The sequence below is a fragment of the Photorhabdus caribbeanensis genome (genome assembly GCF_018448885.1).
GTDB classification, from domain to species: Bacteria; Pseudomonadota; Gammaproteobacteria; order Enterobacterales; family Enterobacteriaceae; genus Photorhabdus; species Photorhabdus caribbeanensis.
Genome location: NZ_RCWB01000025.1, coordinates 1 through 57,671, shown reverse-complemented (window position 1 = coordinate 57,671; position 57,671 = coordinate 1). Strand labels below are relative to the sequence as shown.

General features: G+C 43.4%; 25 protein-coding genes and 1 pseudogene (1 of these 26 running past the window's edge). 7 read left to right on the top strand and 19 right to left on the bottom strand.

All coding sequences use genetic code 11. The features are described from left to right. Positions 1 to 425: the beginning of a hypothetical protein gene (locus EAE90_RS16120; RefSeq protein ID WP_214054341.1), read on the bottom strand. The gene continues 562 nt to the left of window position 1, outside the view; the window shows 425 of its 987 coding nt (coding positions 1-425); its start codon is at positions 423 to 425; its stop codon lies off the left edge, out of view. 176 nt (positions 426 to 601) lie between these two features. Further along, positions 602 to 1,795, bottom strand: coding sequence for a benzoate/H(+) symporter BenE family transporter (locus EAE90_RS16115; RefSeq protein ID WP_214054322.1), 1,194 nt, complete (start codon positions 1,793 to 1,795; stop codon positions 602 to 604). 298 nt (positions 1,796 to 2,093) lie between these two features. Here EAE90_RS16115 and EAE90_RS16110 point away from each other — a divergent pair, with 298 nt between their 5' ends. Next, the gene (locus EAE90_RS16110) at positions 2,094 to 2,762 is read left to right on the top strand and encodes an epoxyqueuosine reductase QueH (RefSeq protein ID WP_036809691.1); all 669 of its coding nucleotides are present in this window, start codon (positions 2,094 to 2,096) and stop codon (positions 2,760 to 2,762) included. Positions 2,763 to 2,889: 127 nt separating this feature from the next. Here EAE90_RS16110 and EAE90_RS16105 read toward each other — a convergent pair whose 3' ends face one another. Then, positions 2,890 to 3,105, bottom strand: coding sequence for a hypothetical protein (locus EAE90_RS16105; protein ID WP_214054321.1), 216 nt, complete (start codon positions 3,103 to 3,105; stop codon positions 2,890 to 2,892). A 916-nt stretch (positions 3,106 to 4,021) separates the two neighbouring features. On the opposite strand from EAE90_RS16105, the gene EAE90_RS16100 reads away from it, so the two are divergent. Continuing rightward, positions 4,022 to 5,620, top strand: a complete 1,599-nt coding sequence (locus EAE90_RS16100; protein WP_214054320.1) for a toxin — start codon at positions 4,022 to 4,024, stop codon at positions 5,618 to 5,620. Positions 5,621 to 5,787: 167 nt separating this feature from the next. Here the strand turns inward: EAE90_RS16100 and tcaC are convergent, their stop codons facing one another. From tcaC to EAE90_RS24295, 15 genes are all read right to left on the bottom strand, one after another. Then, the gene (gene tcaC / locus EAE90_RS16095) at positions 5,788 to 10,245 is read right to left on the bottom strand and encodes an insecticidal toxin complex protein TcaC (RefSeq protein WP_214054319.1); all 4,458 of its coding nucleotides are present in this window, start codon (positions 10,243 to 10,245) and stop codon (positions 5,788 to 5,790) included. A gap of 59 nt (positions 10,246 to 10,304) precedes the next feature. Continuing rightward, positions 10,305 to 13,874, bottom strand: a complete 3,570-nt coding sequence (gene tcaB, locus EAE90_RS16090) for an insecticidal toxin complex protein TcaB (RefSeq protein ID WP_214054318.1) — start codon at positions 13,872 to 13,874, stop codon at positions 10,305 to 10,307. Positions 13,875 to 13,895: 21 nt separating this feature from the next. Beyond that, positions 13,896 to 17,183, bottom strand: a complete 3,288-nt coding sequence (gene tcaA / locus EAE90_RS16085; RefSeq protein WP_281422357.1) for an insecticidal toxin complex protein TcaA — start codon at positions 17,181 to 17,183, stop codon at positions 13,896 to 13,898. 780 nt (positions 17,184 to 17,963) lie between these two features. Next, positions 17,964 to 19,709, bottom strand: a complete 1,746-nt coding sequence (locus EAE90_RS16080) for an ABC transporter ATP-binding protein (protein ID WP_246550844.1) — start codon at positions 19,707 to 19,709, stop codon at positions 17,964 to 17,966. Then, positions 19,702 to 21,474, bottom strand: coding sequence for an ABC transporter ATP-binding protein (locus EAE90_RS16075; protein WP_214054316.1), 1,773 nt, complete (start codon positions 21,472 to 21,474; stop codon positions 19,702 to 19,704). Before EAE90_RS16075 ends, EAE90_RS16080 begins: the two co-directional genes overlap by 8 nt. Further along, positions 21,471 to 22,742, bottom strand: coding sequence for an MFS transporter (locus tag EAE90_RS16070; RefSeq protein WP_214054315.1), 1,272 nt, complete (start codon positions 22,740 to 22,742; stop codon positions 21,471 to 21,473). Before EAE90_RS16070 ends, EAE90_RS16075 begins: the two co-directional genes overlap by 4 nt. A 14-nt stretch (positions 22,743 to 22,756) precedes the next feature. Next, positions 22,757 to 23,521 (bottom strand): thioesterase II family protein, encoded by a 765-nt coding sequence (locus tag EAE90_RS16065; protein ID WP_214054314.1) that lies wholly within the window; start codon positions 23,519 to 23,521, stop codon positions 22,757 to 22,759. Next, complete coding sequence (locus EAE90_RS16060; RefSeq protein ID WP_214054313.1) at positions 23,514 to 24,641, bottom strand: Gfo/Idh/MocA family oxidoreductase; 1,128 nt, start codon at positions 24,639 to 24,641, stop codon at positions 23,514 to 23,516. The genes EAE90_RS16065 and EAE90_RS16060 overlap by 8 nt, the downstream gene beginning before the upstream one ends. Further along, positions 24,638 to 25,711 carry an NAD-dependent epimerase/dehydratase family protein gene (locus EAE90_RS16055; RefSeq protein ID WP_214054312.1) on the bottom strand — a complete coding sequence of 358 codons (1,074 nt, stop codon included), beginning with the start codon at positions 25,709 to 25,711 and terminating at the stop codon, positions 24,638 to 24,640. The genes EAE90_RS16060 and EAE90_RS16055 overlap by 4 nt, the downstream gene beginning before the upstream one ends. After that, positions 25,712 to 31,171: a non-ribosomal peptide synthetase gene (locus tag EAE90_RS16050; RefSeq protein WP_214054311.1), complete on the bottom strand. Its 5,460-nt coding sequence runs from the start codon at positions 31,169 to 31,171 to the stop codon at positions 25,712 to 25,714. Next, positions 31,168 to 42,456 (bottom strand): non-ribosomal peptide synthetase, encoded by an 11,289-nt coding sequence (locus EAE90_RS16045; RefSeq protein WP_214054310.1) that lies wholly within the window; start codon positions 42,454 to 42,456, stop codon positions 31,168 to 31,170. The genes EAE90_RS16050 and EAE90_RS16045 overlap by 4 nt, the downstream gene beginning before the upstream one ends. Before the next feature lie 174 nt (positions 42,457 to 42,630). Beyond that, entirely contained in the window at positions 42,631 to 44,703 is a 2,073-nt protein-coding gene (locus tag EAE90_RS16040; protein WP_214054309.1) for a TonB-dependent receptor, read from the bottom strand. Between the two features lie 731 nt (positions 44,704 to 45,434). Beyond that, the gene (locus tag EAE90_RS16035) at positions 45,435 to 46,055 is read right to left on the bottom strand and encodes a hypothetical protein (protein WP_246550842.1); all 621 of its coding nucleotides are present in this window, start codon (positions 46,053 to 46,055) and stop codon (positions 45,435 to 45,437) included. A gap of 454 nt (positions 46,056 to 46,509) precedes the next feature. Then, on the bottom strand, positions 46,510 to 47,532 hold the full coding sequence (gene ppxB / locus EAE90_RS16030) for a photopexin PpxB (protein ID WP_214054308.1): 1,023 nt from the start codon (positions 47,530 to 47,532) through the stop codon (positions 46,510 to 46,512). Between the two features lie 93 nt (positions 47,533 to 47,625). Beyond that, on the bottom strand, positions 47,626 to 49,320 hold the full coding sequence (locus EAE90_RS24295) for a fucose-binding lectin II (RefSeq protein ID WP_281422356.1): 1,695 nt from the start codon (positions 49,318 to 49,320) through the stop codon (positions 47,626 to 47,628). A 325-nt stretch (positions 49,321 to 49,645) separates the two neighbouring features. Here EAE90_RS24295 and EAE90_RS16020 point away from each other — a divergent pair, with 325 nt between their 5' ends. The 5 genes and pseudogenes from EAE90_RS16020 (at position 49,646) to EAE90_RS16000 (ending at position 55,933) form a co-directional block, all read left to right on the top strand. Next, positions 49,646 to 50,539 carry a hypothetical protein gene (locus EAE90_RS16020; RefSeq protein ID WP_214054307.1) on the top strand — a complete coding sequence of 298 codons (894 nt, stop codon included), beginning with the start codon at positions 49,646 to 49,648 and terminating at the stop codon, positions 50,537 to 50,539. Positions 50,540 to 51,250: 711 nt separating this feature from the next. Next, complete coding sequence (locus tag EAE90_RS16015) at positions 51,251 to 52,249, top strand: Rpn family recombination-promoting nuclease/putative transposase (protein ID WP_214054306.1); 999 nt, start codon at positions 51,251 to 51,253, stop codon at positions 52,247 to 52,249. Between the two features lie 54 nt (positions 52,250 to 52,303). After that, a pseudogene (locus EAE90_RS16010) lies at positions 52,304 to 52,547 on the top strand (transposase); the annotation flags it as partial. A gap of 219 nt (positions 52,548 to 52,766) precedes the next feature. Next, complete coding sequence (locus tag EAE90_RS16005; RefSeq protein WP_214054305.1) at positions 52,767 to 53,327, top strand: rhomboid family intramembrane serine protease; 561 nt, start codon at positions 52,767 to 52,769, stop codon at positions 53,325 to 53,327. Positions 53,328 to 53,806: 479 nt separating this feature from the next. After that, positions 53,807 to 55,933 (top strand): M48 family metallopeptidase, encoded by a 2,127-nt coding sequence (locus EAE90_RS16000; protein WP_214054304.1) that lies wholly within the window; start codon positions 53,807 to 53,809, stop codon positions 55,931 to 55,933. Between the two features lie 78 nt (positions 55,934 to 56,011). Here EAE90_RS16000 and EAE90_RS15995 read toward each other — a convergent pair whose 3' ends face one another. After that, positions 56,012 to 57,460, bottom strand: coding sequence for a flavin-containing monooxygenase (locus EAE90_RS15995; RefSeq protein WP_214054303.1), 1,449 nt, complete (start codon positions 57,458 to 57,460; stop codon positions 56,012 to 56,014). Between the last annotated feature and the right edge of the window lie 211 nt (positions 57,461 to 57,671).

Here is a 57,671-nt window from a genome sequence, read left to right as displayed (position 1 = left end):
CCATAAACGCCATAAATATTCAGAAAAGGCAGAACCCAGGCATCTAGTTTGAGCATATGCGACTCATTCTTTTCTCTGGTTTTGCCTGTCTGGATACCCAGCATATCTTCAAAGCCTGGGGTGTTCGGTATAATGATTTTAATATCATCTACAATGATATTCTGCCGCATATTCATATAACCGTAACTGGCGCCAAACGGTTCCGGTAGGTCATAACCTTTAGCTTTGGCTTCGTCACCCCAAATCGGGAGTACCCGTGATTCTTGCTTATTCGGTTTTCTGGATAAGCTGCCATCAGCAGTCGTTTGGTTTCCACCGGACTGGCTAACAGAGAGAGAAAGAATTGGGCGGTCATCAGCGTAGCTATAAGGGGTTGCCAGGCAGGATGAAAGAACAGCTAACTTGCTAATATCAGAAAATTTTATGTCAAAAAATTTCATAATAGGAAGCTCGGTTTTGCTAGTAGGGAAATTAAAGTTTTCATTTAAGGCTATTGATTCCTCACCGTAATATTTAAAGCGCAACAAACCCGGCAAATTAGCATAAGTTGTATGGATAAGAAATATCATAAGATGCTGAAAAGTATAATTTTGCTGTATGTTTAATGAACGGTCTTGTCATTCTCAGGCAAAGATAAAAGGAGCATGGTTATTACGCCACCGATTAACCCCCAGAATGCAGCGCCTACGCCAAGTAACGTCACACCGGAAGCGGTGATCAAAAATGTGATTATTGCTGCGTCCCGTTGCTTTTCATTCTGTAGCGCTTGTAGCAGACTGCCAGAAATTGTTCCAAGCAATGCTAATCCGGCAATAATATGAATGAGGGCCGCCGGTAATGCGCTGAATAACATACTGATTGAACCACCGAACAGCCCTGCTATCAGGTAGAACACCCCCGCTACAGCAGCGGCCATATAGCGGCGATTTGGGTCAGCGTGGATTTCCGGACTCATACAAATTGCTGCCGTAATGGCGGCAATACAGACAGAAAAACCACCAAAAGGCGACAAGATCAGTGAAATGAGCGCAGTCCAGCTTATCAGTGATGAAACAGAAACCGGATACCCTGCGGCTTTTAGTGTGGCGATGCCGGGCGCGTTTTGAGATGCCATTGTAACGATAAAAAATGGAATACCGATACTCAATAACGAAGAGAGTGTGAAATTGGGTGCAATAAATTCAGGGACAACAAATGCGGCTGTGGATTGTTGTTCAAAGTGAATATTTCCCTGTAAAGCGGCGATAATCAGCCCTGACAAGAGTGTTAGGATGATGGCATAGCGGGATAAATATTTGCGTGCCAGAAGATAAGTCAAACACATTCCGGCAGTCAGTATGAAGTTGACTGAAAATGAGGAAAAGGCATCCAAACCAAAGCGTAATAGAATACCAGCCAGCATGGCTGCGGAAAGTGCCTGTGGAATATAGTTCATCAACCGGGCAAACAGGCCAGTAATACCGCATAGCAAGATCAGTGCTGAAGCAAAGATAAAGATACCAATGGCTTCATTAATTGATGTTCCTGGTAGCGTTGTCGCCAGTAGCGCCGCGCCCGGTGTTGACCATGCGGTAAGGACGGGGGTACGGTAATAAAGCGATAGCCCTAGGGAGCTGATCCCCATCCCAAACCCTAGCATACTCAGCCAGCCTCCGATCTGTAGAGGGGTGGCGCCCGCCGCTTCCGCAGCCTGAAAGATAATTGCCGCTGAACTGGTATATCCAACTAAAACAGCGACAAATCCGGCGGTGATTGCCGGAAAAGAGAGGTCACGCAGAGAAATTGCATGGCGCATGGTGGTCTCCATTTAAATTATTTTGGTTAAAAGCATCTGAATTTGGCTATAATTTGGTTAACTATCAGCGTAAAACAGATTTATCCGTAGTGAACTTCCTCGTACAAACTTTGATGACGACAATATGACGGTAGAACCTGCCAGAATTTCAAGTAATTTACTGTGATCGAAAAGGTAAGGATCGTAAAGACAAGGATCGCAACGGCAAATAAGTCATGATGAATTTCATTCAGAAAATTTGAAGTTAAAAATCACTATATTCTATAATTAATTCTTATAATTATATGGAGCCTGCTAAATGGAAAACTATGTTCGCCCTGTTTTAACATTACCGGATAATGCGGAACGATTACTATTGCACTCTTGTTGTGCTCCTTGTTCTGGTGAAGTGATGGAAGCGCTACATGCCTCTGGAATTGATTACACCGTCTTTTTCTATAATCCGAATATTCATCCAAAACGGGAATATTTAATTCGCAAAGAAGAGAACATTCGCTTTGCGGAGCAACACAATGTGCCATTTGTGGATGCGGATTATGACAGCGATAACTGGTTTGAGCGTGCTAAAGGCATGGAATTGGAGCCAGAAAGAGGTGTTCGTTGCACCATGTGCTTTGATATGCGTTTTGAGCGTACTGCTTTGTATGCTTATGAAAATAATTTCAGCGTTATTTCAAGCTCGTTGGGTATTTCCCGTTGGAAAAACATGCAGCAGATAAATGATTGTGGAAAACGAGCGGCAAGTCAGTATCCGGGGATTCAATACTGGGATTACAACTGGCGTAAGCAAGGCGGTTCAGCCCGGATGATTGAAATCAGTAAACGGGAAAGATTTTATCAGCAGGAATATTGTGGTTGTATCTATTCATTGCGTGACACGAATAAACACCGTAAATCTCAGGGACGGGATATCATCAGGATTGGTGTTAAATATTATGGTGATGAAGATACTGAAGGGGCTTGTTAAACTTTTCACGATAGTCTGTTGAGGGGGGGATTTTCCCCCCTGAATTTACAGTTATGACGTTACCAAACTTGTGTCATAACGATTGCGGACATAATTGCGGAATAATATAAGTTTTAGGCCGGAAAACTCAGTGAGCTTTCTTGGCTTCTTTGCTTGCTGCCTTCTGGTGTGAGTGTTGTTTAGGTGCGGTTTTACCAGATTTCTTCTCTACTTTGGTATTTTCCATATGGGAAGAAGTCGCCTTGGTATTCGAAGATTGGGGTACGGGGGTGCTAGGTGCAGCTAATACTGCGCCAGAGAATAACAGTGATAATACAGTTATAGATAAGCCTAAACGTTTCATGATAATTTTCCTGTGTTTTAACTTTGTTTCACTTGCTGGAATACATTTTGAGCGACTAAGTAAGCTACTTGCTATTCCAGATTTGTCTTAACGCTCAGTGAGTATACGGGCTTGATCATTAATTCGGCAATTTAAGATAATGCCTTTTTATAGGTTTTTATAATTCGTTTAAGAATCGTTGAAGTTTTTGGGCATAATTTGCCTGATAACAGAGAGCGTTTATTTAAAGCAATGGGTTTCCTGTTGACATGTATACTCGGGATTTTGTTTGTTGTTCGTGTTCACTGTTCATCCATAAGCAGGTTTGCACAAACGGTAATTGATTATTATTGCCAGCCTGCTTGCGCACTATTTATAGGTCATAGCCTATAGAAAGATAATCATGTTTTAATAAAATGCAATAAATATAGTCTATTTGTATTTTTGCTGAAATACATTATTTATTTAATGCCAAATATATTCATTGAAATAATGTTTTCTAAGACTTGGAATATATATTAGATGGAAATTAAAAACTAATGCAATGGTAATCGGCATTCAATTTTGGAAAGAAATAATTATCTCTAAAACGTTACACTTGTTGTAATTAATTAACATAAGTATAATCTAGTGGAATTATAATATAATAATATTGTTTTTTATTTGGATAGATTAGAGATAAATATTATTACAACTAATTTCTGTCTCTTTTGTGGACAATGGTGAAAACTACACTATTATGAAATTGGTGCATTGAAATAATTAATGCCAATATAACAGTTTAGTAACTACATCACAGTCTATAATAACAGACTGAACATATTAACGCTCTATTAGGGAAAAACTTATACCGTTCATGATGAAAAGGCAATGAGGCGTCATGATAACTCATTGGCTGTAATCGGAAAAGTAATGTTAACCAAGTGGAGACAGATATATGTCTAAATATAAATTAAATCGATATTTATTAGCGAGTTCTGTATTGTGTTTTTTCATATCAGGAAATGTTATTGCCGCCAATCCTAAAATATCTGCATATTATCTGAGTGGACCTGCTGCGCAGGCTGATACTCAAGAATATTATGCCAGTCTTGATAATTTTAAAAAATTAAGTAGAGATATTTCTAAGAACAAGAGTAACTTTAATACATTGGTATTGTCTTTTGTCCAGCCTAGTTTTGTTAACTATGAAAAAAACAGTCTGAAATGTTCAGGATTGTTTGGTTATACCTGTACTTCTGATCAAAGTATTAGCACCAAAGAAGCTGAAAATGCCAGGGCTGATTTTGTGGCATTAAAAGGTGTTATCGCTGATTTAAAATCTCATGGAGTAAGTACTTATATTGCTGTAGGTGGATGGAACTTTAGTTGTTATCCGAAAATTTATGATATAACCGCAGGCAAAAAAGATGCTTGTGGTAATGAACCCGGTGCAGTTTATGATGTCTTCCCTAATCCTCTGACCAAAATTCCTCGATTTGACAGTGCTATTACGGGTAAAGAAGCAGATAAGGCATATAGCAATATCGTCAATTTGGCTGCTGACTTGGGGGTAGTCGGAATTGATGTTGATTATGAAGAATTCTGGCACGCTGATATTAATGCAAAAAGTTGGAAATTAACGCCTGACTCAATCAAGGTTCCCCCTAATAACAGCGAAACTCTTATTACATCAACTTTAATAGCAAAGGGATTAGGCGGTTATGTTTATGATGCGTCAATGAATATTGTTCCTGGCGCAGAAAAAATTCCCCGCGTAATGCCTGCAACCGTGGATAAATTCGCCGCTATTTTAAAGTCTTTTTACACTTCAATTAATGCAGTTAAACCATCACTTAAACTAAGTACCGCAGGTCCTGCAACGGGAGGTATCCCAAATATGTCCGCTAACTGGGGAACCAACGCGAGGAATAGTGATATTTATGGTGGTGCCTGGTGGGGAGGAAATCTCTATGGTTTGATTTATAATACTGCGCTGAGTTATCCCGATTTAATCAACCGTCTCAGTTATATTGGTGTGATGACCTATGATTTAAGTGAAAAAGATTGTGGATTTATTGGCGGAGGTGAAACATATATTCCTTGTGATCTTCCTGGGCAGGTTAAGTATTATTATGGTCAATATATTAATTGGCTTAAATCCGGCAATGAAGTAGTCACCTTCCATATCAAACTGAAAGGAGCGCGTAACTACGCTCAGGCATCAATTCAACCACAAAAATTATTGGTTTTACCGCCTATTACAGTTGGGTTTGAAGTGGGTAAACCGGCAACCGGTAATTTACCGCTCACGAAAACAGCTCTCGACAGCATATTAGATGGTACGATCAAATATGGTAAAACGGGCCTGATAATGTGGGATCTATTTAAGAATAAACGTTATGACGGTAGTAACTGGAAAGATGAGTGGGCAACACCTAATGATCTTTTGTCTACGGCTTGCAAAAAAATAGGGCTGGCAGGAGAGCATTATAATTGCGATAGCTCTGTCCCGACATCTGATCCTGTTTCGGCTTTTACTAATAAAGAACATTGATGTTGATATTTCATCTTTAATTCTATGAGTATGCAGGTTTCCTTGAAAAGAGACCTGCATTATTAAAGAGAACGGTGGAACTGACCGGAAATGCTGAATCTTCATCGTTGATTGGATACTGCCCCGCGATGTACCGCGCGCGGGGCAACAGATAAAAATAGGTAAAACTATGGGGTTCTTGATGCGGTATCGTTTTCATCCTCACTGACGATAAACCACGGCGTGTATAGTTTTTCTCGCAAATATTTCTTAGCGGTGATGACTTTGTATTCCCGTCCCAGTGGATCATAAAGGTGGGTATCGGCAAACAGATCACCTCGTGCGCTGTCATCACTAACGTAGCGCCAGTCATTCAGAAAATAGGGTTGATAAGTACGTACAGGTTGGCCTTTATCGTCATATTCTGTGCGACCGGAAACCGCCCATCGGTTGTCTGTAGGAGCACTGACCAGAACGCCATTTGCATCCACAACCAGCCCACCGTCTTCTTTACGTTGCCAGGCGTCACCGGGCTCATGACGGGCTGAACTCTGGAGTAACCGGCCAAAGCCGTCACTAAAACTCACCGTCTGTTGGTGCTGTTGTTGCGGATCGTTATCGTAGCGATCAGTGGTGATGCCCAATATGTGTGGAGGTAAACGGGGAATACTTGCCAATAGCGAGATAAGTTGAATCGTTAGGTTCTGATGGCCTATTCCCCGTTTCCCGCTTAGCGCACATACTTTCCCATCTTCTGTAACCATATGAGCGGCACGCAGTTGCGCCCATAGCGCTTCTGCCCCTTCTGGTGATTGAGAGAGCTGAGACAGAGATAACGACGGCATCCAACTATCAACTGCATAGACTAAACATTGGGCAACGGGGAGTGCGCCGGTTAATGCCAGCGCTTTATCTACGGAGTCTGGTGGCGTAAAGGGCTGGTTGGAATAGCCTGTAGCCTGTCCTGCTTCCGTGCCCCAGAACCGGCTGGTGGTCACGCGACCTAGCGCATCCAAGGTTACAATATGTTGATTATCATTAATATCTGTCAGTTGTACCGGGGTCAGGAAACGATAATCGTAACGGGCTTGCGTCGTTAATCCAGCGGCATCCTGAGTCTGTATTATTACGCAATGATGGGTATCCCAGGTCAGAGTGGTTTTCCCTGTCAGCAACGAGTTACGCTGAGTCTGAGGCCGCCAGAACTGTGTGGCATTACCGTAATCGGTATAGCTTTGCCGTGCTACCCATACTGGGCTTTCTGATCCGGTATTAAACAACCGCGCGACTTGCTGATAACCGGCCTGTATCAGTGTGGTATTCAACTCCTGTTCTTCAATCACGCCCTTATACGCTTCTAATGAGGTATCGTCCATCATGGCGGTTTCTTGAAACGCGACCAGAGCCTGTAATGTGGGCTTTTCTAGAGTGACTTCTGATTGACCGGCGGTGTAAAACGTCTGTTGTTGCCCCAGATAAACGGCCGCTTTTTCATCTGCTAGCAGGCCGTCTGCTTTTAGCAAGATTTCGAGAGAGATCCCTTCGGCCGGAATTTTACTCCGGTCATAAGTATAAACATCACGGCGTTGTGCATTCGGTAAACCTAATCGCCAGTTTTCTCCGTCAGTCAGGTGATGCCAGCTATTTTTTTGTCTCACCAGACGTAATAGTTGTTGCTGGTCATCATAGCTACTGTCAAACAGTGTTTCCGGCAGGGTAGGCGGGTAGGGATTCACTGCCGGTTTTTCACGGCGCGGCCAGGCAATATCGACACTTTGCAGTGATTGACCAAAAACATCGTGCTGCAACCAGATACTTTGGCTGAACTGTGGATCACTGATGATACGTTCATAGTGATAGCTGCGATTTTCAATAGCAGTCACCCAGGCAGATAATTCGGTTTCTTTATCTACGGGAATAGAGCGTACCTGATAGCGCGATTCACTGACGGTATAAGGCACCGTTTGCTTATCCGTTCCGTCCAGACCGTAAAGCTCAGTGCGTAGCAATTGGCCTTTAAGTGCCCGCGTCAGCCAGTTACGTTGTGTCTCATTGGGGGTAAATGCTTGGTCTGTCTGGCTGGTGTTATCCCAGACGGTATAACGGGTTTCAAATCCGCTATAAGCTTGCGTGTCTGCCTGCCAATATTCCGTGGCTAATTGGCTGTCTACCTGATCCATCCCGGTGGCAAACCAGCTAATGCTCAGTGACGGTGCCGCTTGTTCGGGGGCGGTGCCGTGAGAAAACGTTGTGGTATCTGTCTGTTTGATACAACCAAATCCTCTGAATTCCCGCTCTTTACCATCCCAGACGCCGTGGCTGTAGCTGACTTCGCTGGTGAGCCGATTACCGCTGATTTCATCCTGAATTTCGGTATGCCATAGCAGATGCATTGGAAATGGCAGGTAACAAACCGGAGATTTTCCTGCTTTGGCGAGCTGTAATTTCTCATCCAACCAGAATTGCGCGGAACTGCGATAATGCAGGGTGTGATGTGCGCCCCGGTTATTGTTCATCACATTCAACAACCAGGGTTTGGTCAGTGACAGATCACAACGCCAGTGATGCGGCGCGATATGTGGCACGGTCAGAATCAGGCTGGCTATCCCTAATCCCTGAATATCGGCGACTTGAAGTTGGCAAGTGTTGTCAAATTGTACGCCTTCTGGCAACGCTAATGTCAGTGGGGCATCAAACTGATTACCACTTTGGTTGAGATAAATGAGCAAAGAACCGGATTGCGCATAGATAAGATCGGTGGTACCGGAGCCGTCGATATCCGCCAGAAACAGCCGTTCGGGATTGAAGCTATTTTCGGGCTGGCTAAATCCTGGCAGGGTGAGTGGTTGACCAAAACGGCCATGTCCCAGATTAGGCCAACAGGTGACGCGATTAGCCTTAATTTCCACCAGATGTTGTTGACCGGAGCCGAGCATATCACTGAAAGCTACCAGTTTGCGGGCATCGGTCCCGGTGACGGGCAGGGTGATGCCTGTGGATTGGGGGACATCTTGTCCTTTACGCCAGCCGTTTCGCTGGTTGGCATATAGACGCACGCTTTTCGGCCCGACTAACACTAAATCGGATAAGCCAGCCCCGGTAAGGTCAGCGAACTGAATATTTGGATGAAAATATTCCACTGGCAAGGCATTGATTGGCGTGAAGTGCGTCCATTTTCCATCGGGTTGTTGGCTATGGTATCCGCGAATACCGGAGGCGGTGATTACCCAATCCAGTTGGCCGTCTCCGTTGATATCCATTAATGAGGCGTTATCCTGCAAACTGGGTAGGGTAGGCAGTGGGGAGATTTTGCCGTAAGTGACGGCATTACTGTCCCCGCCTTCCTGACGTTGCGGCGCTTTATACCACCAAGCGCCGCGATCTTGGTACAGCATACCCGGCAACCCTTCTCCTCGCAGATCAACCAATTGATAACGTTGTTGCGAGTTAAAATTATCTAGTGCATCAAAACGTTGCCATGTCGGCATCTTCTCCAGATCAAACCGCTGCCAGGCGAGTTCCAGTGGCGGCAGGGCGACTGGGCTGCCATCCGGTTCATGGCTTAATTGACGGATGGTAATCAACGTGGTGACGCTGGCGTTTTTGTCATATTCCAGAATTAAGCGTCCAACCAGTTCCGGCGTGTCATTGGTACCGGCTTCTCCGGCCATGAGGGCGGTACGGTGAAACATCAGCACTTGTTGACATAAGCGGCGAGTGCGCACTTCAAAACCGTATTCATAGCGGGAGAAGAGATCCGGTCGTACAGACCATTGCGCTGTACCTGCATCCCATTTCGGTACGGTATGAAGTGAAGTATCGCGCTCGCCGTGGTCAAAGACCAGATGAAACAGCCACTCTTCCGGTGCGGGAGGGGTGTTATCCAGTACGAACAGGCTGGCTTGTGGTTTGATGTTACCGTAGTTCACCTGTACCAGATAGCGCTGCGCGGTAACATTAGGATGAGCTGTTTTTTCATTGTCGTCACAATGGGCTTCATCTTCGGCTCGGTATTGATAGCTGACATGTTCACCGGTTGGCGTCACGGTTTCTTCCAGCAACCACTGGGCGATTTGTTGGTCATTTTGCGGATTTGCCAGACAAGCCTGTGCGGTTTTCCCTAAGATATGCAGTTGGCCATCCGGTGACGATATTAGCCAGAAAGCGTGTCCTTCTTGACCGGAGGCAGGTTGCCAGTATTCGATTTTACTGAAATCCAGAATCTGACGGGCTTGATAGCGGGTCACGATATAGGCGATTGGCAAGGTAACGCCTTGCAGCGTCTTAACGTTTTGACGAATATCAGGTTGCCCTTGGTCATTCAGGGCGATATTCATGACCTCGCCTTGTGGGGATAAGAACGTGTCGTCATTACCGTATTGTGGAATGCCATGTTGGGTGCGTCGGCTAATGGCCATGACGCCACATTGCCAGCCGATGCCGAAAGGCCCGTTACCTGCACTGTTGCTGTAAATCAGCGATAATCCAGGAGCTGTTCCTCTACCAGTTGAAAGGGGTAATGGTAGAGATAGGGTGGCCATGCCATCAGGGCCGGCAGCATTCAGAGCTTCTCCCATGCCATTGATAGCACCGCCACCTTTGGGAAGTGACAGCGTTGTAATCGATACTTCTGGTGAATCCTGCATAAAATACTCCTTAATAACAGGCCCCTGATAGAGACCTGTAATCGAAAAAGAAAAGAAATTTACGCGTCTCGAATGATGTAATTCAGATGCACAATGATGTCACTCAAATTAGCAACCAAATCGTGTTGCGATCCCCCTTTACCCGCGTGGAAAATATTGAGCGCCAGTGTACCGGTTGTCGCATCTCGACCTTCAAAAGGCAGAAAACGACTGTCGTTAAAGTCGGTAACAAACCGGCCTCCGTCATTCACACCGTGTGATAAGGCGGCGATTTCCGCGCCCATTACCAATGTGGCTTCAAGATCTTGATAGGGTCCCAGAAGTGTTGGCAGGGTGACGGCGATACGTTTAATGCGGCGCTTCTTCTCGTTACCCAGGTTGTAAGAGTTATCCAAACCTAGCTGACTCAAATCCAGTGTTGCTTGGAAGATATCCCCTGTCAGCGTCAGAGTGACGCCACTGGTTGGAGGTACCTTTTCCCCGTTAAGCACCTTATTGATGTTTTGACTTAACGTCCCGGTACCAAACAGGGCATCCAGCGACACGGTACGGATGGCTTCCAGCCCGATGCCACCCCGTGCAAGCCAGATGGCATCCAATTTCTGTAGCTCGGAACTTAAACCTTCCCCTGCTAACAATCCTTGCCACAGATCATTCCACACCGGAACTTGAAATAGACTGTCGCTCTCTTTCTCGCCTAATTCTTGTACTAAGGCGGCTTTTGCCTGGAGACAGATTGGCAAAGTCGAATCATACATCTGGTAATAGAGCGCGGAGAGACGGCCGGCCATCCAGTTATACAGTGCCTGTCCGGTAAAACGAGTGGTTTGCAGGTCATAAATCGCCTGAGCATTCGCTTGTTCGGTTTCAGAGAGCATGATCTGTTTTTGTGCCATCGTGATCTGCTCTTGCAGGCTTTGTATCTGGGCATCCAGTTGGGTTATTTCGTTATTAGCAATATCCCGTTGTAATGCCCACTCTTCCTGACGACGCTGATAACCTGCTGTCACTTCTGAAATGCCGGCGCTCTGATCCTGGATACCGGCGCCAACTTGGGTTGCTTGCCCGGAGCCGATTAATGGCGCTCCCCATTCAGAACCACCGTTAGCCAGTCCGAAGACGTTAGGTACAGCGTTGGCGATTCCGCCGGCAATCAGTAATCCCGTCGCAACTCCATTGGTAATCATGGCGGTGCTGCGCAGTGTCAGACCGGCGATTTCTGCCGCAGATAGACCGCCGTTAATTAGGTCGCTGTAGTGTTTTTGCCGCAATGTCGCACCATCACGGCTGGCCTGTAATGCGGTCAGGCTGTGTTGTAATCCTTTGAGATTATTTTGCTGTATATCGTGCTGTTGTTTCAGGATGGCTTGCTGTTGAGTCTGCAACAACAGCGTCATTTTTTCATTATCCTGACGTTCTAATGTCGTTTGTAAGCTGTTGCCGAACTGAGTCAACAAACTGACGGCAGAACGGGCCCGTTCTACCAATAGTGGATAGCGCCAGCCTTGAACACTGCCTTGACCGCCAGCCGGACTGCTGCCTGTACCGTCTCCCCCAGCTTGTTGACGTTGCAGGGTTTTCGGATCTACCGGCGTGGCATATAGAGGAAGATTCAGTGGTTGACCATCCAGACTCAGGTTGTGGCGTAGATTGTATAGACGTAATTCAAGTTTATCCCAGTAACCGAGCAGTACATCGTTGTACGGTGGCAAGAAATCACCGTCACCAATATTTACGGTATCGCCTGCATTTAGCCAGGCAGCAAATGTCATCACTTCTGGTGAACTGAGGAGTGTCGGTGTGGCGATTTTGCCTGATTCTACACTCAGCGTCGGATTTGGCCAGGTATTGGTGGTATGGATATCAGGGCGTGGTCCCAGTAGCTGTTGTGCCTGAATGTAGTACATTTTGGCTTCGACTAAAGTATCGCGCTCAAGTTGACGGTAAGCGCTGTCGCCGCGGGCAATTAACAGATCTAGGGCATGCAAGAATATCGCCAGCTTGTAATGCATCGGATCAGCCATAGCGATCACGTCTGGATCAGTGGTGGCGGGCTGTGTGGTATTCCATGCGGTATCCAGTTCCAATGGCATCACATTCCAATAACGTGGTTTGCTGCCATCCATAATGAGCTCGCCATTAGCATCACGGTAACCGGCGCTGCGGAAAATGTATTTAAACCAAGTGTCCGCGTCCTCGTAACGTTGCTCGGTTTGCATACGTACCGCAACCAGGAACGGAATATGGAAGAAGATTTCCCACAGATAAATACCATAGGGGCCACTGAAATTATCAACCGGATTAGATCCGCCAAACTGGCCCTGCACATCATAATTAAGTAGTGAGTCGAGGCTAATATCTAATAGCGCATTGAGATCTACATAATTAGGGAGGTGTAAATCAATGGCAGAACCAGAAGGTGGTGTAAATTGTTTTCCATCTGATGAAAATGTGCCGTAGGAAGTGAATTCTATTGTATTAATAGAGAGTGTAAAATTACAGTAGTTATTATCATTGTAACTTTGTCCATGACACATGCGTAATTTAGTTGTGGCATAATCCTTTGAAGATAAATTTGCACTTCCTGTATTAGACAAGTTCTTAATTACTTCGCCAGAATCATAACATAGCGTCACTCCGGTGCGGGGAGTAGCTCCGCCGACATTCTGAAAAATAAGTATTGTTCCATCATCAGAAATATTCATCTGAGCATCAGAACCATATTGTGAAGCTACTTCAGTCGGGCTTGATGAACCTGTTGCTCCAACTCTATTGTAGCCAGTAAAAGAAAGCTCCAAGATTTTTTTCTTTGATGTCCAGCTATAATCGCTACTCATCACCCAGATGTTTTTATAAACAAAATCTATTTTATCTTCTTTCGATATAGTAAACCAACGGATATGTAGCTTGTTATTTTCCCAGAAAGGCTCGACATGCCCTGAATATGCCTCACTAATCCCGGCATTAATAGCTCGCCACTCTGACCATTGATCCGGTTTCAGCTTACCGCCATCAGTGATTAAAGTTAATTTCCGCCAATAAAATGCATAGGGGGCATTTTGTGTACGGCCGATAAAGAAGATGGTTTTATTATTCTTACCTTGGCAGGCAGTGATATAATCAAGGGTGACTAAAGTGTCATAGCTAATTAGATAATCACGTAATTTAGATTCGACTAATTCACTTTTTAATTTCCCTTGAGAAATACCCTGTTCAAATGCGGTAAATATCTCAGTCTTATTCAATCGCAATGTTGGGTCAATATAATCCCCGGCATAGAATTTCAACCGCTCCTTGCCAGCCCAGGTGCTATAACGGTGGTTAAAACTATCCCAGTTATATAAAAACTGCTCATCGGCAAAATAGGGTTTTGCTGAGTCAGCCAGTGTGCCGTCATAGCCTTCTACCGCACGATGAATAAATAGTTGCAGACTGCCAATCGCCTCGGACAATGGTGAAGTAGTAACCAGATCGCTAATTTTGGTATCTAGCAACAGATATTCATACAGATCATCAGCGGTCTGGATACTCTCTTTTAAATCTGCGGGCACCTGAGTAGCAATATAATGAGCAACCAATGCATCACGGCGCGCTTCTTTCAACGTTTGTGTAAATAAAGATTCAGACATAATCAATTCCTTCTTATCCGGTTACTGACGATTGCTGATTGCGGCACTTAAGTTTTGGGCTACCGATGCCAGTAAGGCGCTACTCTCGGCCGTAGGATCTGCTTGCATCATGGTCAACAGATTACCCAGAGTGCTACTACCGACATTCAAGCTTTGTCCGACACGTAACCAGGTCAGAAGTTGCCAGAGTGATGTAAAACTTTTCGGCCAGTTATTTTCCCCTAATAGCAAGGTATTAACTTGCGCTACCGTACCTTTATCCATCTCATGCAATGTGGCGATAAGTGAAGCTGCATTCTCAGTCGTCATATCTTTGACATTTAATTGATCGAAACAGCGCATCGCTTCATCACGGGAAACGGTGACCTGAGTTTGCCACTGTTTAAAACGTGATAGCGTGAGTAATAGCTCTGGATTGGGAACAGGGACATTAGTGATGCCGTTGAGTAAACGTTCAGGATAGGTTGTCAGTAATTGCAGATCCTGCTCGGTCAGGCTCAGCCATTTCACAATTAACACTAGCTGGCTAAGTTGCTGAGTCGCAATTACCAGAGAAGTATCGGTTTGCAAGGAATCCAATGTGGCATTGTCATGGCTAAACAAGGTTTGAATACCATGCCAGTAGTTTGCCAATGTAAAAGGATTATCACTACCGATTGTGATTTTCTCTAACCAGAAGGTTACGATACCCATCACATTGCTCTTAATGCCGAAACCGGCACTTAGCGCACGCAGCACTTTTTGCTGTAACGCCGAATCCATTGTTTCTTTGCTGGCAGCTTGACTATTCACGCTGTCACAAACGTTTTCCAAGAAATTGAACATCTCAGCGGTGGCGGTACCGCTCCATTGCGTACTTACCATCCCTTGCAGATAAGTCAGACTCAAGTTGACAGATGACATCCAATCCAGCACCTGCTCGGTACGGCGTAAAATAGCCAGTGGTTGCAGGGATTTTGCCTGACCTAACTGTTGCAATAAGATATCTTTTCCGCCTTCCATCAGACGCCATAAAATTTCGGCTTGGGCGAATGTCAGCCCAAACAAACGGGGAATGGCTCCGAAGCGATACAACTGACTGGCGGTATATTCATCCAAGGTAAAACTGCCTGCATCACCGAAACAATAGCGACCAATACGGAACAATTCATCACTGGTGACACCTAATGCTTTGCAGCATATAGTGGACAACTCATCCTGTTCATTTTCTGCATATTTCACCTCTGTACCTAGCGCAATGACATGATTACCGTCGGCAGAGCGGAAAGCGGTTTCATAGAAACTGGGTGTCTGATCTGGCGTATAAGGATTTACTGCACTAATGAACGTCACAAAGGTATTGGCATCAAGTCCATAGCGCTGTTTCAGGCTGACATACTCTGCCAGTGCTTCAAGGACCGGTTTATCCAGCACAATTTTATCGTGGTGGTCCGGTACACTACGGCTGGCATTGACAATCAGCCAGTCCAATTCTTCAAATGATAGCCCGGTCTGGGATGATAGACGCACCAGCTTTTCAGCGCGACCGGCTAAGGCGACTACCGTATCATCAGTGAAATTCAGGCTCTTGCCATCGGTTTGAATCCACAGATATTGACCATCAGCCGCTGCTGCCAGTGTGCTGTTCAGATAGGCTGCGCCGTAGACATTGACGCGAGTAGGATCAGTTTCCCCAAAACGCACATAGCGGCTGGCTGCTTTCGCATCAACGCTGCTTTGGCGATAAGATTGCTGAGCGGTCAGAACCATTAATTGATTGAAGTTTAATCGAGTCTTCTCACAGAAAGTATCGATAGAATTCAGTTTGCTGGTCAATTCGCTGGTTGACAATGAAGAAGCCCGTAAACTACCGCCGTTAAAACCATAATGGTTGGTAATATCATCTTCTGTTGGTGCTGGATTGGTCATCAATTGATAACTCACCGGCGTCAGTGACAGGGTTTCGCGGGCTGGTGGCGACGGAATATCATTAATCGCGGGAGGAATCACATCATCAGGGTTTGTCGGGGTACCTGAGCTATCGCTGCAAAATGTTAATAACAGCCCTTTGTCTTTTGTCCCATTGATGACCAGCGCATTTTTCCAGTTTGACTGACCGGAACTATCTACCGCGATATAACCCTGTTCTGTTTTCAGATAGTACTTATCCTTATTCTCGCTGCGTTCCAGTGTGACTGGCAGATGGAAGCTCGGTAAAGGCTGAGTACTGCCTGATTTATTGGCTATTTGGGCAAAAATGCCGTCTTTATCCGGGTTGGTCGGGCTGTTGCCTCTTAAGAAACAGCCGGTCAGAACATTACCATCTCCCATCGTTGTACCATCGGGAGTGCCGAGGTAGTAGCACTGTTTTGCCATTGACCAAGTGAGTTTCAGCGGTGCGACAATAGCGGCCTTAGCTGAGTCGGGATTACCTGCAATCAATTGTGCGCCGATAATGCCATTTCCGCTGGTGTATTGCGACAGGTAAACCATAGGTTGCCCGTCGAAGCCTACTGCTTTGAAATAAAAAGTGTTTCCGGCAAAAAACGTATCTTTATTAGCATCTTGGGCGGTGAACAGTTTGCGTGTATTCGTATTATCGGCCTGTTCTGAAACCGCTTGTGCCGTGGCATCTGTCAAAGTGTTCCATACACCGTTTAGCGTTCTGGCTTGTGCCGATAAAGCGGAATCGATTTGCGACAGGTGATCGTCGTAAGGTAATGTCATTGGGAAGAACGCGCTGGACAATTCAGCAATATCTTTACTGCCTTTTTGTAGCACATCCAACAAGATATCAAGGGAAGTGACCTCTTTATTCATGGTCGTTTCGCTTAATATCAGATCTTTCAGATCAGCGCGGCGATTATCGATATGCAAACTGGAATCTGATTTATGCAGATCTTTAGCAACCCTGTAGAGTGCGGAAGCATAACGGCCCGGTGAAAATAGGGATTGAATAGAGGCAGCATCAGCATATTGACTGGCACGGTTCATTAAATCGCTGAAATCCCCATCACCGCCAATATTCTCGACCAAAGCATCTTTAAGCACAGAAACGTCGGATTGCGCATTAAGTTTAGTCAGCCCTTTAATAACCGGCTCCTGACGTAATTGCCAGGCTCGGTAGAGGGATTTCAGATTTTCTGCCCGTTGCCGCGCCTGACGATAGAGTGTATGAGCCTCTTTAACGGGCAGGGTGGGAACGGACTGAACGAAAGCAGCCCGGCTGATTGATGCGATGTCAAATACGTTTTGATAACCAGCGTCAAGCAGAGGCTGTTCGGATGTGCCTGATAAAAATGATATTTTATTTTGCATAACAGTCACCATTACATGGCTTAGAATTAGAACATCTTGGAAGGTTAGTTTCGAAAATCGAGCTAGCTTTCTTGGTGTAACAATTCATAAATATTCCTTTTATTTTTTTATTTATTGCTGGTTCAATTAAGGTGATTCAGAGATAAACAAAACGACCAGCATGAGAAATTTCGTCCAAGGCGCTGATAGCAAAAGTGTTATAAAAATGAAAAATAATTTGTGATAATAGGCTAGTGCATCATTTATCTTAGGCAATTAGAATCATTTTCACTATTTGGTAAGAGTGGTTAATTGATGGAGGCATGACTTTATAGCGTGGAGGCTTATTATGTTAAGCTCAATTTTTATTAATGTAGGAATAAAAAATTAATTTAATCGTAGTGGAAAAGAAAACCCGTAAATAGTTTCAGTTTGAAAATAATCAGACTTGTATCTATCGGGGCATTTTGGATTTTTAACAAAATCCGCCGTAACCCCTTGTATCTTGAAAATTGATTACAATGTCGACATGACTAGATTTGGCACAGTGTGTGCAGCCTGATAAACCCTGGGGGATTAAAGCCCGCGAGTAAAGCCAAAAAATGGTTCTGATTGCCTGTATGCGCAAACTTCTGACCATCCTGAATGCCATGATCAGAAAGAACGAAGAATGGGATGAGTCATACCACCAGATTGTGTCATAAATTGTTGCTCAGGACAGTTGCTTATTAAATGTCAGATAAAAACCAGCACTTTGTCAATACGCTGTGGGCCATTTGATCTGCCCACAGGAAATATTAACTATTCAATAGCTTAAGCTAACCGCCAATTTTGTGCGGATTGCTGTAGTGTCCAAAGATCGTGGTAAAGCCCTCGATTTGCCAATAATTGCTGATGTTGTCCTTGCTCAGCAATTTCACCATTATTCATCACCACAATTTTGTCCGCATATTCAATGGATGACAATTTATGTGCAATAACCAACACCGTTTTATTCGTTATCAATGACTGCATCGCTAATTGGATATCTCTTTCATTTTCTGGATCGAGCGAAGCCGTTGCTTCATCCAAAATAACCAGAGGCGCATTTTTTAGTAATGCCCTTGCTATAGAAAGCCGTTGCAATTCTCCGCCAGAAAGGCGTATCCCATCTGCACCGATTTTCGTATTCAACCCATCAGGCAATTTATTCAATAAACTATCCAACCTTGCCAGACAGCAGACACGCAATAATTCTTCATCACAGGCATCAGGGTTGGCAATTCGGAGGTTATTACCAATCGTGTCATTGAGCATATAATTACTCTGGAATACCACACTGATATATTGTTGCCAATATTCCATCTCCATAGAGGCAATATCAATTTTTTGGTCCCCACTACCTACCCAAATACTTCCTTCTGAAAGTTGCCAAAAACGGGCTATTAGTGCAGCCAGTGTTGATTTCCCTGAACCGGATGCCCCAACCAAAGCAGTTACTTTATTCGCTTCAATAGTTAGATTTATTCCGCGAAAAATTTCTGGTTTATCAGGATACGCAAAATACACATTATCTAATTCAATCGTCATATTATTGAGCTGCGGTCGGGTATTTCCCTGCGATAATTCAGGCAATTCAAATACTTTTTTAACCCGTTCTGTTGCCAAACTAAAATAATTCAACTCCGCCAGAAACATTGACATATTCAATAATGGCCGGAAAAAACGCACCGCTGCGATAAGAAATACCAGTACCTCCGCTAATGACAGAGTATGCCCCAACCATCCCCAAGTCAGCGCGATCAACAACACGATAAATCCGCATTCCACCAGCAAATTAAAACTGTATATCGGCCAGACGCCAGCTTTTTCGGCAGTCAGCGATTGTTGATAAGTTGTCGTAAGTACATTATTCAAGCGGCCAAAAGCCTGACCAAGCATCCGATAAGATTTCAACACTTTCAAGCCATCAATATACTCCATCAAAGCATCATTAAGTTTGAACAGTAATTGTTGCATCCTATTTTGCCAGCGACGCGCATATTGTCGCATCAGTAAATAAGCACATAGCGCCAGAGGTAAAGTTGAAAGCATAGCCAGCGCCATACGCCAATCTTTCAATAATAATCCGATAGAAAAGAAACAAAGTACGGAAGCCGTTGCGATCATTGGCGCATACAAGTGCGTGAAAATATGTTCGATCATATCGATATCTTTCAGCAATGTATTATTAACGCTACTCATATCCGTCCGCTGAAAAAAACCCATCGGCATACGGCGCAAATGTTCTCCCAGGTTTTTACGTAACGTACGCCCTGCATCGAAACCAATCAGTGAAATATTGAAATAAAGTGTACGAGCCAGTAATACTCGAACCAACATCAAAGCTGCACAACCTCCGACTAATTTAAACTGATACACCATATCGGGCATATCAGAAAGCATATCGAGAATGATGTAGTAAAGAAATGCGTAAGGCGCTGATGCCAGTAAAGCATCCAATATGGAGAGGGCCACCATACCTGAAAGCCCTTTCAGTGGTTTTCCAACCAAGTGGGAAAGATTAAACGCCTTAAACATGCGAAACCTCCTGATTACGCATAGCCACATGCCAGCTTTTTGCCGCCTGATGAGCATCCCACATATTCTGATAAAGTCGGCACTCCTGCAAAAGTTGCTGATGCGTTCCTTCCGCCACTTTACCTCCATTATCCATCACAATGATTTTATTGACATTGACCAGTGTATTTAGCCGATGAGCAATGACCAATACCGTGCGCCCTTTCATCAAATGGGACAATGCCTGCTGGATTCTTACTTCATTTTTCGCATCCGCATAGGCAGTCGCTTCATCCAAAATTAAAACCGGAGAATCTTTTGCTATCGCTCTAGCAATAGAGATCCGCTGAGCTTGCCCACCACTGAGCGACCCCTGCTGAACCACTGTTTGATATCCTTGCGGTAATTCACGAACAAATTCATCAACGCAAGCCGCTTTAGCGGCTGCAATAACCTGCGATTCTGAAATATCCTGATTCCCCATCCTGATATTATTCATAATGGTGTCTTCGAAGATAAATACATCCTGAAAAACAAAACTAACCAGTGACATTAGTTGATCCAAAGGCATCGCGGTAATATCGCTTCCACCAATTGAAATACAACCTTGCTGATACTCATATAACCGTGGAATAAGTTGAGCCGCGGTTGTTTTCCCTGCCCCAGAGGGGCCAACAATCGCAGTAATTTCCCCTTGCCGCGCAATAAAAGAGAGAGCATCTACCGTAGGAATAACCGCATTATTATGGCTGAATGTGACATGCTCAAAACAGATATCACTGCCATTGATTGATTGTGGAACATGCCCTTCCCGTTGCTGAGGCTGATTAGAAAAATCACGGATATTTTCCACGCCTTTTAGCATTTCGCTGAACATGCCAGCAAATTGCAACAGGTTGTAGAATGGTTCCATCAAGCCAATTCCCAACAGCATGAAGATAAATAATATCGCTAACTCCACATCCCCTTGAGCATATAACCAGATACCAACGGGCATAATACACAACAACCCCAAATCTAAAGCCAACTTAAACAACGCAGCAGGAGTTCGGGTATCGGCGAGCCATCCGGTAACTAATCTATGGTGTTGTTCCACTGCATTAGCATATCGCTGATGGGAATCGACGGTCATATTGAAGGCTTTGACGAGTGGCATGCTTTTAACAAAATCCACTACGCTAGTATGCAAATCTGCTACCACCTGATGATAAGCTCTGATACGCGAATCAAACCCCTTAAAAATCCAGCACTGCATGGCAATCGCTAACGGCAGTGGGATCAACGCCAATAACGCCAGCCTCCAGTCAAAGAAAAACAGCAATATTGCCGCTGCCAATGGTGAAACAATAGCCGCCGCAATATCCGGTAAGTGGTGAGCAATGAATGTTTCTATTCTACCAATATCATCTGAGATGATTTTTTTCATTGTTGCAGAGGTATGGCGATTAGACGCACCCAACGGCAAATCACCCACTCGTGCAATTACTTTGCGGCGCAATTCAAACAGAAGCTGGAAAGCGGCTTTATGTGATAGTAAACCGGAAAATAGTTGCAATATGACCTTACCAGCCAACGCCATTGCCGCCAGGCTGACCAGCCACCATACCTGCGATGCCGTCACATCAGGCTGATGCAGAAAAATATCTATCAGGCGATAGATCAGCACATAAGGCACCAACGCCAACAAAGAGTAGACAACAGCTAAGATCATGGAAATGATCACTCTTTTCCTTTGAGTCCCGATCAATTTCATCAACCAAGAAAAAGCACTATCATCTGATTTCATTGATGTACCTCAACTTGCTGAAGCTGAGCAGGCGGGCGGACAATCATAGACGGAGCCAGACGGAAACAGACTGTCACGATAATAATTGTCGTAATACCCCCGGCAACCGCCGCATAGAAAGCATTGGTGAATCCCCAGTAGTGCGCCAACGTTCCGGCAATGACCATTGCCGCACTACTACCAAGCACTTCACAACATTGCAGCAATGTAAAATTTGTTCCTGGCTGAATAACATCCTGTTTGCTATCGCCTTCGCTCCAGCACATGAAGCAAGAAAAGAAAGAGACGCAACTCAGATTGAAAAAGAAGCCTTCCAAGACAAAAAAGATAAAGACCATTGTGGGATCTGTTGACGATACAGTCAGTGAAATCGCCAGTCCTAACCAACATAACGCACTGGCAATCAGCCCGCTTAATGCCAAAGCCGGGCTGGAAAACCAGCGATGAAGAAAACCCGCAACTAGCGCTCCTGTGATGTAACTGATAATTAAAACACTGCCGGAAATCAGAGCAATAAATTCCAGATTAACGCCCATATCCACAAGGAGAGGTGATATCAATGCAGCCCCAAGAGTACTGGCGAACTTGAACAACAATGCCATCAGAATGACCGGCAAGCTTCCCTGACGGCGGAATATTTTCCATATGGAAGCACTGCCCGGATTAACAGGAAGTTGCTGATCGATATTGAATTTATCCTTATTAAGCATAAATGGGATATGGCAAACTATCTGAACTAGCAAAAAAAACAGCACCATATTGCGCCAACCCACAGAACTGAAAACATAAAGGCTAAGAATGCCCCCTGCCAGCATCCCCAAACTAAACCCGGCAACCTGACCGACATTCACTTTGACATGACGGCTGCCGGCAAAAGTGCGCACTGCCAGAGCATCAACTGCAACATCCTGGCTGGCATAAAGCAGATTAATTAATGTGAGTATGATCAGCAAACCAATGACATCAGTTTGTGGACTGAAAAACCATAGAGAAGCGACAGCAAGCAATGAAAGTATTTTAAGTAGCTGAATCCAAGCTAATCCAGAAGAAAGTTTGCTAAACCCCCACGGTTTATGGTTTTCAATGAAAGAAGCCCAGATAAATTTGAATGCCCAGGGTAACATGCATAAACCAATAAGACCGATAAACTGCATATCAGCCCCTTGTTGCCGTAAGATCCCTGGCAAGGCAAAAATTGCCAACCCCAGAGGAGCACCTTGCGCACAATAAAGACCGAATAAACCAACAAGGTTATGATTATATTTCATGATATTTCCTAAATTTATTTATTACTCAATGACGCCATAGAAGCAGCAATATTACTGTTGATATAGTCAAATAAAATTGAAGGTTTATCATTGAGGTAAAAATGCCCTCCATCAAATACTCTCAATTCAAATTTACCTTTAGTTATCAACTGCCACTGTGCCATCTCTTCCGGGGAAACTTCCGTATCACGTTCCCCGGCACAAGCAAACACTGGGCAATCAAGTTGTTGTCGGCAACGGCGTTGATACGTTTCAATAGCCTGAAAATCCGCTCGGAAAATGGGCATTAATAATGCTTTCAATTCGGGCATTGCCTGATAATCAATCGCAGAACCGCCCAAAGAAGTAATTTTATTCAACAGTTGCAACTCATCTCGACGATGATAATCATTACCATTATTTTTGTGCGGCGGCAGACGGGCAGAAACAAATAACGCGCAGATTTTTCTACCCTGTTGTTGCATACGCAATGCCACCTCAAATGCCAGCGCAGCTCCCATACTATGCCCAAAAAAATAAGTCGGACGTGAAGGCAAGATATTCAAGACCTTGACTAAGTTATCTGCTAACTGATGAATACAAGTTTGCAACGGTTCGTTGATTCGCGTGCCATGTCCAGGTAATTGAACTGCATAAACTGCAATATCCTTTGAAATTCCGTCACGCCAGGGGATAAAATATTCTGCTCTGCCCCCGGCATAATGAAAACATATCAGTTGGCTACTACTTCCCGGCTTTATTAGTTGCGCTGTTCTAGCAAACGATGCGTTATCAAACATAGTAAACATCCCCTTGTTGTTTCAGAAACTCGCTGATCTCTGGTTGAGGTGGAATAGGATCAGGCACATGCAAACTTTCTGGATTACCAACCTTACTCATTAATGTTTTCCAAACAGAGGCCATTGTCAGTAAATATTGCGCCATGCGAGGATCAGGCTGTTTCATCTGTATGGCAAATTGCCGCAAAGCATGGCGAATAGCCTCAGGCCAGTGCTGATTGGTAATCTGCTCCAGGCTTGGGCAACAGTCATACAGAGAAATGGCGGTTGGTGGTTTAAAGTAATGGGCAGCCTGTTGTGGCAGCAGAGGCTCCCTTACCCCACTGGTTGTACGCTGGCGTGGTATATGGAAACGTGAATTCCACAGCACTGGACCATGTGTATTCACCAGCAGCAAATTACCACTGGGCAGACCTACGCAAATACGTTGCATAATGTGGAAATGATTATCAGGATCACCAGGATCAAGCTGATTCTGCAAATTCAGAATCAAAGGAACCCCCATAATAACCCCTTGAATAGTGGTATACGGTGGATAACTGGTAGCCTGAGTCAATAATTGTTTATCCCAGTGATGTGCGTCCCCAAAAGCAAAAGGGGTAAATCTCCCTAATGCACGCCCTAGAATATCCAGTAAACCGCAAATCACTTGAACGCCACAAGTGGCTTCAATAAATAAAGGTTGCTGATGTTGCATTGCCTGTTGCAAATAATCAGTAAATTGCCGTACTGCCGGAACATTCGGATAGTGCGTATTGACTGAGTAACAACAATTATGTTGGCGAGCAAGTTTCAAACACTCCGCCACATCACGTTGATAAACCGGATGTTCCTGTAAAACATGAATTCCTCTGCTCAACAATTGTTTTGTTAGTTCACTTCCTGCGCCGCCAACAATGGCGGAACGTACCACCACACAGGCAATATCGATATCATCTGGCAACTGGGAAACTTGTTCATACAAAGGCACCTGATATTCAGCCGCCAACCTCTGTGAGCGCTCACTGCCACGGGCAATAATTCCTGCCAATTCAAAACCCGGAAAATGGGTTTTAAACGCTGACAAATAGACTTGACCGAACAAAGTACCACAAACGATAACACGCAATGGACGGCTCATAGTTCTCCCTCGACATAATCTGCGCTCTGACGCAACTTCATCTCTATCTGCCAGTATTCAAAGGCCCCCATTCGCTCAAGCCCTGACAATAACTGCTCTGCATCAGCTAAATCAGATAGCCATTTCAACCCTGATTGTGGTGTTTTGAGCATCATATCAGCCGCCAATGCAGCAACTACTCCGGTAAAACGATAGCTATCAGTAAAACGCCCTTTGGCAATGAGAGTAACGGGTTGCCCCGCTAATACACCTTCTGCTTCCAGCAAAATATGTTGCTGTTGACCATAACGATGCGTTAGTTCTTCACTCTGGCTGATTAGCTGTTTAATTCCCAGCTCACCATTGAACTGATCTGTCAGCAATAGCTGGCGATCCGCCAGTAAATTAAATGCAGCAAAATCAATCAGATTTAGTTGACGAGCAACTCTTTCCAATTCAAAACTGAGATATGGCAGGGCATCAAATGTCCTGTTAGCCGTTTCGGGCTGAACATTCTTTTCTATTGCTGCCCGTTGTAACCTTCCTCCAGATAAGATATGACCTGCTTTACCATTCTGTTCATTCAGGCTATCAATAAAATCAATGGCAGAAGTCACCGTAAAAGGCTCTATTCCCCCAAGATATGACCGCATTTTACTTACTGATCTCAGCCGGTTTACCGCTAGAAAAGGTAAAATCGAAGCAAATCCCGGAACATATCCCGCGCCCAAGACACAAGCTGATTTCTGTAATAACGGCGCTAATTTCTCATCTGACGCCAATTGCCGCCAGACAATAGGTTCTCCTGCAACATCCAGATAATGCGTTGCCGCAGCCAATGCTGCTCTGGCAATTCTGTCCTGAATTTGCGAAGCCGGGCCTGCGGCATTAATGATCAAAGAAAACGGCTGACAAAGCTCAGTCAGTGCTTTTTCATCGAATAAATCTATCTGATGATAATCAACTAATTCAGTACAGGGGCGACGCCCGGCCCCAGACACCTGATAACCCAATTGATTCAATGCAGCAACAACAGAGCGTCCTACTGCTCCCGTGGAACCTATGACCAGAATTTTTTTATCCCAATGCATTTAGCTCACCTGTGTTTTGCGTTGCTCAAGATGGTTTACCAATGGCATCACATTATCTGATTTAATACAGTCAAAATGGTCGCCATTCAGTGAAAGATAATTCACGTCTCCAAGACAATATTGCTGCCAGAACTCTTTCATATCCTGCTGAAGCGCGGGCAGCAAATAAGTATCATTATTTTGGCAGGCAAACGTCAGATCACCGGCAAAATAATCTGGCTGATAACGGCAAACACCATTAATGCTGTGACGGAAAACAGAACACATCCGCATTAACTCTTTTTCAGCAATATCATTTTTACGAATAGCGCTGACTAATTGCTGTAGACGCTGATCTTCTTGGATATCTACCACAGCCATATAAGCATCGGCAAAAGCGTCCATTCCACGAGCACGAGCGTACTCAGCAACAGAATGGCGATCAATTATCGCTGGCTTTTCCGCCAGCAACCCTTCATAAACGGTTTCCAGTTGTTCCTGAGGCAATGGCCACGGGCACTCCACAGACAATCCCCAGATAATCGCCATATCTATCATCAGTGGGTCATCAATCAGATAAGGGATCTGATAACTGCTGGCAATCGTTACTGAGGCGACAGGCGTCTGATTTTCCATGGCTTGACGCGCCATTTCAAAGGCCAATAACCCACCCATGCAATAACCAAATAAATGGCAATCACCAGACAAGGATTGAATATCCCGCAAATAATGTTGAGCTAATTGAGATATTAACTGCTCAGACGGAATTTGCAGGAAAGCTTCTGTATCTACCACACTCAACGCATAAACCGGGCCAGAAAGTTTTTCGGTCAAAGGTAGGCAAGGCAGTACCGTACCACTACCTTCATGCAAAATAATGACGGGATCACCGTGGCCTTCTTTCAATAACGTCAGACAAGAATGGCTATCTGATGATCTCTTATCCTGCTCTGATTGAGTACGCAGAAATGCCGCCAGGGCACGAACGGTTGGCTGTTGCAGAACCTGACGCAAACTGCCCTCCCACGGAACGTTATCTTCCCCAAGCTCCTGACGAATCCTGCTTATCCATTGCGTTATTAATAATGAGTCACCGCCGCTAGTGAAGAAATCATCATCAAGACCAATATTATTGTGCCCGAGCAATTCCCGGCACAACGTCAGTAAGGTCTGTTCCAATTTGTCGCTGCTGTTGCTCTCTGCTACTGGTTCATTTCCGCTACGCTCTGGTAAATCCGGCATACTTTTACGATCAACTTTGCCATTAGTTGTCACAGGCAGCCGATCAAGTATGGTAAGGCGAGCAGGCACCATATAAGCAGGCAGTTGTTGTTTTAATGACTCTAGTAATGTTGCGCTGTCGCATTGTTTACGGTTGAGATTAAATTGCGCCAAAATAAAACTCTGCCCTAGTTGATAAAGCGCATCCTCTGCTGGCGGATAAGCCCATAACGTCTCCGCCCCCACGTCGAGCATGGCATTGAGCCAATTTTTCTGCGGCATAAACGGTGAATCAAACTCCAGCCGTTCATCCGCAAAATCACTCAAACCATGCTTAAACTCCATAGAAGTCATCAACTGGTAATTATCCCGTGTCGCCTCAATAACCAACAGCCATCCATTCGGAGCCAGTAACTGGCGCAGATGCTCTAATCCTTGACGAGCAATAATGGCATTGTGCAAAACATTAGAAGAAACAATCACGTCAAACTGACCACAATCGAACCCTTGTTCTACCGGTGTACGATTGAAATCAAACAACTGGTAACGAACAAAATCAAACTGCTGATAACGTAATCTGGCCTCATTTAGGAAGAATGGGGAAATATCGGTAAAGGTATATTCGACTTGCCAGCCTGCCAGTTGCGGGATCAACACGTTACTGGTGCCACCTACGCCAGCTCCAATTTCCAATACCCGCAGGCAACGTTTTTCCTCATGATTAATCTGAGCCGCTTTTTGTTCAGCCGCTGCCAGCAACAAGCGATTCATCATTTTACTGATCAGATTGTTTTGGTAAGTTTTAGTCGCAACATCCAGCTTGCCGTCAGGGAATAACAAATTCAGCGGATCTTCTTTGCCCTGCAACAATTCCGGTAGACACCGGCTGCTACGTTCCAAATAGGTAAGCAAACCTTGGTCATCATCCAATGCTGACATCAGATCATAACATTGTTGCCAACACTGTTTGATTTCATGCTCTGAAACATCAGTATTCAACTGGTAATACTCGCCTTGTTGTTGAATTAATTGATGTTGAGTCAATGCTTTCAGCCATCGGCGTGTTAATTGCAGATTTTCTGCCGCAATATTTCCGTTTTCCATCACAGAAGCAAGAGTCGTGGACTTTCCTACCTGTAAAGCACCAACATCCACCAACGCGCCAACCATATGCAACAGGGCCACACGATCAAGGAACCAAACCAGTTTTTCTACCTTTTGCTTATCTATTGTTGCTTCAATATCGCTGGCAACCGAGCGTACTTTTTGTAATGCAATCTCACAGCGCTGACATAGCTTCTCTGCCTGTTCCAAAGAATTTTCTGTCGCAGCTTCAACAAAAGCGTGTAATTCTTGATTATGCTTATCTCCTTTTACGACAACCGCAGCCTGAGCCACACTATGATGTCGTTCTAACACCGCCTCTATCTCACCTGTTTCTACCCGATAACCACGAATTTTTACCTGATTATCACAGCGGCCAAGAAATTCAATCACGCCATTGATGGTATAACGCCCCCGGTCTCCCGTGCGGTACCAGCGTTGTCCTTGGTTATCAGTAATAAAATGATGGCAAGTTTTTTCTTCATCCTGCCAATAGCCCTGAGCAACACCACGGCCACCAATCCAAAGTTCTCCCGCAACCCAATCAGGGCAAGGCTCTCCATGAAGATCCAAAATACGGAACTGCTGATTAGCTAATGGCGTACCATAAGGAATGCTGTTGTGATAGGTTGTTGCTGGCTCTATCGGCCAAATATTCGACCAAATAGCAGCTTCAGTAGCCCCACCAAGGCTAAATTGATAAGCATCTGGCGCATGCTGATAAATAGCGGTTGGCAAATTCAGCGGAATCCAGTCGCCAGACATCATTACACAGCGCAAACTACCCATTGATTCACTTCCCCCTTCAGACAGATAGCGGGTCAACATCGTCATTTGTGCCGGGACAGAGTTCCACAACGTAACCTGATGCTCATCAATTAACCGCGCCCATTGTGCCGGGTTTTGTAAATCCTGTTCTTGAGGCAATATCAGTGCGCCTCCAGAGCTAAGTACACCAAAAATATCATAAACAGACAGATCAAAGCTCAGCCTCGCCAGTGCCAATATGCGGTCAGTCGATGTGACATTCATACGACGATTGATATCGCTGATGGTATTCACCGCGGCATCATGGCTTATCATCACACCTTTCGGCTGCCCAGTACTGCCAGAGGTATAAATAATATAAGCCAAATCATGCGGGTCATTTTGTTTCTCTGACATAACGGAAGTCGTTGCCAGTTCTGACAAATTCTCTGTGCTAGCAGCATTAAATCCCTGTTCCCGTAACTGCCGAGCTAAAACTTCATTATCTGTCAATATCGCATCAATCTGTGCATCAACAAGAATTTGCAATATCCGTGGTAACGGCTGTGAAATATCAAGCGGCAAATAAGCACCGCCAGCGATGAGAATCGCTAGGGTAGCAATAATCTGCTCCGCGCTTTTCTCCATCAATACCGCGCTATGTCCGCCTTGGGGTAAAAAAGCGGCCAGTTTTGTTGCACGTGTTACCATCTGTTGATAAGTCACCGGTCCACACGCATCAATTAATGCCAATGCATCAGGCGTCTTATCGGCTTGTTCCAAGACACCTTGATGTAATAATGCCGATTGGATCACTTCCTCAGTCGCATTAACCTGTTGCCGCATTTTTTGCTGATATTCCGGCAGATTAATGACGAGTACCTGATCCCACATATCAACAGGTTCCAGCGCCTGATATATCGCTCCAGTAAAGCAACTGAACATATCGCGGATCATATCCACCGGGAATACACCCTCCATGATATCCCAGTTGATCAATAACCCGCCGTTACGAGTCATCACCTGACAATCAATCCATACCTGCGGGGTCTGGCTGATACCATAGCCAATCTCAATATCCATCGGTAATTGGCTAATAATATCCTGCGCTTGCTCTTTACCCTCGCCGACTAATGCGCTGGTAAATACTATCGGCATTCTCGCAGCTTCTGCTCCCCTTTGTCGTGCCAGCTCACGTATCACCTCAATACCGCTGAATGCGTTATGTTCCAAATCTTGCCACAGTTGCGCCTGTAGATTTTTTACCCGCTCCAGCAGGGAGAGAGACTGACTAATATCTGTCTGCAATAGGTTAACGCTGGTAAAATCCCCAACCATCCGGTGGATATCGTCATGCAGATCTCGGCGATTCATTACCGTCAGATTGAGGCAAAAAGATTTTGTTTCCGACCAGCGCCCAAGTGTTTCACTAAATAGAGCCAAAAGTAGGGCGGAAGGAGAGACGCCGTGCAAACGACAACGTTGTTGCAATTGCTCCCACTGCTTAGTAGTGAGTTGCAAATCGTAACGGCTGAAACGAGGGATAACGCCACTTTGTACCGGAAGGTGAGGTAATTGTGGGCTTGCCGACAACTCAGGCAGACGTTTCAACCAATATTCACGCGCACTGGCATAGCTACGATGATGGCGGCGGCGTCGCTCAAACTCCATCACATCACGGAAACTAGCCTGCAATGGAATAAATTCTGTCTGAGGCTCTTGATAACCTTTTAACAGTTCCGCCAGCAAAATTTGTACACTGAGAAAATCAGCAATCAGCAAATCAATACTGAAATGAAGGCAGGATTTCTCCGCCGCCTGGCTGACTTTCAGATCAAATAGAGGCCAACAATCGGTCTGATAAACCCTGTGAGACATGGTTTGCCGAAGTTCTTCCTGAGAAGAGGAAGCGCAATCTATGGTGAAATAATGCACTTTCGGCAAAATCTGTTGCTGCCCCTGAACAGTAAATACCGCCCGCAACATATCATGGCGTTGGATCAGTTGATTCCATACCTGTTCAAGACGTTTAACGTCCCAATGTTCAGTCAGGATCTCAAAATAGCCGTGACAACCCACGCCGCCATAATCGAACATTGAATGACGCCCGACAAAATAAGCTGACTGCACATCACTTAGAGAGAAAGGCAAATGCTTCTGTGCCGGGTTTATTACAAAATTCTGTGGTTCCTGCCACTCCTGTATTAACGCAATAATTTGTGGTTTTAAATTCTTCAATTGGGCGATAACGTGATTATTCATCACTCCCTCAGGCGCGCGAAATTTCAACGCGTCACCTTCCAGCCAGAATTTAACCTGTTGTTGCTCAAGTTGCAGCAAAAGCTCGACAGCTTGTTGTGAAACTGCTAGTTGTGCTGTTTTTTTCTGTATAGTTTCCTGGCCATTCATAAAGAACCTTCCTCAAAAATCATTTCCGCTTCCTCTGCGGGAGTGGATTGTAGTTGTTGTGCCATACGTGCAATGGTTTGCAGGTTAAAAACCTGCCAGAGTGGTAAATCAATGTTATGACGACGCCTCAGTTCAGAAGTGAAACGAGTTGCAATAAAGGAGTCGCCGCCAAGGGCAAAGAAATTGTCATGAACGCTGAGTTGCGTCAGATTGAGTAATGGCAATAGCACATCTGCCAGTTGTTTTTCTAATGGGCTTTCCGGCAATGTATCCATAGCCTGATTGACAACATGTCGTAGCTGCTGCTCAATCATTTTGCGATCTAGCTTGCCATTGTCTGTCAACGGCCAGCAAGACAACCAGCCAAACTCGACCGGGACCGCATATTCTGGTAATTGTGCTAACAGTTGTTGCTGCAATAGCGACCAATCCGGCGCTTGCGATGCCAAGACGCAAGCTGAGAGGGATGGACGTTCGCCACGTTGATTAACAAATACCAACGCATCTTCAATACCATCACAACCTTTCAAAGCCTGTACGATCTCACCCAGCTCAATACGGTAGCCGGAAATTTTAACTTGCTGATCACGCCGTCCCAGGAATTCCAGTACGCCTGTTGAGTGATAACGCCCCATATCGCCAGTACGATACCAACGCTCGCCTTGCCAGAAAATAAACTGATTATCAGTACGCTCATCATCACCGAAATAACCCAGCGCCACACCATGACCGCCAATCCACAGTTCACCGGCAACCCAATCAGGGCAATCCTCATTCAGTTCGTTTACTACCCGGAAACGCTGATTCGGCAACGGTAATCCATAAGGAATGGAGTTCCATTCAGGGTCAAGCTCGTCCACTAACCAGTAATTCGACCAAATAGCTGCTTCTGTCGCGCCCCCCATAGAAACGAGTTGCACCTGTGGCATCCAGCGTTTCAAACGCTCAGGCAATGCAAGGTTAATCCAGTCACCGGAGAGCATTACCAGACGCAAACTGGTAAGCGCATCGGTTTGTTCATCGTTTTCACACAGTAACAAGGCCATTTCCAGTAGGGCTGGCACGCTGTTCCATAACGTTATCCGGTGCTGTTTTATCAGAGTCAACCAATATGCAGCGTCCTTGGCATAGGATTCAGGTACCGTGACTAAAGCCCCTCCGGCTGACAACACACCAAAGATATCCCACACAGAAAGGTCGAAATGCAGTGCAGACAGCGCCAGAATTTTGTCCTGCTTACCAACACAATGCTGTCGATTGATCGCTTCAATAGTATTGACTGCCGCCTCATGACTTATCGCTACGCCTTTTGGCGCCCCAGTGCTACCAGAAGTGAAAATAATGTAAGCCAGATCTTGCGCTTGTGAATTCCAGGGCTGAATCACCGTTGTTGTTAATGGTGACTGGTTAATATCAACAAGAGCGACAGAACCCGTCCATTGCAAGTGGCTATCCGCTACTACGCAGATCAATCCCGCCTGTTGAGCAACCTGTTCTCGGCGAAGTACAGGCCACTCGACAGAGATGGGAACATAGGCAGCCCCCAACCACTGAATAGCCAGTACCGCGACGATTTGTCGATGCCCCCTCGGCAACGCAACACCAACACAATCCCCCGAACAAACGCCTTGTTCAACCAAAACCTGAGCCAAACGTTGCACATGTTGCTCTAACTGCTGATAGCTGATGTGTAATTCCCCATCAATAATCGCTGTTCGATCTGCAAACTGTTTCATCGCTTGTCCAACACGCTGGTGCATTGGTGCAAAACTCAGTTCCTGATACGTATCATTAACCCGTTTACGACACTGTTGCTGCTGTATCGGCAAGGGGACATTCACCTGAATATGCCAGTCTGGAATCACACTTAACTGCATCAGCAAATCACAATATGCGCTGAACATCGTATCAATCATACCTTGCGGGAACAGACCATCGACCACATCCCAGTTGAAACGTAATTCTCCATCCTGTTCATATACCTGATGATCGATCCAAACCTGAGGGGTCTGGGAAATTCCCCAGATAGACGGTGGGAAAGGTTGCGCACTCTCTTGATAAGGCATGACCTCTGCCCCTAATGCGCTGGTAAACACGACGGGCATAGCCAAATCGGTAACTTGCCGTTGTTTATTCAATTCACGGATAACCCATACAGCCGAAACATCGGTATGAGCCAGATCTTGCCAAAGCTGTTGCTGTAACCGCTGTGCCCTGTTGAGCCAGTTTTCATCGGCTAAATGGTGACATTCCAGTAATAAAAGCGAAGTGAAATCGCCCAGAATATGGTTGATATCAGGATGTAATGGCTGACGATCAAATAACGTCACATTGATACTCAATGACGCCGATTCAGACCATTTCGCCAGCACCTGAGCATAACAAGTCAGCAATAAACAAGAAGGCGTCACTTGATAATGCCGTGCTTTTTCTGTCAGAGTTTGCCACTGTTGCTGAGGCAAAACAGATTGCCAACGTTTAAACCGTGGAGTCCCCAATGACTGTGGATCACAAATCAGCGGCAGCTTTGGCGCTTCAGGTAATTCTGCCAGCCGCTGCCGCCAGTAATTTGCTGATTTGTAGCTCTTTTCCTCATCAGAAACCACTGTGGTGAGATAATCACGGAAACCAATCCCGACTGACGGCAATACCGCTTCCGGTTGCTGATAAAGCTGCTCAAGTTCAGCGAAGAAAATACGCATACTCAAGCCATCTAAGATCAGATTATCCAACCCGATGTACAGGCGATTACGCCCATTATCTGATTGAATCAGCGTCACATGGAACAACGGCCATTGTGTCGGATCAAGTACCCGATGAGATAAGATTTCTCGCAGTTTACTCGTTTCTTCTGGCCACTGTTGTTCAGAACAGTGGATCACTTCCAGCGCAGGTTTTGGCTGCTGTGGCAGCACTCGTTGCATTCCTTGCTCATCAAAGACAATTCTCAATGCATCATGACGGGCAATCAAGACAGATAAAGCTTGTTCCAACCGTATTGCATCAAAAGGCTGACCTTCATATTCATTATAATAATGAGTTGCAACACCACCGAGACGGAAACCGACCTGACGTCCCATCAGATAGGCTCGTTGTACATCTGTAGGGGGGAATGGATGATAACGCTCACTTTCCTGATGTTGCAGTTGCATCACTTCGGTTTTTGGCCGTTCAGCAAAAGTCATTAATCGTGAGAAATCACGCAATACCGGGGAGGAAAACACTTGAGCCAGTGAGACATCTACAGCTCCTTCTGATTCCAGCGCCACAACAATCCGAGTCGCATGTAAACTATCACCACCGAGCAGGAAGAAATTGCTGTCAGCCATTGGTTCTGTTCCCAATACCTGTTGCCAGATTTTAGCGACCAGATATTCGGCTTTTCCCGACAATTCGGCTCCCTGTACAGATTGCAGAATTTTCTGTTCTGCCTCATCTACCGTTAATTGCTCAAGTGCTTTGCGATCTATTTTTCCATTAGCATTCAATGGCAGTTTATCTAAAACATGTAAATACTGCGGCAACATATAAGCTGGAAGATAATTTGTCAGATGCTGTGTCAATTCATGGCGATTAACCGTAACGTTGCCACTACAGTTTTTGCACATCAACAGTATGGCGTTCTCACCAATTACCGTGACAGACTGCACAGGTAAATCACCTTGCAACAACTGCTGTTGCCAACGTTTCTTATCCAATAGTGGATCTCGCTGCCCTTGTCTCAGATCAGTAAAACCATTTTCATCCTGCAACAGTAATACCGTTAATTGTGCCAGCGGACTGAGATATTGACTTTCAAACACCAGCGCTCTACTGCCAGAAGACACCAAGACTTGCAGATCGGAGATTCCTTGACGGATATCGGCATAGCGATGCAGTGCATTATTACTGATAACCAGATCAGCACTATAATGCGCCGCTTCTTGCACCGTACAAACCTGGCTCTGATGCGGATAACCCGACAGACGATATTTCGCCAATTCACGCAGTGAACCAGCCTGTTCAACTAAGCAGTATTCAATATCCAAATCCGACAATAGATCGAGTAACTTGACTGCAAACAGACCACTGCGGCCATTCAGCTCTGCTACTCTGACAGGCCGCTGCAATATCGTGGATAACTGATGGATTTGATCCGCAATAAGGGTAATTGCCGCTCCAGTTTCCGGTGAACCAGCAACCAAAACTTCCGGTGACAATACAGGATCATCAATCAGCACCAATGGATTCTGTTTCCCTTGGATAACTTGCGCAACCCAGTCACAACACCTATTAAGCGCTTGATAAATCTCATCCATTCGAGATACCAGCACCGGCTTGTTATCTGATTGCCAATCTTGATTCAATTGCCAACCTTTTTCACTTTCAGATAACCATCCCTGATGAGCCAGCCATTCCAACCACTGAATAAATAGTGGCTGATAACGGGGTATTATCCCGGCTTGTTGATAAAGTATTTCTGCACTCTGTGGCTGAGTTAGCGTCAGTTGCAAAGAATCAATCAATATCTTTTGCAACAGTGATAAAGCAATATGCTGTTCATCATCCTGACTGCTTTCTACCTGAACCAATGTTGGCATCTCAGGCAATACATCCTCAGCTAATGTTGAAGAATCACCCGCGATAACCTGACCTTCAACGAATAATCTCAGGTGTTTCTGTGGTTCAGATAAACATAATGCGACGGCTTTACTGATTGCAGGGTGACGTAAAGCCACAGTCTCAATTTCACCCAGTTCAATCCTGTAACCATTCAGTTTAATCTGGCTATCTTTGCGGCCAAGAAACTCAAGGCATCCTCCTAGCCAAAAGCGACCATAATCTCCCGTCCGGTAATAACGCTGTCCCTGATGCAGAACAAACTGAGCATCTGTTTTTTCTTGGTCGCCGTAATAGCCCAGTGCTACGCCTTCTCCACCGATCCACAACTCTCCAGCGACCCAATCAGGACAATCCCGTTGTTGTGAATCCATGACTCTGTAATGCTGATTAGAGAGCGGATAACCGTAAGGAATTGAACGCCATTCTAACGGGATAGCATCGACATCAATCGCGTTAGACCAGATAGCTGCTTCCGTTGCTCCACCCATTGCCGTTAATTGCGCCTGACTTCCGACTTTACGCAAACGGGGCAGCAGATCCAGACCAACCCAATCACCGGATAACAATATCTGTTGCAATGAATCAGGCAAACCGCGAGGATCATTTTCAGCAGCCACCAGCAACATATCAAACAGTGCCGGAACACTATTCCAGACGGTTATCTGCTCCTTATGCAACTGCTCTAACCACTGTTTTGCTTCTCGCTCATGGCCCACCCCAGGCATAACTAGGGAACCCCCTGACGCAAGAGGGCCAAAGATGTCATACACCGACAAATCAAAATTCAGTGCTGATAGTGCATATACTCGTGTTTTTTCCCATCGACCATAACGGCGGTTAATATCATCAATTGTATTAGCGGCAGCCTGATGAGACACCACAACACCTTTAGGCGTGCCGGTAGAGCCGGATGTAAAAATGATATAAGCAGAAAGTCCCGGTTCCCCATAAACCACCTGTGATAACGGCAGTTGCGAATGACCTGTCTGATGAATATCCAAAACAGAATCAAACCAGCGACTAACAAGCCCCTGATATTCACTGTTTGTAATAATCAACGAAATATCCGCCTGACTGATAATGGTCTGTAAACGGGCTGTTTGCTGCGCTACATCCAGCGGAACATATACAGCCCCGACACTCAAGCAAGCCAAAACCGCCACAACTTGTTCTGTACCTTTTGGCAACAGTAATGCCAGATTATCTCCGGCCTTTACTTTTTTTCCTTTCAGTCTGTAAGCCAGTTCCAGTACATCCTGCTTAAGTTCGTCGTAACTTAATCGTTGATGAGGCGTGATAACCGCAGGTGAATCTCGCCACAATTCAGCTATCTCATAAAAACGGCGATGCAGTAAACGAGGCGTAAAAAGCATGCCATCACGATCTTTAGGCTCTGTACGCTGTTCAATAATTTCCGGCGTGACATAACGCGAAACCGGTTTTAAGAGCAGTTGAGGATTGTCGGTAATCGCGCTGATCAGCTGAGTCATAAAGCTGAACATTTGATCAATCATCCCTTGAGGAAATAATCCATCCACACAATCCCAACTGACTAATAATTCCCCTTGATGCTCCATCACCTGGCAGTCAATCCAGACTTGTGGCGTCTGGGATACCAAATAATTCAGATCGCCCAGTTCATTACCGCTAAGCAGATCACGGCCAAGATTACTGGTGAATACCACCGGCATGAGAACCTGATGCCCGCATATTTGCGACCAGTCCCGCATAACCTGAATTGCGCTGTAATCCACATGATCCAGATCTGACATAAACTGGCGATTGAGAACCCGGCAGTTTTCTAAAATGCTGTTCCCCGCCTGCGTATGGCAAGCCAGTAACAGTAATGTTGTAAAATCAGCAACTAAATCAGGTAGGTGAGGATGTTTTCCACGGCGGTTGAAAATCGTCAGATTCAGAGTGAAATTCGGTGATTCAGCCCAGCCGCGTAATGTTTCGGCAAAGCAATTCGCCAGCAACATTGATGGGGTTATACCGTTGCTGCGGGCGGTTTCCTTCAATGATAACCAACGAGGTTGTTCCAGACTCCACTGGCGATGATAGAAATCAGGTTTATCAATATGCTCTGGTTTCACTGCCAGTGGTAACTGAGGTGCAAAAGGGAATTGCTCAGCCAATCTTTTTTGCCAGTATTGACGACTGTCGATTAACTGATTATCAACGGCTTGCTCACACAGATATTGTGGGAAGCTGTAATTTAATTGAGGAAGAAGTACACCCGGCGTCAAAATAAACTGGCTGAGTTCTTTCAACAAAATCTGAAGGCTCATCGCATCCGCCATCACCATATCGATATTAATATGTAAGCGACTGCTATTCACGGTATGGCTTACCACTACGCCAAATCCGCTTTCAATTGTCAGATCTGCAACTTTGGTTTCCAGACGTTGCCTGAGAGCGAATCTCTCCTCTTCCAATAAATTCAGTGAAAGTTGCTGCCAGCCATAAGATTCAATGGATACCGGCTGGTAAGTCGTAATTTCCCCTTTACCATCATGGGTAATACGCATCCGCAACATATCATGGCGCTGATGTAATTGATTAACTGCCCATTCAATATCACTGTCTTTCAGTGGCGGGCAATCCAATTCCAGATAGACCTGACAAGCGATTCCCCCCAGAATTTGATCTTTTTGGCGCCCTGTCCAGTAGGCTTGCTGAACCGAAGTGAGTTCGAAAGGCTCGCCATTCCATGTTATAACCGGCTGCTCTGATTCTGTTGAGACATCTTTAGATTGAACGGCAGAAAACCAACACTGTTGCCATGCGGCTAACGTTGGCTGTTGGAATAAGGAAGCTAATGACAGAATGACATTCTGTTTTTTACACTCATCCACCAAATCCAACATTTGTAATGAATCAATGCCCAAATTGAGCAAATTATCATCCATTGCTAATAAATTAGGCTCAGTTCCCAATATGTCCGCTACCCAATTGATAACGAAATCAAAGCTGGTATGACCTGAGCAAGATTTGGATCGATCTTGGGTTCCCTGTTCAGTTAAACGAAGTTCTTCTGGCCAGTAACTCGCGCGATTGAATGGATAGAGAGGCAGTTTGGTTAGTACAAATCGGCTAACAGGCATGCTCCCTGCATATTTAACCCAGTTATAGGATTGCCCTTGTAACCAATCGTAAGGATCATCGCTCTTGTCTAACATTCTTACGCGATCAATTTGAATTGGTTCAACATGGCGCAAATGCGCAATCAGAGCTGATAAATTCTGATAGGGAATTAACACCCGCCAACCAAAATGATGATGGCGTTTCTTCAACCAACCGTTGAGCAATTCTCCGGCTTGCTCTTGGTGATTTTCCAGCAAATCTGCTAATTGATTTGCCATTTGTTGCAATGCGGATGCACTACAGGCTGAAAGCGGTAATAAACCATTTTCAACACATGGCGCAGGAACCGGATGATCAGATAAGTTTGCTTTACTCAGCACTAAGCCTGCCATTGTGCCGGTAAAACTGAATGAACTAACCGCAACGTGTTCTATTCGGTGAGATTCAGTCTGTTTACTGTAACGATAACGTGGCATTAACGCTGACAATTTAGTGCTGAACGAAGCCAGAGTTGGATGACCAAACCGTTGTTGCTGATGTATCTGTGCCACGGCGCGAACCACGGAGGCCACGCCTGCGGCAGCTTCCAGATGACCAATTTGTGCTTTACAAGCGGCCAACGGCAATGGTTGGCGTCGTTTACCATAAACACTATCGATAGCTTGTAACTCAATCGGATCGCCTAAAGCTGTACCCGTGCCATGCATCTCCAGCAAATCAATATCATCAGGGGCAATATCAGCCTGTTCCAATAATCGCATAAGCATTGCTGACTGAGCTTGCGGATTCGGAGCAGTCAAACTGCTGCTTTCACCATCCTGAGCGACACAACTGGCTTCAATCACTGCCAGTACCGGATCACCGTCATCCAAAGCCTGTTGATAAGGTTTTAGCAATAGTAATGCTGCACCTTCTCCTCTGACATAGCCATCCGCATCTTCACTCAGCGTAGCGCATCGCCCCTCAGGTGATAACATACCCGCGTTTATCAATGTTTGTTCAATCTGCGGTGACAGTAAAATGTTAACGCCGCCAGCGACAGCAGCGTGGCATTGCCCTTGTTGTAAGCTACGTATCGCAGTATCTAATGCCACCAAAGAAGAAGAGCAGGCTGTATCAATAGTGAGTGCCGGACCTGTTGTTCCATAGAACTTTGCTAATCTGCCAGAACTTGCACTCGTATTAATCCCAGTAGCTAAATAACTTTTGGCATATTCAGGATTATTCAGTTTTAGTAGTTGCTGACCGAACTCACTGCCGCTCTGACCGATAAAGAAACCAATATCCGATTGTTTCAATTGCTCCGGCAACCATCCGGCTTGTTCGAATAAATGCCAGCTTAATTCAAGCAATAACCTCTGCTGAGGATCAAGTAATACGGCTTCCCGGGCTGAAATGTTGAAGAAACGGGCGTCAAATTGATCAATATCTTCCAGAGCGCCAATAGGCAGCGTAAATTGGCGAAGTTCTGAATTGTTGTCTCTGACGGCTAACTCTCCTTTTGCCAACCATTGCCCGTATTGCTGCCATCTGTCGCTTGTCTGCCCCGGTAAGCGACAACTTATCGCAATAATTGCAATTTGTTTGTTTCTGGCTGATTCAGATTTCCTGACAGACTCCGTGATTTTTTCACCTGATAATTTATCAATATATTTAGCCAATTGAGTAATATTTGGATAAGCAAATAAATCCGCAGGGGTTAGATTACAATGCCAAGTTTTATTTATTTGCTGGCAATAGCGGACTGCTAACAGGCTGGTTAACCCCAATTCAGCAAAGCCACAGGCAGGATCTGGGTTATCTAAGTGCAACAAACTACAAAGAAGCTGATAAAGCCAACTGGACAGGGAAGAAGATATTTTTTTATCGGTATCACACGGCAAGACAAAGAGTACTTTTAGCTGGTTGTTATCAAAATCAGCCAACATTTGTTTGCGTCGGATTTTTCCACTGGACGTTTTTTTCAACTCTCCATGAGGCAATAACACAACATTCTCTAGTGAAAGCTGAAACTCCGATGCGACTCTGGCAGCAATCTGTCGGGCAATAGCCTGTAATTCAGTCGCTTCAAGATGGCGATAAACTTCAGCAAAAACGAATAATTCTCCGCTTTCTACCCGCTGGCAAGCACAAACTCCACCGATTTTTACTTCTTCACATCCCGTCTCAATATTAGCTTCAATATCATTTGGCATGTAATTTTCGCCAGCGATAATAATAAGATCTTTATGTCGACCACAGATATAAAGTTCTCCCTGCCAGATAAAGGCTAAATCCCCGGTTCGCAGGTAATGGCTTTTATCTATAGACTGATTAAGGCAGGCCATAAAAGTCTGTCGGCTAAGTTCAGGTTTCTGCCAATAACCAAACGCCTTGGAATCACCATCAACCCAAATTTCACCAATTCGCCCTTCTGGTAATATTTCACCGGTTTCGGGATCAACAATCCGTAGTTTCCACCCACTGACAACCTGCCCTGAACTGACCAACTCACGACCATTTTCATCAGGAACAGCGTAACCAGCAACAAGCCTATCTGCATCAAAGCGCTGGCTAATGAATGGCATCCCGGCGGGTTTTCGGCTGATGACGAGAGTTGCTTCCGCCATACCATAGGCGGGCACAAAGCTTAAAGGATTAAAACCTGATACAGAAAAATGGCGGGCAAACCGCGGCATAGTTTCAGCCCGTATAGGTTCTGCGGCATTCAATACCATTTTCAGCGAAGAGAGATCGAATTCTGCCGCTTGTTTTTGAGTGATACTATCAACGCACATTTGCCAGGCGAAATCTGGTGCGGCTGTAGAATTTGCAGAATAATCAGTAATCAGCTTTAACCAACGGGCAGGATCAGCAGCAAAATGGCTAGGCAAAATGAAGTTGCAACAACCGCCAGATAATAGTGGCGCTAATAACCCACAAAATATGCCCATATCATGATAAAACGGTATCCAATTGGCTGTAATAATTCGTGGCTGGCAATCGCGATGTAATTCAAGCAATATCTCATGTTGCGCCTGCATATTTGCATCAAAATTGCAGACCGCTTTCGGCTTACCGGTAGAACCAGAAGAATATTGAAGGAATACGGGTCCATCATTCGGACACATTAACTCCTTATATTCATTAGCTGATGGTATTTCTAATATGTCATTCTCCGCAAGAATATCATCTAGCACAATAACCTGACGACCTATATGCCATTGTCGCTTTTCAATTTCATCAACGGAGCTTTTTAAAGTAATAATATATTCTGGCTGACAATCTTCGAAAATATGATCAATTGTATCCGCTACTCGTCCAAGACGATGACTGGCAGGTAAGTTAACAGGGACAGCCGTGATGCCACGGATAATACAAGCTATGAATCCCAAAATAAATTGAGCATTACCCGGTATCAGAATAATCGCTTTAGCATTTTCGCGGTAATTTATATGGCGGGCAATATAACTACTGAGACAGATAACATCTCTATAATTAAATTCTTGAGTATTATCCTTAAGGCAATATCTTAAAACCGTTTCGTCAGGTTGTCTATTTGCATATGAATAAAGAGTATCTCTTACCCATCCTGATAAGTTATTTTTATCATCCATACCTTAATCCCTTACAATTATTACTATCATTTAAAATGGTAGTAATAGCAGGCAGTGAAAATTTATAAATAACGCGTAGCATATAAGAGTAGTTAATGGGTTTAACTACTCTTATAATCCATCACAACAGGAATTATTGTAATGGCCTACTGCAATCATTCGATTTACTATTTATCAGAACTTAACATTGACTGTCGCACCAAAAGTCAGAGGCTCTCCTGCACGACCATACCAATTGTTATCTCCAGACATTGGGAATGCACGAGTAACATAGGTCTTATTTAACAGATTCTTCGCCCATAATGTAATATCGTAAGCTGACGTTTCATATCCAGCTCTAAGATTCAACAAGCCGTAATTAGACTGCTTCTCAGTATTAGCGTTATCGAAATAAACTTTACCGGCAACATTATAATCAGCACGAATAAAATATCCGTCGAGGAAATTGTAATCTACACCAACCCCATAGGTATAATTTGGCGTATTTGCCGGACGTTTATCTTTATAATCAGTAACGCCTACAATTTTTCCACTCTTCTTGTCATAAACATTATCTTTAAACTCAGTAAAATGAGCATCATTGAAACCAGCATTAGCAGATAATGTTAGCCCCTTAATCACCCGCCAGGAAATTTCCGATTCTAGCCCTCTACTGATTGATTTTCCTGCATTCTGGGTGACAGATTCTGGATAAAATTGCTTTTCAACCTGCTGATCGGTAAAGTCAATCCAAAATAATGAGGTATTCCAGCGTACAGTCTTATCCAACCATTCCGATTTCAGACCAATTTCATAGTTGGTTGTGTATTCAGCATCAAAACGGCGTTGATCCTTCGGCGCTAAACTATTAAACCCTCCACTTTTATAACCACGGGCAATACTGGCATATAACATAGCGTTATCTGTAGCATAATAATTGACCCCGGCTTTTGGCAACCAAGCATCAAAAGAGAGTTCATCAGTCAGGTTTTCTCTTGTCATTCCCGAGAAATTTTCTGTCTTACTGAATTTCAGATTCTTTTTCTCATAATCATAACGCAGCCCCGTAACCAGCTCTACATTATCCATGAGATAATAACTGGTATTACCAAACAGAGCATAATTATTGGTTCTAACGTTGGTATTTTTAATCTGATATCCGACTGACAACATCCTGTAATCAATATCTAATTTATCATCCTGATTGAAGTAATACATACCAATCAACCAGTTAAATGGCCCGGTATTTTTAGAGTTAAGACGCAATTCCTGAGAGAGGTAATTTTGTTTACGGTCCATTCGCAATTCTGAAAATGGGTTACGGGTAAAATCAAGATCCTGATAATCTTTCTTATCTTCCGAAGTATATGCACTAATTGAAGTTAGATCCATACTATCCCATTGATACACCGCTTTAAGAGACCCTTTATAAATATTAGCGTCTGACTTACCTGCATAATCAGAGTCTACAGATTTCGTCCCTTTCTTTATTTTGTCAAGAGGTGCGAATGAGGCGTTGCCATTTCTACGGTTTTGTACATCGAATGTCGTAATAATATCCCACGGCCCATCTGATGGCTGCCAGCGAAGCTTAAACCTCCCGTTAAAATCATTAATACCATTTATATTCTTTTTATTATCATAATCCCGTTTAAAGTAACCATCGCTATTCAAATAACGTAATGCTGTACGGTAAGACCAATCGCCATATTCATCAATGCCGCCACCTAAAATAGCAGTAGTTTGAAAACGATTATAACTACCATATGAAAAGCCCAATTTCCGGTCTGTTACCGGATCGGGATCTTTGGTAATGATATTAATGACTCCGGCCTCAGTATTGCGGCCATATAATGTTGCCTGTGGGCCACGTAATACTTCGATGCGTTCAATATCCAGCAATTCGGTGTCAAATGAATGACTATATACACCGTCAGTAAAGAAACCCACCGCCTGTTCCCCTTCCATACCAGGCGTGACGCCGCGTAATGAAATAAACCCGGCATCAGATGGATTACCTGCTTTTATCATATATAAATTGGGAATCCCTGAAACGGCCTCATAAAAATTTTCAACCCCTTTCCGTTCAATGTCAAAATCAGATAATACTGTCATACCTACTGCTGTTTTTTGCTGATCCGCAGAAACTTTCTCCGCAGTCACAACAATAGTGTCCAACGAATCTGTTTTGCTATTTTTATTTGCCAAACTCTGATGGGAATAAAAAACAGATAACACAGCAATAGTGGTTACGCTATGTTTCAACATAGATAACTAATCTCCAAGAAGAAGCTGGTATAGGCATTCAGTAATAGCGGCGGAAACGCTTTTACCATCCATTAATAAAAAACTTGGGAAATTATATAAACAACTAGAAAAAAACGCAAATGCAAATGATAACTACTTTTATTATCATCATTGGAAAGAAAATGCTTTCTCGATTTAAATATAACTAATTGTTTTTATTGATATTATTGGTCATGAAAATTTGGTATGTAAAGGGGGGTATTATCCATATCTTAGATACAAACTGAATTTTTACCAAAACATTGAACAGACTTCGAGTGCTTATTCCCTCATTTTATTTACTGTTTTTTGTAGCAAAAGAGTGATTCCAAACAGTACAAAATAATTATTCATCTTCTGAATGGATTTTAAACATTTTCCTATCGGTTAATATAAATATGTAAAAATAATGAAAAGAGATAAATATATAGATTCTGTGTATTATTAACGTAATCAACTAACTCTATTATATCCAACAAACCAAACTTAAATTAACTGATAGTAAACTTATAGCTATTACTTCGGCGCATTCTTTCTAATAATAAAGAACACTAAATTGGGCGCACTGGTAAACGTCCGGTGAACATCGCCATTGGACGGAGGCAATTGATTATCCAGCTGGCTAATGTAAGGATAATTAGCCGGCTAAAGCGCACAAAAACCGATTTCGTTTGCTCTTACCAGCTTTATTTGAGTGATAAAACGGGTTGTTGTTACCGCATCTTACGCCACAATGGCATGATATTGGTCAACACATCAGGGGGAGGGCAAGGATCATTCACCTTTGCCATTTTCCATAAACCGGTCTGGCTCTTACGGGCAGCATTATTGGACATGAAGACTTGATATAACGAGCCGGTATCGCCAGCATGATTATGGGTATCAAGAAAACCTTTATTTCCCCATCGATTATAAAGAGAGATACTATCGCCTGCTCTGATGTTTTCATTTGGTGGTGTGGTTTCACAATAAATAACCCATTCTAATGTCGCTCTTTTGCTGATATCTGAGGTGTAGACTTGATGTATTTCGGTCAATTGCTCATTTTGATCCACTACATCATAATATCGTAAATAACCGCCATCACAGTAATATAGGTTGTGAAGTAAAATAATATCATTGTTGATTATTTCACTACCGACAGGTTTTCCTATTGCTGACTCAATTCTCCAGGCGCCGCCATAAATAGCTAAGGAAGCATCTACGGTTACTACGCTATATTTTGTTCCGGGTTTATTACCGTTGCCAAATACACTGAGATACCCTCCGCTCCAGTTCTTGTAGCTGTTTAATATTGTCACGGTATCGCCATATTTAAGTACATTATTCATCATTTCCTCGGAAAATATGCTATTGCTCTTCAAACAACTGATGCTTACCCTGAAATGGCTTTCCCTCCTGGTGCATAACTTCTGGCATCATTTCAGGATTCGGTTACTGCCATGAACAGGTTATCTCGCCTTTTATCTAATCCTTGTGAACCTAAAATAGGGGGGATTCCTGCACCGTTGAATATTCATAGCAATGGGAGATAGGAAAAGAAAAGATCAAAAAGTTAATTTTTATCGGATAAGGGACTATTTGGCGGATAACCGAGGTTGGCCTATTATCATGTTACTTGAAAAGGTAAGCTATGTTTTATTCTGATTGTCACTGTGTGCATATCAGTAAAAAAGGTATCATTTCGCGGATATATCGGCCGTGGTAGACAGAAAAAAGCGGCATAATACCGCTTTAAATATCATCTCTACTAATGTTGCTAGAGCAGTGTATTTTTGGCCTTTTGATTCAGGTTTGTGACCAAATTAACACGACTACACTGTCATCGTAATTATTATTGCCCCCATTGCTGGCGCCGATAATGGCTGTTCCCGGTTTTTCGTCAAGAGTGTTATAGGCGTAACGGAGTTTGCAGGGCTTGCCGTCGCCTATAATTTCAATGCAGACTTTGCCGGTGTTTGATGAGTAATTTTTAAAGCCCAACACACTATTGGCGCCTTGGCTGATTAATGTATCGACTAACTGATCGTCAATATACACTTTTATCGTTTGCTGATGAGTAGTATTACCGTAGCCTGACAGGCTAAGCTTTATATTGTGAGGTAACTGGAAACAGTGTTTACCGGTGTTAGTGCTGCCGCATATTCCGCCACAGTTTCTATACTCACTACCTAACGAATCGATATCAACCGATACGGCGGCTTGAACTTTTTTGAAGGTGACTCCTTTCCAGTAAGCTTGAATAAAGGAGGGTTCGCCATCGATAACATGGGATTTTGTATTGTATTGGATGTAATAACTATCTTTGAAAAAGTAAATAGTAGAGCCGACGGTATTCTTCCATAAAATAACAGCATCGAGATCTTCACTAAATCCGGCATATTTCCCAGTAGTACCCCATCGGTCTGAAATGGTTTTCTTATTAATTGTGTGTGAACTGATGGTGTAATCGATGCAATCTCTGCCTTTGAAGAAACAGACAACATCTTGTTTTGTATCCACCCATTCTGTGGCGGCGTCTATACCATTTTCCAATCCCGTACCTTTCAACCCCGGCCATCCCTCAATAATGGGTTTTGGCCCGTCAATCACCAGGGCTTTGGCGATATCGAATTTAAGGTATTGAGAGCCTTTAAAAAAATATAATGAGCCGTTTAAATTAATCACATCGTCAATATCTTTTTGAAACTCGATAGGGAGACTAGGCCAATCATTGCTGATAGTTTGGGGATAACCAGAGTCTGCTTTATCTTCTGAGTCGTTATATCTAATGTTTTCTGAGTTAAGAAATAAATAGGTCTTTGAATTCATTTTTTACATCCTTAATAATGGTTAATTTGAATGTCATTTTGATGTGTTTACTCAACTTTCTATTTTCAGATATCACAGTGATATATTTTTGTCTCATGATAATGGCCAATTCAACACTACCACACTATCATCATAATTGTCATTGGAACCATTGTTAGCGCCGATAATGGCTGTTCCCGGTTTTGCTTCGAGTGTGTTATAGGCATAACGGAGTTTGCTGGGTTTACCATCTCCTATAATCTCGATACAGACTTCGCCGGTACCTGATGTGTAGGTTTTAACATCTGTTATGTGACTTATTCCCTTACCGGTTAAGGTATCGACCAATCGGTCGTCGATATAGACATTGATTGTTTGTTGATGAACATCACTATTTACGTAGGCTGTCAGGCCAAATCGGATACTTTGAGGTAATTGGAAACAGTGTTTACCGGTATTATTAATTCCACATGTTCCGCCACATTTTATATTGATATCACTCCCTAATAAATTTGGATCAACTGACACTGCCGCTTGAATTTTATTGAAAGTGACGCCTTTCCATTTCGTTTGAATAAGGTCTGGTTCACCATACATACTATTCAACATGAGATGTAAGCGGAGATACTCATTACCTTTGAAAAGATAGATAAAATAACCGGCGTTCCGCCATAGAATAGCGGCATCTAAATTCGCACTAAATTTCGCGTATTCCCCGGTAATTCTCCATCTTTCTGCGATGGTTTTTTTGTCAATGGCGTGTGAACTCACGGTGTAATTAATACATTCCTTGCCTTTAAAGAAACAAACGGTATCTTCTTTTGCATCTATCCACTCTGTGGCGGCGTCTATCCCGTTTTCAAATTCCGTTCCTGCTAATCCCGGCCATCCCTCAATAATGGGTTTGGGTCCATCAATCACTTGTGCTTTGGCAATATCAAATTTAAGATATTGCGAGCCTTTAAAGAAATACAAAGAGCCATTTAAATTAATCACATCATCAATATGCCTTTGAAACTCAATAGGCAGATTAGGCCAATTATTACGAATGGGTTGAGGATAACCGGTATCGATGTTATTTAATGGATCATTATATTTAATATTTTCTGCGTTAAGGAAGAAATAGGTATTGGTATTACTGTCATTACCTATTTCGCTGCCTAATAAATCCATATCAATTGGCACCGCAGCTTGAACTCTTTTGAAGGTAACACCACGCCAATTAGCGCCAATGGGAGCTTGACCATCGATGGTATTCGATTTCAGATTAATCCTGATGTTAGAATTATCTTTGAACAGGAAAATAAAAGGGCTGCCAATATTTATCCATAAAATAGCTGCGTCCAAATTTTCACTGAATTCTGAATATTGTTCTGTTATCCCCCATCTATCTGCGATAGTCTTTTTACTAATAGCACGTGAACTCACCGTATAATCAATACAATCACTGCCTTTAAAGAAACAGACGACATCTGTCATACCTGTCTTTTCTACAGAGGGCCATTCTGTGGCGGCGTCTATCCCGTTTTCAAATTCCGTTCCGGCTAATCCTGGCCATCCTTCTATAATGGGTTTCGGTCCATCAATCACTTGTGCTTTGGCGATATCAAATTTAAGATATTGTGAGCCTTTAAAAAAATACAAAAAACCATTTAAATTAATCACATCATCAATATGTCTTTGAAATTCGGTAGGAAGATCAGGCCAATCTTTATTTATAGGCCGGGGATAACCGATGTCTGCCTCATACGATTTCTGATGGTGTCTAATATTTTCTGAGCCAAGGAAAAGATAACTTGATGTATTCATTTATATATCCTTTTTGGTGATTGGAATTTAAAATTTTGTTTAAATTTGTTTTTTACCACGTCAATAGATTAAAATAACATTAAGATACACCGATTTAATTCTATTATATTGCTTATCTGTTTGGTGAATAGAGAAATTTATATTATTTAAATTAATGCTGATGATCGGTTATAAGCAAGACTATATATTAGCAACTCGTTAATGTATTTAATGTTGTTTTATTTTGTGTGGCTTACTTTATTTAAGAATTAAAGATGAACTTTATCTAAGGTATAAAATACAAGATTAATCTGTAATTGTATTTTTTATAGGAGATATTTTAGTCATGAAATTAGAACAACATGAAAGTCAAACCTCAATTGAAAATTCGTCTAATTCCACAGCGGTTCCAATAACGGTATGGGAGCCCAATTTATATCCTGAAGGCCGGTGGATAGATGCGACCACACAGAGAGCTGGTGTGTTGTTTAAGGACTCAGGTTACGGGACTAGCGCTTGGGATATCATCAGTGTTGGGGGAAGGAAAGCTTTTAAGGCACAAACTTTGTCTAAATTTGGCAATATTGGCAGTCACTGTCTTGGGATTGCAACAGACACACCTGTTGATGCCAGACATTGCTATTGTGAGTTGGACCTGTTTTGTAATCCATATCCTGACATTTCAGTGTGTGTACTATCCAACAAAACGAGTGCAAGCGGTACATATCAAAATATTGGTTACGGCTATATGGCGATTCATTTGACTGGAGGGTATCAAGGTAAGACTCAGTGGATGCCATCAAATATTTCGTTAGGTACTTCGATTGACACGGCGACGCCTTATGTTATGGTTTGGAATCTTCAGGATAATTTAACTCAGTCAGTCAATTTTGTTGGTAAACAAATGGATGGTATTTATAAAGGACAACCGACACTAAGCAATACTTATTCTGGTGTTTTACTGAGTTATGAATGGCCAAAAAATTCTTGGTCACGTTGGCGTATTGGATTACTTGCGGCAAATAACGGTACATTAATTATTGAGTGGTATAATGCTGTGGCAGATAAATGGAAGATAGAACTTTGCCAATATAATATGAATGCACTGATGACTGGAGATCTTGCGTCGGGCCAGATAGGGATTATTTCTGGTATGTCTTCTGGTGCAATCACAATAGATCAACAAAATTCTCTTTACCGAACACCATTTGATCGAGCGATATTTTTCCAAGATTTTTAATATGGAATACTGAGTCTGATTATTTAACCATCTTGTATGATATATACCAAGGGGCTTTCCTCCTGGCCCCATAATTGTTGTAATATCGAAAGTAATTTTGATGATAATTTTATTGGCGTTGTCAAATATGGCGTAAAAAAATCGGCATAATATCGCTTTTTTTACATCATTTACTAAGTTAAATTAATAAATTATTTAATAGTGATGGGGAAATAAAAACTTAATTTTTATTGATGCGAGGTTACAAATCTAATAAATAATAGATCATCCGGATGGAACTCAGCCCAATTTTTTCGATCTGAATATCCAAGACAAACGGAAACATAAATAATCGACATTTTGATAAAGGGATTGTTATTATGCGAATGAAAGTTAAAAACTCATTGAAATGAATGTCTTTCATAAAGTAATTGTTGTAAATATAATATTTTCTCATTTTTCCTTTTCTGATATTTGATTATTTAGGCTCTTCTATTAATCCATTCGGTAAAGATTTGCCTGAGGAAATCTGAGACAATGTTTTTTGTGACTTGGTAGAAATACTATACCTTATGGATTTCAAGATACATCGTGGCGGCAAGGGAGCGAATCCCCGAGAGCATAGAGAACTATGTTACCGGGGTGAGTGCAGCCAACAAAGAGGCAACTTGAAAGATGACGGGTATAGACAATGAGTGATAATGACTAACTAATAAGACAGAGAAACAGATTGTGGCAAAGAAAGAAAAACAGCCTCACCATGACTCGTTATTTAAGTATTTTTTAACGCAACCTGAAACGGCCAGAGAGTTTCTATCCCTTTATCTGCCCGAAGAGATCCAGTTGTTGTGTGATTTAGCCACATTGAAACTGGAGCCCGGCAGCTTTGTGGATCGGCATTTACGTCAGTTGCACAGTGATGTGCTGTACTCGGTTGAAACGGCCCGGGGGCAGGGCTATATCTATTGTCTGATTGAACATCAGTCCACTCCTGACCCATTGATGGCCTGGCGGCTGATGCATTACGCCATGTTAGCGATGGCGGCTCATCTGAAAAAAGGCCATACTGAACTCCCTCTGGTGGTGCCTTTGCTGTTTTATCATGGTGAGGTTCGTCCTTATCCTTACTCAAACCGGTGGCTGGATTGTTTTACGTTCCCTGAACAGGCTGCCCGCTTGTACTGCCAGGCGTTTCCGTTGGTGGACGTCAGTGTACTCAGCGATGAAGAAATCCTGACGCATAAAGGGGTTGCCCTGATGGAACTGGTGCAAAAACATATCCGCTGCCGGGATATACTGGAATGGGTCCCCCAATTGGTGGAACTCTTGAATGCAGGGTATAATACAGCCGAACAGCGCAATGTGGTGTTATACTATATTTTACTGAATGGACATACGCTGGATCTCTCACAATTTGTCCATCAACTGATTGAACAATCTCCGGAGCATGAAACAATGTTGATGACTATTGCAGAACAGCTTGAACAAAAAGGGCTTGAGCGAGGTATTGAGCGAGGCCGAGAGGAAGGTATTGAACTAGGCCGAGAGGAAGGTATTGAACTAGGCCGGGAGAAAGGTATTGAACTAGGCCGAGAGGAAGGCATTGAACTAGGCCGAGAGAAAGGTAAAGTGGAAACGGCTCGCGCCTTATTACGGCATGGCGTGAGTTTGGACATTATTGTCACCAGTACCGGACTGAGCCGGGATAAAATTGAAATGTTAAAGCATTAAATTCATCTTCTCTTTTACAGCAAAATGCCGATATTCAAGATCGGCATTTTTGTTCTTATTTTGGATAACTACAGTATCCATAAAAGCCGACTGATCAGTGATTGGCTGGCTCGTCACCCTAAATTTAACTTATTGTTTTTTATCTGTTTATTCTCCCCGGCTGAATAAAATTGAGCGTCTGTGGCAATCCTTGCATGAAACGGTGACACGAAATCATGGCTGTCAGTATATGTGGCAGTTGCTTGAGAAAGTGAAAACGTTTTTAAATTTATCCTCCTACATGAATAGCAGAGAATAAAAAGAGTTGGTGTATCATAATTGTGAAAAATTATTTATGATTGTTTTTTGTCACCAAACCGAATTGGTTGCGCCAAAATAGAATTTAGTTTTTACATCAAAACTGTTAAATTCCAAACTTTCGGGATATGGTGGTGATAGTAGTGTCAACTTTGCTCATAACACCTTTATTGAGACAAAGTTCATTTTGATTTCCAATAAATCATAAGGCAACAACAGAGTGAAAACAGGGCTAAAGCAACGCTTTCATATACTAATAGGGTTAGCAGTAATACTGATCGTAATTCAATTGTTTGATACTTTAACCGGTGGCGCACTAAGCAATTTCGGCATCATACCCCGATATTCTCAAGGGTTAATTGGTATTCCCCTATCTCCATTCCTGCATGGCAGCTGGGGGCACTTGTTTAGTAATCTCCCCGCATTATTAGTATTGAGTGCGTTACTGATGGCACACTCCATACGTTATTATGTGATAGCCAGCTTGTTTATTATCTTTGTGGGCGGAACATTAGTTTGGTTATTTGGGCGCACGGCTATTCATATTGGCGCCAGCGGATGGATTTTTGGTCTATGGGGATTGCTGCTGGCTAACGCCTTTTTCCTGAGAAGAATAAAAGATCTCTTCTTTGCGATTTTGGTGTTTGTGTACTACGGTGGGATCGTGTTTGGTCTGCTACCGTGGCAAGAGGATATTTCAACGGAAGGCCATATTTTTGGTGCAATATCTGGTCTGGTTTTCTCTTGGCTGTCGAAGAGATGGGTAATAACGCGCCATTAGTTTTATGATATTGGGGATAAGCAGATTATCCCCATTTCGAATACTCATTATTAGTAAACAGTAAAAAAATAAACCTAGTTACCTTTATTCCGAGAATAAATGAGTTACCATTTAAAATAGAATGCGACTTAGGATATTTAGGCGTATGGTATTGCGATTTTGACCTTAATCTCATTTCTGAATTAAGAATCATATTCTATATCATCTATACCCTATGGATTTCAAGATGGATCGCGACGGCAAGGGAGCGAATCCCCGGGAGCATAGATAACTATGTGGCCGGGGGGAGTGAGTGCCGCCAACAAAGAGGTAATTTGAAGGATAACCGGTATAAAAGAGCTCAATTTATCTCTCACTTTATTAACCCTGTTTTTTAAACAGAACAATGAACTCTATTTCCATGAAGTAAGAATTTTATTTGTGTTTTAAAAAAAACCAAATAATATAACGTCAATAAAAGTATAAATAGGACATATCCAATGCGTAACAGACTTTTTCTTTGGTTACTTGCTTTGCCGTTAGTATTAAGTTGTTATGGTGGCTGGCAATATTACCGAACCAGTGAACTGACTGAATCCCTCGATAGCATTAAATTATTGCATGCCAAAGCGACACAGTTGTTGCAAACTGATCCCAATATTACCATGAAGTTCGGCGACACTTCTTTTACTGTCAATCAAATCCTCAATAGAACAGAGGAAATAATTAATAGCAAAGAAGCCACATTCAGCGAGTTTCAGTCAATTTTAGATCTAGGGACGATTGGCGGTGGTGTATTATCACTACTGTTAGGGGGATTCGCGATTTTGCTATGTATACGCAGTGGTCATGTGGCCCGCAAATCCCGAGATGAATTATTGAGGGTATTTGATCGCTGTCGTCGGTTACTACCTTTTATTCTTATCGGACAAATGACATTAATTGGCCTCGGTATTTTTTCCCTGATCAGCTACGAAATACTTTGGTTTATTGGTAATTTTGAAATGAGAGGTGGCGGGGCAAAAATTGTTGCTGTTGCGGGCGTGATAGCATTGGCAATTCTGTGGTGCATCATTAAGGGTATTGCGAAACTCAAACACTGTTTTGTTATGTTTTCCCCTTCGGCTTCCCATTTGATGGGAAAAGCAGTGACTCCAGAGGAAGCTCCTGGCCTATGGCAATGGATCAATGAGTTAGCTGAACAAGTTGGTACAGCGCCGCCAGACAATATTGTTGTTGGTTTGACGGAATGTTTCTTTGTGACTTCCTACCCTGTTTGCATCAATAATGAGCAGGTACTTGAAGGTCGTACCTTATATTTTCCGCTAATCTATGGAGCATTGTTAAGCCGTGAAGAATCCGCAGCGGTGATCGGTCATGAATTAGGGCACTTTACCGGTGAAGATACTACCTACAGTCTTCACTTTTCACCTATCTACGCAGGGATGAGCCGCAGCATCGATGTGATGATCAGTAACATCAAGGATAGAGAAGATTACTATAGCCGTCTGGTGATGAGTCCTTCCATTTATTTGGGTATCTTCTTCATCCAACAATTTGATTTTGCGGTGAATCATTGGAGCCGTATCCGTGAATATGCTGCCGATGCTGTGGGTGCCAGGTTGAGTAGTGCTCAAGCTATTTCTAGCGCTTTATTGCGTATTTCTGCGGTGAGCGAGGCAGTTAACCAGCAATTATCAGTATTGTTTGAAGGTAAATTGAAAGCCGATGATCTCTTGCCTGTTATTATTGATAACCTGCGCGAAAATGGCATTCCTGATGCGGGCCAGTTCTTGGAAAATGAGCTTACTCACCCTACGGATACCCATCCAACAACTAAATCACGTATTGAAGCATTAGAGTTGCCAATAGAACAGGAATTGCTGGATTATGCTTCGCGTCCGGTTGAAGCAGGACATTACAATAATATTGATGATCTATTTACTGATGCTAAAGCGCTTTCAGTGGAATTAACACAAAACTTGTCAGGTGAAATTGACGAGTATTATCAAGAGCAGAAACAAATTTGGGAAGAGCAGGCGGTATCGGCATCTGAAACTACCACTTTGACTGTATCCAGTAAACGTAATCTTATGTTTATTTCGCCTTTTATTTTTATGATTATGGTGGGCAGTGGGTTCTTTTTGTCTTTCGTTATAAAAGAAATCAATTCAGAGCGTATATTAGAGTCAATTTTTTTAGTCTCCGCACTAATTGCTTTAGTCAATTTACCTTGTTTGTTATTCGCAATTATCATCTATAAACGCTGCAAAAACAGCATGATAATTTGGGAGCCAACAAAAATCAGTGGCCCTGATTTTCAGACGCCTTATCCTCTGCATAATATTATTGATTTCAATTATACGACTTTTGATTCCTTCTTCTTCAAAGTGAGCACATTAACGCTTGAGCTGGCAGATAATGCCACTCTGCCAGATATGACGCCTAAAAAACGATTAGGCAGGGGAAAATTACGGAAGAAAAAACGCCATCTCTTTTATGGTTTTGTAGGAACGCCGAAAGCCAATGGTAAAAAAATATCTGATGGAGAAGTTATTGAAATGATCCATAACTATCTTCAAGCCGCTCATGCCCGACATGCTTTAAATCAGCATCAATCCGATTAATAACAACAACCAGCCCGTTTATTTATCATAACGGGCTGGTAATCTTAATATAACCACTGATTTTTTAATTTCGTGAAGTTATATCCATTTCAACGCGGCATCATCTACAGGCTGCTCCAAAACTTGTTTATCTTTTTTGTAATCATGTGGAACCCGCCAGGTTGAGCTATATCCCTGACGAGGAAGCAAGTCCTTTGCTCGTTTTACGTAACCGGCTCGCAAGGCGCCAAAAATATGCTCGTCCTCCTGCATCTCACCCTGCTCAGCATGTGGCGTCACAATGGCAGCACCGCGACGGTCCATCTCGTTTAATAAACGGCAGATATAATCCGCAGATAGATCAACTTTCAACGTCCAGGCGTTATTGATATAACCAAATATACAGGCAAAATTAGGGACATTCTGTACCAACGTTCCCTTATAAAGCATGCGATCATGAGCTTGCTGTTTTTGCCCATCAATAGTGAGTTCAATTCCACCCATAAAATGTAATTTCAGCCCAGTCGCTGTAACAATAATATCTGCGGGTAATTCCTTGCCGGATTGTAATAAGATACTGTTTTCAGTTATGCGTTCAATATAGTCAGTAACGATAGAAGCTTTACCTTCTTTTAGTACCTTAAATAGGTTACTGCTGGGAATAAAACAGAGCCGTTCATCCCACGGCATATATTTTGGCGTTAAATGCTTCATGTCAAAATCTGGGCCGACACGCTTGCGAGCAGATGACAGTAAAAGTGATTTCAATAAATTAGGTAAATGTCGACTCGTTTTATAAATTAAGCGCTGGAAAAAGAGATTGCGCTTTCTACTCAATGTGTAAATCCAGCGCTGTGGAATAATGCCTTTGCAGAACTCGGCTATTTTGTCCCTTTCAGGGATAGAAAGAATATAACTCGGGGAGCGCTGTAGCATCGTGATATGGGAAGTATCATGTGCCATTGCCGGCAGTAAAGTAACTGCTGTTGCGCCACTACCAATGACAACGACTCGCTTTCCTTTGTAATCCAATTCCTCAGGCCAGAGTTGAGGGTGAATTACTGGGCCTTTAAAATCTTTAATACCGGGGAATTCAGGTAAATGAGGTTCATCATAGTTATAATAACCTGTTGCAGCGACGAGAAAACGACAGGTAAATTGCCGAGTTTCCCCACTGATTTCGTCAATTGCGGTAACGGTCCATTGGCGAGTCGCATTTGACCAGTCAGTATGAGTGATTTTTAGCCCAAACTCTATTTTCTTATCAACTTCATACTCTTTTGCCGTTGCATTGATATAACTTTTAATTGAGGGACCATCGGCAAAAACACTGGTATCTGTCCAGGGGCGGAATGTATAGCCATAGCTCATCATATCTGAATCTGAGCGAATGCCGGGATAGCGAAATAAATCCCAAGTACCACCTATCCTCTGGCGACGTTCTAAGATAATAAACTTCTTATCAGGGCATTTCCTTGTTAAATGACATGCTGTACCAATGCCTGCAATACCAGCGCCAATAATCAAAACATCATAATGGTTATTCACTGTCTCTCTCCTACAAGGTCATTTTTTGATGAGTTAAAACTCACCTAGCTAAAGCAATGTGATTCTTGTCGTCATTGACAGTAGCATAGCAATATGAAATTGCTTTAGTCTTACATTGCTCATTACCCGTGTTTAACGTGTCAATATTTCCTACCGCCACAAATAAATAATTAGCCTGAGAATATTTTCAACCCTTAAATATGAATATTGG

Excerpts from the sequence above, each read along its gene's own strand:
- EAE90_RS16080 (WP_246550844.1), bottom strand. The coding sequence starts at position 19,709 with ATGTTTAAGGCGTTTAATCTTTCCCACTTGGTTGGAAAACCACTGAAA.
- EAE90_RS16020 (WP_214054307.1), top strand. The coding sequence starts at position 49,646 with ATGAAATTAGAACAACATGAAAGTCAAACCTCAATTGAAAATTCGTCT.
- tcaA (WP_281422357.1), bottom strand. The coding sequence starts at position 17,183 with ATGGTGACTGTTATGCAAAATAAAATATCATTTTTATCAGGCACATCC.
- EAE90_RS16050 (WP_214054311.1), bottom strand. The coding sequence starts at position 31,171 with ATGAATGGCCAGGAAACTATACAGAAAAAAACAGCACAACTAGCAGTT.
- EAE90_RS16065 (WP_214054314.1), bottom strand. The coding sequence starts at position 23,521 with ATGTTTGATAACGCATCGTTTGCTAGAACAGCGCAACTAATAAAGCCG.
- EAE90_RS16055 (WP_214054312.1), bottom strand. The coding sequence starts at position 25,711 with ATGCATTGGGATAAAAAAATTCTGGTCATAGGTTCCACGGGAGCAGTA.
- EAE90_RS16000 (WP_214054304.1), top strand. The coding sequence starts at position 53,807 with ATGCGTAACAGACTTTTTCTTTGGTTACTTGCTTTGCCGTTAGTATTA.
- EAE90_RS16115 (WP_214054322.1), bottom strand. The coding sequence starts at position 1,795 with ATGCGCCATGCAATTTCTCTGCGTGACCTCTCTTTTCCGGCAATCACC.
- EAE90_RS16100 (WP_214054320.1), top strand. The coding sequence starts at position 4,022 with ATGTCTAAATATAAATTAAATCGATATTTATTAGCGAGTTCTGTATTG.
- ppxB (WP_214054308.1), bottom strand. The coding sequence starts at position 47,532 with ATGAATTCAAAGACCTATTTATTTCTTAACTCAGAAAACATTAGATAT.
- EAE90_RS16060 (WP_214054313.1), bottom strand. The coding sequence starts at position 24,641 with ATGAGCCGTCCATTGCGTGTTATCGTTTGTGGTACTTTGTTCGGTCAA.
- tcaC (WP_214054319.1), bottom strand. The coding sequence starts at position 10,245 with ATGCAGGATTCACCAGAAGTATCGATTACAACGCTGTCACTTCCCAAA.
- EAE90_RS16070 (WP_214054315.1), bottom strand. The coding sequence starts at position 22,742 with ATGAAATATAATCATAACCTTGTTGGTTTATTCGGTCTTTATTGTGCG.
- EAE90_RS24295 (WP_281422356.1), bottom strand. The coding sequence starts at position 49,320 with ATGAATACATCAAGTTATCTTTTCCTTGGCTCAGAAAATATTAGACAC.
- EAE90_RS16035 (WP_246550842.1), bottom strand. The coding sequence starts at position 46,055 with ATGATGAATAATGTACTTAAATATGGCGATACCGTGACAATATTAAAC.
- EAE90_RS16075 (WP_214054316.1), bottom strand. The coding sequence starts at position 21,474 with ATGAAATCAGATGATAGTGCTTTTTCTTGGTTGATGAAATTGATCGGG.
- EAE90_RS16045 (WP_214054310.1), bottom strand. The coding sequence starts at position 42,456 with ATGGATGATAAAAATAACTTATCAGGATGGGTAAGAGATACTCTTTAT.
- tcaB (WP_214054318.1), bottom strand. The coding sequence starts at position 13,874 with ATGTCTGAATCTTTATTTACACAAACGTTGAAAGAAGCGCGCCGTGAT.
- EAE90_RS16110 (WP_036809691.1), top strand. The coding sequence starts at position 2,094 with ATGGAAAACTATGTTCGCCCTGTTTTAACATTACCGGATAATGCGGAA.
- EAE90_RS16105 (WP_214054321.1), bottom strand. The coding sequence starts at position 3,105 with ATGAAACGTTTAGGCTTATCTATAACTGTATTATCACTGTTATTCTCT.
- EAE90_RS16040 (WP_214054309.1), bottom strand. The coding sequence starts at position 44,703 with ATGTTGAAACATAGCGTAACCACTATTGCTGTGTTATCTGTTTTTTAT.